A 57,671-nucleotide genomic window follows, 5' to 3' on the forward strand; every position below is an offset into this window, starting at 1 on the left:
GGCGCCCAGCGTTGTGTTGATATCGCTGATTGAAACACCCAGCGCCTGCGCTTTCTCCTGGTCAATCTCAACCTTGAACTGCGGCGTATCTTCCATCCCGTTAGGGCGCACGCCGACCATAACGTCAGAGTGCTTGGCAATTTCACCGAACAGCTGGTTACGGGCCTGTGTCAGTGCGTCATGCCCCAGGTTGCCCTGGTCAATCAGCTCAAAGTCGAAGCCGGTTGCCGTACCCAGCTCGATAATTGCCGGCAGGTTAAAGGCAAAGACCATCGCATCTTTGATACTGGCGAAATGTGCGCTGGCGCGCCCTGCGATCGCCGGAACCTTATTTTCGGAGCCGGGACGATCTTCCCAGTCCTTCATGGAGACGAAGGCCAGGCCGACGTTCTGACCGCGGCCGGAGAAGCCAAAGCCGTTAACCGTAAACACGGATTTAACGTTGTCTTTCTCTTTATCCAGATAGTAATGGCTGATTTCATCCAGTACTTTCTGCGTGCGCTCCTGCGTGGCACCGGCCGGGAGCTGGGCCATGGTGAGCAGCACGCCCTGGTCTTCATCAGGCAGGAACGAGCTCGGCAGGCGAACGAACAGATAGGCCATGCCGACAACGATCAGAATATACAGCAGCAGGTAGCGGCCGGTGCTGCGCAGAATATTGCCGACGCTGTTGGTGTAATGATCCGTGCTCTTGTCGAACATGCGGTTAAACCAGCCGAAGAAGCCTTTTTTGTCATCTCCGTGATCGCCTTTGGCGATAGGTTTCAACAGCGTGGCGCACAGCGCCGGCGTCAGGATCATTGCCACCAGCACCGACAGCACCATCGCTGAAACGATAGTAATCGAGAACTGGCGGTAAATGGCCCCGGTCGCGCCACCGAAGAATGCCATCGGCACAAATACCGCCGACAGGACGAGGGCGATACCCACCAGCGCGCCCTGGATCTGCGACATGGATTTACGGGTGGCCTCTTTGGGCGGAAGCCCCTCTTCGGCCATCACGCGCTCGACGTTCTCGACCACCACGATGGCGTCATCCACCAGCAGCCCGATGGCGAGCACCATCCCGAACATCGTCAGGGTGTTTATCGAGAAGCCGAAAATCCCAAGGACCATGAAGGTACCCATCAGCACCACCGGCACAGCGATCGTTGGGATCAGCGTGGCGCGGAAGTTTTGCAGGAACAGGTACATAACGATGAAGACCAGCACAATCCCTTCGATAAGGGTTTTCACCACTTCGAAAATAGAGATTTTAACGAATGGCGTGGTGTCGTACGGGTAAACCACTTTCAGGCCGTGCGGAAAGTACGGCTCCAGCTTATCAATAGTGGCCTGCACTGCTTTTGCGGTATCCAGCGCGTTAGCGCCGGTTGCCAGTTTGATCCCCAGACCCGCTGCCGGTTTGCCGTTATAGCGGGCAATAACGTCGTAGTTTTCGCCGCCCAGTTCAATCTTCGCTACATCGCGCAGCCGCACCTGAGAGCCGTCCTGGTTCACTTTCAGCAGGATTTTGCCGAACTCGTCGGTGTTGGTCAGTCGCGTTTGCGCGATGATGGAGGCGTTAAGCTGCTGGCCTTTCACCGGCGGCGTACCGCCGAGCTGGCCTGCGGCCACCTGGGCGTTCTGCGCTTTAATAGCGGCAATAACGTCTACCGGCGTCAGCTGATAGTTGTTCAGCTTGGTGGGATCCATCCAGATACGCATTGCGTACTGCGCACCGAACAGCTGGACGTCGCCTACGCCGTTGGTACGGCTGACCGGATCTTTAATGGTCGCCCCCACGTAGTCGGCAATATCGTCCTGAGTCATTGATCCGTCGGTGCTGATCATCCCGAGTACCATCAGGAAGGAGCTGGAGGATTTCTTGACACTAACGCCCTGCTGCTGAACTTCCTGCGGCAGCAGCGGCATTGCCAGCTGCAGTTTGTTCTGCACCTGAACCTGAGCGATATCGGCGTCGGTGCCGGAATCAAAGGTAACGGTGATCTGTACGGTACCGGTCGAGTCACTGGTCGAGGACATGTACAGCAGGTTATCGATGCCGTTCATGTTCTGTTCAATAACCTGCGTGACCGTATCCTGTACGGTTTTCGCATCGGCACCCGGATATACGGCGCTGATTTCAACCGAAGGTGGCGCGATAGTTGGATACTGAGCGACCGGCAGTTTGAGGATAGAAAGTCCCCCTGCCAGCATCAGCACCAGTGCAATCACCCAGGCAAATATGGGGCGATCGATAAAGAAATTCGACATGTCTTAACGTCTCCTGTTTAAGTTAAGACTGAGCTTTATCTGACTGAGCGGCTTGCTGTTTTTTGCCGTCAGAACTCACTTCTTGCGCCTTAACCTGCGCGCCCGGCTTCACTTTTTGCAGGCCGGTAATAATGACTTTATCGCCGGCTTTCAGACCCTCTGTTACCAGCCACTTGTCGCCAATAGCCTGTTCGGCGGTGATCTGTCGGGTTGCCACTTTGTTATCAGCATCAACAATCATCACCGATGCTTCGCCGCGCGGCGTGCGGGTAACGCCCTGTTGCGGAACCAGCAGGGCATCCGGATTCACGCCTTCTTCCAGTTTGGCACGAACGAACATGCCGGGAAGCAGCGTGTGGTCCGGGTTAGGGAAGATGGCGCGCAGGGTAATGGAGCCCGTGGTCTGATCTACCGTCACATCGGAAAACTCAAGGGTACCGCTCTGGGGATAGCTAATGCCGTCCTGGGTAATCAGGTCGACCTTCGCTTTACCGTCTTTCTGCTGCAGCTTGCCGCTTTCCAGCTCCTGCTTGAGGCGCAGGAAATCGTTGCTGGACTGGGTCACGTCAACGTAAATCGGATCGAGCTGCTGCACGGTCGCCAGCGCGTTGGCCTGGCCGTTTTGCACCAGCGCACCTTCCGTCACGGCAGATTTACCGATGCGGCCGCTGATAGGCGACGTCACTTTGGTGTAGGCGAGATTAATGCGCGCGGTCTCAACGGCGGCTTTTGCGGCCAGCACGGTCGCATTGGCCTGCTGGGCATCGGCCTGCGCGCTGTCGAATTCCTGCTTGCTGATGTACTGAGTGCCCACCAGTTTGCGGTAGCGATTCAGCGTCAGCTGCGCGATATTTGCCGCGGCTTCAGCTTTTGCCAGATCGCCTTTAGCGCTGCTGTAGGCTGCCTGGTATGTAGCCGGATCGATTTGATACAGGGACACGCCGGCGGTCACATCACTACCTTCCGTGAAGTTTCGCTTCAGGATAATGCCGCTAACCTGAGGACGAACTTCTGCAACGCGAAATGCGTTGGTGCGCCCCGGCAAGTCGGTGGTAATTTGAAGAGGTTCAGTTTTGAGCGTTACGACACCCACTTCTGGCACCTGCGCTGTTTGCTTAGTCTCTTTGTCGTCACATCCCGTAAGCGCCAGGCTGCCCGAGAGCATCACAACGATCGCCAGAGGCGTTAACCCTCTGTTTTTCTTCATATGTAAACCTCGAATGTCCGATTTCAAATGATGGATGGATCAAATGTCCATAAACCCAATGATGCTTTATATTTTGATCTTACTATGGTACATACATTCACAAATGTATGTAAATCTAACCTCTGTAAATTCACCGACCTATGGCACGAAAAACCAAACAACAAGCGATGGAAACGCGGCAACATATCTTAGATGTCGCATTGCGTCTTTTTTCCCGGCAGGGCGTATCATCGACCTCGCTGGCGGAGATTGCCAAAGCGGCAGGCGTGACCCGAGGTGCGATTTACTGGCATTTCAAAAATAAATCCGATCTTTTCAGCGAAATCTGGCAGCTTTCGGAAACAAGCATCACCGATATGGAAATAGAGTATCGGGCAAAACTCCCCGGCGATCCACTCGCAGTGCTAACCCATATATTAGTCTATATTCTTGAAGCTACCGTGTCCGAAGAGCGGCGGCGCCTGTTGATGGAAATTGTCTTTCATAAATGCGAGTTTGTCGGTGAAATGGCGGCAGTTCGCTTCCAGCAGCGGGATTTATGCATCGAAAGCTACGAGCGCATTGAGCAAATCCTTCACGAGTGCATTAACGCCGGCCAGCTTCCCGCCGACTTGCTAACCCGCCGCGCCGCCATTCTGATGCGCAGCTATATTTCCGGCATCGTCGAGAACTGGCTGTTTGCGCCAGACTCCTTTGAGCTGCAAAAAGAAGCTCCGCATTATGTCACTATTCTGCTGGAAATGTATAAATTTTGCCCTTCGCTACGCGCCGCGCCGGATGCGCTCAGCGCCTGACTTAATGAGGCGTCAATAAGCAGAATTTTCCTGCTGGCGGCAGCTATTCGGCGCCGGGGATAAGTGCTATTCTTCGCCGTATATCACTCCCGATAACAACCGGTTCTCAAACCCTTTACGCCCAATCCTATGCAACCGACGCTCTTCAGGCGGAAATCGTTTTCCGCATTTATGGCCGCTCTCTTTTGCTTTTTCATCACCATACCGCTAGTACACGCCCGTGAACAGGGTATATCAGACCTGCCGGACCGTGCGGATGTGCAAAAGCAGCTGACCGCGCTACAGAAAAAAAAGAACCTCACCCCGCAGGATAAGCTGGTTGAGCAGGATTTAACCGAGACACTGCAGATCCTCGATAAAATCGATCGCGTAAAGGATGAAACCGCCCAGCTCAAGCAGCAGATCGATCAGGCGCCGGCCAAAATGCGTCAGGCCACTGACGGTCTGGCCAGCCTGAGCGACGTTGACGACGATAGCGAAACCCGCGCGACCCTCAACCGACTTTCAGTACGCCAGCTTGAGGCGCGGGTCAGCGATGTCATCGAGCAGCTGCAGTCGGCGCAAAACGATCTCGCATCCTACAACAGTCAGCTGGTTTCGCTGCAGACGCAGCCGGAACGGGTGCAGAATGCCATGTATTCAGCATCGCAGCAGCTACAGCAGATCCGCACCCGCCTCAACGGCGCAACCGTGGGGGAGGGGGCGCTGCGCGAAACTCAGCAGGTGCAGCTGCAGGCCCAGCAGGTGCTGCTTAATGCCGAGCTTGAGCAACAGCGTAAAAGCCTGTCGGGCAATACCGTGTTGCAGGACACGCTGCAAAAACAGCGGGATTACCTGACCACCAACAGCACCCGCCTTGAGCACCAGCTGGAGCTGCTGCAGGAAGCGCTCAACAGCAAGCGCCTGACGCTGACGGAAAAGACCGCGAAAGAGGCGGTATCCCCGGATGAAACGGCCCGCATTCAGGCCAACCCGCTGGTTAAGCAGGAGCTGGATGCCAACCACCAGCTTAGCGAGCGCCTGATTGCCGCCACCCAGAGCGGCAACCAGCTGTTCCAGCAAAATATCCGCATCAAAACCTGGCTCGATCGGGCCCTGCAGTCTGAACGCAATATTAAAGAGCAGATCTCGATGCTCAAAGGCAGCCTGCTTCTCTCCCGCATCCTTTATCAGGAGCAGCAGCGTATCCCCTCGGCGGACGAGCTGGAGGATATGACCTCGCGCATTGCCGACCTGCGCCTTGAGCAGTTTGAAATCAACCAGCAGCGCGACGCCCTTTTTCAGACTTCGGACTACGTGACCAAACTGGAAACGGGTCATGAAAGCGAAGTGAACGACGATGTGACCGACGCGCTGGAGCAGGTGGTGGACATGCGCCGCGAGCTGCTCGACCAGATGAACAAGCAGCTGGGGAATCAGCTGATGATGGCCATTAACCTGCAAATCAATCAGCAGCAGCTGGTCAGCGTGTCGAAAAACCTGCGTGAGATCCTCACCCAGCAGATTTTCTGGGTTAACAGCAACAAGCCGATGGACTGGGAGTGGATCAAATCATTCCCGTCGGCGGTAAAAGATCAGTTCAGCCAGATGAAAATCACCGTCAACTGGGAGAAAGCCTGGCCCGCGGTGTTTATCGCTTTCCTCGCCGGGCTGCCGCTGCTGCTGCTTGCCTGGGGGATCCGCTGGCGGCTCGGATGGCTGAAAGCCTACCAGAAGCAGCTGGCATCGGAAGTGGGCCAGCTGCGCAACGACAGCCAGCTGCACACGCCGAAAGCGCTGCTGATTGACCTTATTCGCGCGCTGCCGGTGGTGCTGATTATTCTGGCGGTCGGACTTATTCTGCTCACCATGCAGCTCAATATCAGCGATCTGCTGTGGGCCTTCAGTAAAAAGCTGGCTATCTTTTGGCTGATATTTGGACTGTGCTGGAAAGTACTGGAAAAAGAAGGGGTCGCGGTACGCCACTTTAATATGCCCGAGCAGCTGACCAGCCACTGGCGCCGCCAGATAGTGCGCATCAGCCTGGCGCTGTTGCCGCTGCACTTCTGGTCGGTAGCCGCCGAGCTGTCGCCGCTGCACCTGATGGATGATGCCGTCGGGCAGTTCGTTATTTTCCTCAATCTGCTGGCCATCGCGATCCTTATCTGGCCGATGTGCCGCGACAGCTGGCGGGACAGAGAGTCCCACGGCCTGCGCCTGGCAACCATTACCGTGCTGGCGATGGTACCGATGGCGCTGATGGTGCTGACCGCCACGGGCTACTTCTACACCACCCTGCGCCTGGCGGGCCGCTGGATTGAAACCGTGTATCTGGTTATTTGCTGGAACCTGCTCTGGCACTCGGTGATGCGCGGGCTGAGCGTTGCCGCCCGGCGTATCGCCTACCGCCGGGCAATAGCCCGCCGGCAGAACCAGGTGAAAGAGGGCGCAGAAGGTGCCGAGCCGGTGGAAGAGCCAGCGATTGGGCTTGACGAGGTCAACCAGCAGACCCTGCGCATCACCATGCTGGTGATGTTCGCGCTGTTCGGTGTTATCTTCTGGGCCATCTGGTCGGACTTAATCTCGGTATTTGCCTATCTGGACAGCATTACGCTCTGGAGCTACAGCGTGACCGAGGCGGGCAGCAGCGTGCTGCGCGCGGTGACGCTCGGCAACCTGCTGTTCGCGCTGATTATGATGGCGGTGGCCTGGGCGCTGATCCGCAACTTGCCCGGCCTGCTTGAAGTGCTGGTGCTCTCGCGCCTCAACATGCGCCAGGGCGCGTCCTATGCCATTACCACGATCCTCAACTACGTGATTATTGCGGTTGGTGCCACCTCGGTGCTCGGTTCGCTGGGCGTCTCCTGGGACAAGCTCCAGTGGCTGGCCGCGGCGCTCTCGGTGGGCCTCGGTTTTGGCCTGCAGGAGATATTCGGTAACTTCGTTTCCGGCCTGATCATCCTCTTCGAGCGCCCGGTGCGTATTGGCGATACCATCACTATCGGCAGCTTTTCCGGCACCGTCAGCAAGATCCGCATTCGCGCGACGACGATCACTGACTTCGATCGTAAAGAGGTGATTATCCCTAACAAGGCGTTCGTCACCGAGCGGCTGATCAACTGGTCGCTGTCGGACACCGTGACTCGCCTGGTGATCACCCTCGGCGTGGCCTACGGATCCGATCTGGATAAGGTAAAAGCGGTGCTGCTGCAGGCGGCGAAAGAGCATCCGAAGGTAATGTTCGATCCGGCCCCTGCGGTGTTTTTCACCACCTTTGGCGCCAGTACGCTGGATCACGAGCTGCGCCTGTACGTGCGCGAGCTGCGCGATCGCAGCCACACTGTGGATGAGCTGAACCGCAGCATTGACCGGCTGTGCCGGGAAAACAATATTGATATCGCCTTTAATCAGCTTGAGGTGCACCTGCACAACGAGAAGGGCGACAACGTGACGGAAGTGAAACGCGAGCTTAAAGGCGACGATCCGGCCGCCGCGGTTTAGGATCAGGCTTCGCGCTCTCCCGCCGCGGGGGAGCGCGGATCGCTGTCCCCGGACTCGCGCAGTTTACGCACAAAGTCTTTTCTGACGATTTCCAGCGCGCCGAGCACTGTTTCCGGTGCAACGGCGTGCTCTTCCAGCAGCATAATCAAATCCACCGCCAGCTTGACCTCGTCCGGCGCGTTTTCCAGCGACATACACTCTCCTCGTTAGCGCGTCATCCGCGCCAGTCTGTTTTCAATTTTTGCCAGCGCCTCGCGGCAGCGGCTCAGGCGGGTGCCGCAGGCCTCCACTTCGCGGCTCAGCCGCTGCTGTTCGTCAAGGGTTGTGGCTTTCGCCAGCATCGCCCGGCGCGATTGGGCTATTTCCAGCAGGCGGCGCTCGTACTCCTGATGCTGGAGCCTGCGGCGCTGCCAGCGGGTAAGCGCCGGGGAACCGCTGTCCCAGCCGCGTAGCGACCAGGTTTTGCTCTCCCGGGCTATTGCCTCAAGCTGCGCGACCAGGCGCTCCGCCAGCCACTGTACCCGGGGAAGCTGCTCGCGCTCTACCGCGCGCCCCAGCGCCTGCAGATTGCCGCGCGCTTCTTCAACGCAGGCCTGCAGGTAGGGGCTGCGGGTGGTAAACAGCTGCCGATCAAAGCGCGCACCCAGAGTCGCTTGCTGCGCAACGGGCGCAACCTCCGTTTCCAGACGCGCGAGCTGCGCGGCAAGGGAGCCCAGCAGCAGGTCAGTTTTCATGCTTTTCTCCGGTGAAAGGGCGAATACCTGTGCTACATTTGCCGTTCAGCTTGCTCATTATTATGCCTATGCAACAGACTATTTTACTCATCATCGGATGGCTGGCGATAGCGCTGGGCACGCTGGGCGTGTTTCTGCCCCTGCTGCCCACCACGCCGTTTATTCTGCTGGCGGCCTGGTGCTTTTCACGTTCTTCGCCGCGCTTTCACCATTGGCTGCTTCACCGCTCGTGGTTCGGTCCCTATCTGCGCCACTGGCAGCAGCACAGGGCCATGCCGCCGGGGGCGAAATCGCGCGCTATCGCAGTGATTATAGTGACCTTTGCCGTCTCCCTGTGGTTAGTCAACATCACCTGGGTGCGTATCTTGCTGCTGGCGATGCTGATGTGCCTGCTGTTTTTCATGTGGCGCATACCGGTGGTTGACCCAGAGCAACAAAAACGGCAATGACTTTAATGGTTATTGCAATTGTCCCGCAGTGCCAGTACATTCTGGCGTTTTCGAGCACGGGTGCTGCTGGTTAAAGGTTGAGCTTATCTGACTTTAACCCTGCGTCAGCGCCCTGTGGGTAACACCGTTTTAATCAGGCATACACCTATGACCGCAACTGCACAGCAGCTTGAATTTCTCAAAAACAGCATTAAAAGCATCCAGGATTATCCGAAGCCTGGCATTCTTTTTCGCGATGTCACCAGTTTGCTGGAAGATCCTAAAGCCTACGCGCTCAGCATCGAACTGCTGACCGAGCGCTACAAAAATGCCGGCATCACGAAAGTGGTGGGCACCGAGGCGCGCGGCTTCCTGTTTGGTGCGCCGGTAGCGCTGGCGCTGGGCGTAGGGTTTGTTCCGGTACGCAAACCGGGAAAACTGCCCCGCGAAACCATCGCTGAAAGCTACGAGCTGGAGTACGGCACCGATCAGCTGGAAATTCACGTTGATGCCATTAAGCCGGGCGATAACGTGCTGGTGGTCGACGATCTGCTGGCGACCGGCGGCACCATTGAAGCCACCGTCAAGCTGATCCGCCGCCTGGGCGGCAACGTCACCGACGCGGCATTCATCATCAACCTGTTTGATATCGGCGGCGAGCAGCGTCTCGAAGCGCAGGGTATCAACTGCTACAGCCTGGTCTCCTTCCCGGGGCACTGATCCTGTTCAGCGTCTCTCGCAGCCTCGCCCGGCGGGTGAGGTTGTGTTAGCATTATCCCCCTGTATTCCACCTTCCAGCGTTTCAGAGCCAGCTCATGAGTTATCAGGTTTTAGCCCGAAAATGGCGCCCTCGAACCTTTGCTGACGTCGTCGGCCAGGAACATGTGCTGACCGCACTGGCAAACGGTTTAACCTCCGGGCGCATCCATCACGCGTATCTGTTTTCCGGCACCCGCGGGGTCGGCAAGACCTCTATCGCCCGCCTGCTGGCTAAATGCCTGAACTGCGAAACCGGCATCACCGCCACGCCGTGCGGCGTTTGCGATAACTGTCGGGAAATTGAGGAAGGCCGCTTTGTCGATCTGATTGAGATAGACGCCGCCTCGCGTACCAAAGTTGAAGATACCCGCGATCTGCTCGATAACGTGCAGTACGCGCCGGCGCGCGGACGCTTTAAGGTCTACCTGATCGATGAAGTGCACATGCTGTCGCGCCACAGCTTTAACGCGCTGCTGAAAACCCTTGAAGAGCCGCCGCCGCACGTGAAGTTCCTGCTGGCGACCACCGATCCGCAGAAGTTGCCGGTGACGATCCTCTCCCGCTGCCTGCAGTTTCACCTCAAGGCGCTGGACGTCGATCAGATCCGCCAGCAGCTTGAACATATTCTTGGCGAAGAGCACGTCCCCGCCGAGCCGCGGGCGCTGCAGCTGCTGGCCCGCGCTGCGGACGGCAGCCTGCGCGACGCGCTGAGCCTTACCGATCAGGCCATCGCCAGCGGCGACGGCCAGCTGACGGTAGAAAGCGTCAGCACCATGCTCGGCACGCTGGATGACGATCAGGCGCTGTCGCTGATTGAAGCTCTGGTCGCCGCCGACGGCGAACAGGTGATGCGCCAGATCCACGACGCTGCCGCGCGCGGCATCGAATGGGAGGCGCTGCTGGTTGAAATGCAGAGCCTGCTGCACCGCATCGCAATGGTACAGCTCTCGCCCTCGGCGCTGGGCAGCGATATGGCCATCGTCGAGCACCGCATGCGCGAGCTGGCCCGCACCGTGCCGCCGGCAGATATTCAGCTTTACTATCAGACCTTGCTCATCGGCCGCAAAGAGCTGCCCTACGCGCCCGACCGGCGGATGGGCGTGGAAATGACGCTGCTGCGGGCGCTGGCGTTTCATCCGCGCCAGCCGCTGCCGGAGCCCGAACCGCAATCCTTCGCCCCCGTTGCGCCCACCGCGGTGATGAGCCCAACCCAGGTGCAGCAGGCGCCGTCTTCGGCACCGGCGTACAATCCGGAATCCCTGCCGGATGCGACCAGCCAGGTGCTGGCCGCCCGCAGCCAGCTGCAGCGCACCCAGGGAGTACCCAAGCCAAAAAAGAGTGAACCGGCAGCCGCTTCCCGCGCGCGGCCGGTGAACAACGCTGCGCTCGAGCGTCTGGCGTCGGTCACGGAGCGCGTCCAGTCGCGCCCGGCCGCCGCCGCCCGGGAGCAGCCCGTAAAGAAAAAAGAGGCCTACCGCTGGAAATCCACCGCGCCGGTGGTCCAGACGAAAGAAGAAGTCGCCACGCCGAAGGCGCTGAAAAAGGCGCTGGAGCATGAAAAAACGCCCGAGCTGGCGCTGAAGCTGGCGGCAGAAGCTATCGAGCGCGATGCCTGGGCGGCGGAAGTTGCCACGCTCACGCTGCCCAAGCTGGTGGAGCAGGTAGCGCTCAATGCCTGGAAAGAGCAGGAGGGCAGCCGCATACAGCTGCATCTGCGTCCTTCCCAGCGCCACCTCAACAATACCGGCGCGCAGAAGGCGCTGGCCGAAGCCCTGAGTCAATTAAGCGGTTCGCCGGTTGAATTGACTATTATTGAAGATGATAATCCAGCAGTGCGCACGCCGCTGGAGTGGCGTCAGGCAATTTATGAAGAAAAGCTCGCGCAGGCGCGCGAGGCCATGATCGCGGATAGCAACATCCAGACCCTGCGCCGATTTTTCGACGCGGATTTGGATGAAGAGAGCATTCGCCCCATTTGATCGCCCCCTGGCGGTCGTTTATTTAACGATGACTTGATCTAAGAGAGAAGCCTATGTTTGGTGGAAAAGGCGGTCTGGGTAACCTGATGAAACAGGCCCAGCAGATGCAGGATAAGATGCAGAAGATGCAGGAAGAGATCGCGCAGCTGGAAGTCACCGGCGAGTCCGGTGCCGGTCTGGTTAAAGTGACCATCAACGGCGCGCACAACTGCCGCCGCGTGGAGATCGATCCGAGCCTGCTCGAAGACGACAAAGACATGCTTGAAGATCTGGTTGCCGCCGCGTTTAACGACGCCGCGCGCCGCATCGAAGAGACGCAGAAAGAGAAGATGGCCTCCGTGTCCTCCGGCATGCAGCTGCCGCCGGGCTTCAAAATGCCGTTCTGATCCCCGTACCGCCGGCGTTCTGCCGGCGGTATTTCATGGGTTTGCCCGCGCCAGACGTTTCCCTCTCAATTCTCCTCCAGCTCTTTATAGCGCTCCGCCAGAAAATCAATCAGCGCCCGCACCGCCGGCAGCTGGCCGCGGCGCGACGGAAACACCACGTGAATGATTTCCTGCTTCGCGCGCCACGCCGGCAGCAGGTGCACCAGCTCGCCCTTTTCAATTTGTTCGGTAAGCATCATCAGCGGCAGCTGCACTACGCCGACGCCCGCTGCGGCCGCCGCCCGCAGGGCGAGCATATCGGTGGTAATAAAGCGAGGATGGTGGCGGACGATCGCCTCTTGCTTGTCAGGGCCGTACAGCGTCCAGCGGTGGATCTGCCGGGCGCGGCTCAGGGCCAGGCTCGGCCACAGCTGGAGATCCGCCGGAGAAGAGGGCTGGCCAAACTGCGCCACCAGCTTCGGGCTGCCTACCAGGCACATGCTGCGGGTAGCCAGCTGGCGCATCACCAAATCGCTGTCCTCCAGCGGCAGCGGCCGCACCCGGACCGCCAGGTCGACATTCTCATTGAGCACATCTACCCGGCGGTTGGTCTCTTCAAGCTGAATGGTGACCTGCGGGTAGCGAACCATAAACTCGGTCAGCATGTCGCCAATGTGTACGTGAAGCAGGGCGATGGGGCAGGTGAGGCGGATGGTGCCCCGGGGCTCGGCCCGCAGCGTATCAATTGCCTCCTGGGCGGCCTCGGCCTCAATCAGCATCGCTTTACAATGCCGATAGAACACCTGTCCGGCTTCGGTAACCGTAAAGCTGCGGGTGGATCGCTGCAGCAGCCGGGTTTCGAGCCGCTCCTCCAGTAGCGCAATACGCCGGCTCAGGCGCGATTTTGGAATGCCGATTGCCCGGCTGGCGGGGGAAAAGCCGCCGTGCTCGACAACCTCCACGAAGTATGCCAAATCGTTTAAATCCTGCACGCTATTGTCCTGTTGGTGGAACACTGAGTTCATTTTAGCACTCTACCGCGATGAACGTCTTACCTGTAAGCTCTATCCCATCGAAACAATCCGTAAGGGGAAGCAACATGAAATCCATTCTTGGCGTATATTCAGCTCCGGCATCTCACTGGGTGGGCGATGGTTTCCCGGTGCGTTCAATGTTCTCATACTCAAACATGGCCAAGCAGCTGAGCCCGTTCCTGCTGCTGGACTACGCCGGCCCGGCAGACTTTAAGCCGAGCCGTAAAGGCCAGCGCGGTGTCGATCAGCACCCGCACCGCGGTTTTGAAACCGTCACCATCGTTTATAAAGGTGAAGTGGCGCACCGCGACAATGCCGGCAACGGCGGCGTTATCGGCACCGGCGACGTGCAGTGGATGACCGCAGGCAGCGGTATTCTTCACGAAGAGTATCATTCACACGCCTTTAGCGAGTCCGGCGGCACGCTGGAAATGGTGCAGCTGTGGGTGAATCTGCCAGCGAAAGACAAAATGACCGCGCCGAACTATCAGGCGATTGTCGATGCCGATATTCCGGCGGTTCCGCTGGCGGACGGCACGGGTACCGCGCGGATTATCGCCGGCGAGCTGAACGGCCACAAAGGACCGGCGCACACCTTTACGCCGATGAACATCTGGGACATGCGTCTTAACGCGCATACCACCACCCGGCTGGATCTGACAGACGGCTGGAACACGGCGCTGGTAGTGCTGAAAGGCACGGTGCTGGTGAACGGCGAAGAGGTGGCCCGCGAGGCGCAGCTGGTGGTGCTGGATGCCAAAGGCGACAGCGTTACCATCGAAGCCAACAACGACGCGATAGTGCTGCTGCTGGCCGGTGAGCCCATTGACGAGCCTATCGTTGGTTACGGCCCGTTCGTGATGAACACCGAGCAGGAAATTCATCAGGCAATCGATGATTTCAACCAGGGCCGCTTTGGCAAACAGATGGCCTACAGCGAATAATCCCGCCTTATCTCCCCCGGTTCCGGGGGAGATTTTTTTCTATCCCCGCTCGCCGGGCTAATGATAGGCTATAGCCCACTTTTTATCTGACGCGCCCCCAATCAATGCAAACCAGTCCTCTACTTACAGCTCTTATGGAAGCCCTGCGCTGCCTGCCCGGCGTTGGTCCTAAATCGGCCCAGCGTATGGCCTTTACGCTCCTGCAGCGTGACCGCAGCGGCGGGATGCGCCTGGCGCAGGCGCTCACCCGGGCGATGTCCGAAATTGGCCACTGCGCCGACTGCCGCACCTTTACCGAGCAGGAAGTCTGTAACATCTGCGCCAACCCGCGCCGAAGTGAGAATGGCCAGATTTGCGTGGTAGAGAGCCCGGCGGATATCTACGCCATTGAGCAAACCGGCCAGTACTCCGGGCGCTACTTTGTGCTGATGGGCCATCTGTCGCCACTGGACGGCATTGGCCCCGACGACATCGGCCTTAACCGCCTTGAAGAACGCCTGAGCGCGGAAAAAATTACCGAAGTTATCCTCGCAACTAACCCGACCGTAGAAGGGGAGGCGACCGCCAACTATATCGCCGAACTTTGCGGACAGTACGGCGTTGAAGCCAGCCGCATCGCCCACGGCGTGCCGGTGGGCGGCGAGCTGGAGATGGTGGACGGCACCACGCTGTCGCACTCCCTGGCGGGCCGCCACAAGATTCGTTTTTAAGCAAATGGGAGAACATTCTCGTTCTCCCGCTTGAAAAATTTCCGCACCAGCCCCATCTCACCCTCAACGCTTTTTTCACTCTGTATATGGCATTGAGGAATTTTCCCATGAAAGGACAAGAAACCCGCGGTTTCCAGTCAGAAGTCAAACAGCTTCTGCACCTGATGATCCATTCTCTGTACTCCAATAAAGAAATTTTCCTGCGTGAGCTGATTTCCAACGCCTCGGATGCGGCGGACAAGCTGCGTTTCCGCGCGCTGTCCCAGCCGGATCTGTATGAAGGCGATGGCGAACTGCGCGTGCGCGTCTCTTTCGATAAAGAAAAACGCACTCTGACCATTGCCGATAACGGCATCGGCATGAACCGGGAAGAGGTCATTGACCACCTCGGGACTATCGCCAAGTCAGGCACCAAATCGTTCCTGGAATCCATGGGTTCCGACCAGGCAAAAGACAGCCAGCTGATCGGCCAGTTCGGCGTGGGTTTCTACTCCGCTTTCATCGTGGCCGATAAAGTCACCGTGCGCACCCGCGCTGCGGGCGACAGCGCCGACAAAGGCGTGTTCTGGGAATCTGCCGGCGAAGGGGAATACACCGTTGCCGACATCACCAAAGAAGATCGCGGCACCGAAATCACCCTGCACCTGCGCGAAGGCGAGGACGAGTTCCTCGACGACTGGCGCGTGCGCTCGATCATCAGCAAATACTCTGACCACATCGCCCTGCCGGTCGAGATTGAAACCCGTGAAGAGAAAGACGGCGAAACCGTGATCTCCTGGGAGAAAATCAACAAGGCCCAGGCGCTGTGGACCCGCAATAAAGCGGAAATCTCCAACGACGAATACAACGAGTTTTACAAGCACATCGCTCACGACTTCACCGACCCGCTGGCCTGGAGCCACAACCGCGTTGAAGGCAAGCAGGAGTACACCAGCCTGCTGTACATCCCGGCCCAGGCGCCGTGGGATATGTGGAACCGCGATCACAAGCACGGCCTGAAGCTGTACGTTCAGCGTGTATTCATCATGGACGACGCCGAGCAGTTCATGCCGAACTACCTGCGTTTCGTGCGCGGCCTGATAGATTCCAACGATCTGCCGCTCAACGTTTCCCGTGAAATTCTGCAGGACAGCAGCGTTACCCGCAGCCTGCGCAGCGCTCTGACGAAACGCGTGCTGCAGATGCTGGAAAAACTGGCGAAAGACGACGCTGAAAAATACCAGACCTTCTGGAAACAGTTCGGCCTGGTGCTGAAAGAGGGCCCGGCAGAGGACAGCAGCAACCAGCAGGCTATTGCCAAACTGCTTCGCTTCGCCTCGACCCATACCGACTCCTCCGAGCAGACCGTATCGCTGGACGACTACGTTTCCCGCATGAAGGAAGGTCAGGAAAAAATCTACTACATCACCGCCGATAGCTACGCGGCCGCAAGCAGCAGCCCGCATCTGGAACTGCTGCGCAAGAAGGGCATCGAAGTGCTGCTGCTCTCCGATCGCATTGACGAGTGGATGATGAGCTACCTGACCGAGTTTGACGGTAAGTCCTTCCAGTCGGTGGCGAAAGCCGACGAGTCGCTGGACAAGCTGGCGGACGAAGTGGACGAGAGCACCAAAGAAGCGGAAAAAGCGCTGACGCCGTTCATCGAGCGCGTGAAAACCCTGCTGGGCGATCGCGTGAAAGAGGTGCGCCTGACGCATCGCCTGACTGACACGCCGGCTATCGTTACTACCGAAGCGGACGAAATGAGCACCCAGATGGCGAAGCTGTTCGCCGCCGCGGGCCAGAGCGTGCCGGAAGTGAAGTACATCTTCGAACTCAATCCGGAGCACGCGCTGGTGAAACGCGCCGCGGACACTCAGGACGACGCGAAATTCGGCGAATGGGTTGAGCTGCTGCTGGACCAGGCTCTGCTGGCCGAGCGCGGCACGCTGGAAGATCCGAACCTGTTCATCAAGCGCATGAACCAGCTGCTGACCGCCTGATAGCGCAGCGCCCGCCGGGCAATTGCGCATGTCATCAACCACCTGCCCCGGCAGGTGGTTTTTTTATAGCCCGATTTGCAGGCGGATGCTGCTGTGCGGGCTGTCATCGTCGGCGGTGGGCCAGGGATCCCGGCGCTGACGCTCGCTTATCGCATCGGGTTTTTCCTGCTGCTTCACAGCAGCGCGCGGATCACGACCCCGGCTCCTCCTCATAGCAGAAAAGATCCCCCGGCTGGCAGTTCAGCGCTTTGCACAGGCGTTCCACGGTATCCAGCTTGATGCCTTTAATTTTGCCATTTTTCATCAGAGACAAATTCGCCTCCGTGATCCCAATTTCCGCCGCCAGCGCTTTGGAGCGGATTTTTCGTTTGGCCATAACCAGATCGAGGGTTATTACGATTGCCACATGCGCTCCTTAGCATTATATGTACAGCGCATTCTCTTCATACAGCCGGGTCGACTCGCGGATCATCCAGGCAAAGGCGCAGAGTACAATCCCGACCACCACCTCATAAACGCCGCCGGTGGAGAGCCCGAGAGAGAACACGAAAATACGCTCGCCCGGCGGTAAATCCCGGGAGACGGCCAGACCCTGGGCGGTCCAGATGAGCGAGTTCAGGAAGGGGCCGATCAGGTTCAGTAAACCCGCGCGCCACAGCAGCCTGAAATTGCGTGCGGTCCACAGCTCGTTTCGCGCCAGGCGCCAGAAGAAAAGGCCGGTCAGCAGCCAGACCACCGACGTCAGCAGAGTAGGCAGCATATCCAGAACAACAAGCGCGACCTCGGTAGCTCGCGACAGGGCGAAATCCGCCGAGGCGAGCAGCGGCTGGCTCTCCGACAGCGGCACCCGTATTGCGTGCAGCATTTCCCGCCCCTGGCTTAGCCACAGGTACGCGTCCCCCAGCAGCCAGCACAGCGCCAGCCCCCAGATCAGCAGTGACGTGGATTTGCCTACGACGCTCAGGCGGCTCAGCGAGCGCTGCTGGGTTTCCCTGCGATTACTCTGCATTACGATTTTCCCTTCAGGATGAATTTTCGCGCCGATTATGCGTATTGGAATTATCGTGGTGCAATAATTTTTTGTTGCGACAGGGCGTCTTTAGGAACATCTTCAGGCTATATTTGAACGCTGTGGCTTCCGGCTAAAACGCTTTTGTTCACATCGCGCTGAAACGGGAGGCCAGATTGTCGGCATTTTCTTGCATCAGCACAGGCAAAACCCGCGGCTTCCTTGTGATGCAACCACCTTTAATGGTATGGTTTTCGCCTCAAATTCGAATGAATATTTATATCTATGGGGAATTACGCAATGCGTATTATTCTGCTCGGCGCGCCGGGCGCTGGTAAAGGAACTCAGGCACAGTTCATCATGGAGAAATACGGTATTCCGCAGATCTCCACCGGTGACATGCTGCGCGCCGCAGTAAAATCTGGCTCTGAGCTGGGCAAAAAAGCCAAAGACATCATGGATGCCGGCAAGCTGGTAACCGATGAGCTGGTCATCGCTCTGGTCAAAGAGCGTATTGCTCAGGAAGACTGCCGCAACGGTTTCCTGCTTGACGGCTTCCCGCGCACTATCCCGCAGGCTGATGCCATGAAAGAAGCGGGTATCGCTGTTGACTACGTGCTGGAGTTCGCCGTACCGGACGAGCTGATCGTTGATCGCATCGTTGGCCGTCGTGTCCACGCCGCATCCGGTCGCGTCTATCACGTTAAATTCAATCCGCCGAAGGTGGAAGGCAAAGACGACGTGACCGGCGAAGAGCTGACCACCCGCAAAGACGACCAGGAAGAGACCGTGCGCAAGCGCCTGGTTGAGTACCATCAGATGACCGCGCCGCTTATCGGTTACTACTCCAAAGAAGCGCAGGCGGGCAACACTCGCTATGCCAAAGTCGACGGAACCAAACCGGTTGCCGAAGTACGCGCTGAACTGGAAAAAATCCTCGGCTAAGGCCGCAGGTTTTCTCACCCGGCCTCTCCGGGTGAGAAAAAATCTCATTTTCACCTCTCAGACCAATAGATACTTCTCCTTCCTGCTTCAGCTATAATTTTCAGCGAGTTAAATAAATAAGAGGCGGTAATGCGTCAGACTAAATGCGGTATCCTGCTCGTTAATCTTGGTACGCCCGAGGCCCCGACGCCCGCGGCGGTGAAGCGCTACCTGCGCCAGTTTCTCAGCGATCGGCGCGTGGTTGACGCGCCGCGGCTGCTCTGGTGGGCGGTGCTGCGCGGCGTGATTTTGCCTTTTCGCTCGCCGCGGGTGGCGAAGCTCTATCAGTCCGTATGGATGCCCGGCGGCTCGCCGCTGATGGTCTACAGCCGGCAGCAGGAGAAAGCCCTGGCAGAGCGCCTGTCGGATACGCCGGTGGCCCTGGGCATGAGCTACGGCGCGCCGTCCCTTGAGAGCGGCGTTCAGGCGCTGCTGGATCAGGATGTGGACCACATCGTCGTGCTTCCACTTTATCCGCAGTACTCCTGCTCGACCGTTGCCGCCGTCTGGGACGAGCTGGGGCGCATTCTGGCGAAGAAGCGGCGCATTCCCGGCATCTCGTTTATTCGCGACTACGCTGACGACAGCGACTACATCCAGGCGTTGGCCAACAGCGCCCGCGCGTCGTTTGCCGAACACGGCGAGCCGGATCTGCTGCTGCTCTCCTATCACGGTATCCCCCAGCGCTACGCCAGCCAGGGCGACGACTACCCGCAGCGCTGCCGCAAAACCACCCGTGAGCTGGTATCGGCGCTGGGCATCGCGCCAGAAAAAGTGATGATGACCTTCCAGTCCCGCTTTGGCCGCGAACCCTGGCTGACGCCGTACACCGACGAAACGCTCAAAATGCTCGGGGAGAAGGGCGTTAAGCACGTGCAGGTGATGTGCCCTGGTTTTGCCGCCGACTGCCTTGAAACCTTAGAAGAGGTGGCGGTGCAGAACCGCGAGTTCTTCCTCGAGGCCGGCGGTGAAAAATATGAGTATATTCCGGCGCTGAACGCCTCGGCGGAACACATCGAGATGATGGTTAACCTCACCGCGCCGTACCGCTGATTGCCGTCGGGAAGCGGGCGGGAGTGTGTTACTATTCCCGCCTGTTTACCGCAAACTGGCCGTACAGCATGAAATTCCCCGGCAAGCGCAAATTCAAACATTACTTCCCCACCGACGCCCGCGATCCGCTCCTCAGCCCCCGGGCCGAGCGTGAAGCCAGCGCATCGTGGATTGTCGGTATCGATCAGACGCTGGTCGATATAGAAGCCCGCGTCGATGATGCCTTCATCGCCCGCTACGGGCTGAGCGTTGGCCACTCGCTGGTGATTGACGATGATGTTGCCGAGGCGCTGTATCAGGCGCTGGTGCGCGACAATCTCATAACCCACCAGTTCGCCGGCGGCAGCATCGGCAATACCCTGCACAACTACTCTACGCTCGCCGACGATCGCTCGGTGCTGCTCGGGGTCATGTGCCGTAACATTGAGATAGGCGGCTACGCCTACCGCTACCTGTGCAACACCTCCAGCCGGACCGATCTTAACTATCTTCAGGGCGTCGACGGCGCCATTGGCCGCTGCTTCACGCTGATAGGCGACAGCGGCGAGCGGACTTTCGCCATCAGCCCCGGCCAGATGAACCAGCTGCGGGTTGAGAGCATCCCCGAGGCGGTGATTGCCGGCGCCTCGGCGCTGGTGCTGACCGCCTATCTGCTGCGCGGCAAGCCGGGAGAGCCGATGCGCGACGCCGCGCTGCGGGCGGTGGAGTACGCTAAAAAGTACGATGTGCCGGTGGTGCTGACGCTGGGCACCACCTTTGTTATCGCCGACAACCCGGCGTGGTGGCAGGCGTTCATTAAAGAAAACGTATCGATTCTGGCGATGAACGAAGAAGAGGCGCAGGCGCTGACCGGAATTGCCGATCCGCTGCTGGCCGCCGACCGCGCACTGGAATGGACCGATCTGGTGCTGTGCACCGCCGGACCGGCCGGGCTGTACATGGCGGGCTTTACCGAAGAAAGCGAAAAGCGCGAAACCGGGCATCCGCTGCTGCCGGGCGCCATTGCGGAGTTTAACCAGTTCGAGTTCAGCCGGGCGATGCGCCGCCGGGACTGCCGGCAGCCGCGGCGCATTTACTCCCATATTGCGCCCTACATGGGCGGGCCGGAGAAGATCATGAATACCAACGGCGCGGGCGACGCCGCGCTGGCGGCGCTGCTGCACGATATTGCCGCCAACAACTATCACCGCGGGACAGTACCGAATTCCGGCAAACATACCCTGCGCTGGCTGACCTACTCCTCGCTGTCGCAGGTGTGTAAATACGCGAACCGGGTAAGCTATCAGGTGCTGAATCAGCACTCTCCGCGGCTCACCCGCGGGCTGCCGGAGCGTGAGGACAGTCTCGAAGAGGCATACTGGGAGCGGTAAGGGCCGAGCGCTGACCGCAGAAAGAGAAAAGGGCCCGGTGGGCCCTTTTTTGCGTTAAATACTCGCCGGTTCTGGCGATACCGGCCGGGTGAGCAGTTCCATCATGGTGTTGGCGATTTCCCGCTCGCCCATCACCACCTCGTTGGCCCCGCGCTCGGTGATGTAATCCACCTCATCATCGTAGTGGGCGCGGGCAATGATCTCGATTGTCGGATTTTTGTCGCGGGCGGCGGCGACAATTTCTCCGGCCTCGTAGCCGTTGGGAATGGTCAGCAGCAGCCAGCGGGCGCAGTCGAGATGCGCGAGATTCATCACCTCTTCGCTGGCGGCATTGCCCAGCACCGCGCGAACGCCGCGCGCGCGCAGCTCGTCAACGCGGGTGCGGGAGGTTTCAATCACCACCACCGGAATATTTTGCGCAATCAGCTTTTCCCCCAGCAGGCTACCGACCCGGCCGAAGCCCACCAGCAGAATGTGGTCGCAGATATCTACCGGGATCTGCTTCTCTTCTTCGATGGCTTCTTCCAGGGTCTGCTCGTCCAGCGTTTCCGTTTTCTCAAGATATTTCTCCAGCAGCGCAAACAGGATTGGATTGAGCATGATGGAGAGGATTGCCCCGGCCAGCACCAGGTTCTGACCGGCGTGCGGCAGCAGATCCAGCGCCATCCCCAGCCCCGCCAGAATAAAGGCGAATTCGCCAATCTGCGCCAGGCTGGCGGCGATAGTGAGGGCGGTGCGCTGGGAGTGGCCAAACAGGCGCACCAGCATGAACGCCGCCGCGGATTTACCGAAGATAATAATCGCCAGCACGCCAATCACCGCCAGCGGCTGCTGTACCAGCACCATCGGATCGAACAGCATGCCCACCGAAACGAAGAACAGTACCGCAAACGCGTCGCGCAGCGGCAGGGTATCGTGCGCGGCCCGGTGGCTCAGTTCCGATTCGTTAAGCACCATCCCGGCGAAGAAGGCGCCGAGCGCAAAAGAGACGTCAAACAGTTCAACCGCGCCGAAGGCGATACCGAGCGCCAGGGCCAGCACTGCCAGCGTGAACAGCTCACGGGAACCGGTGGCGGCGCTGCGCGCCAGGATCCACGGCACCAGCCGGCGGCCTACCAGCATCATAATGGCGATAAAGGCCACCACTTTACCGATGGTCAGCCCCAAATCGAGCGTTAGCGTGGCAAATCCCACGTAGCCCTTTTCCAGCATTCCGGCGACGGCGGGCAGCAGAACCAGCGTCAGCACCATCACCAGATCTTCAACGATAAGCCAGCCGATGGCGATCTGCCCGCGCTGGGTATCAATCAGCTGGCGTTCCTCCAGCGCGCGCAGCAGCACCACGGTGCTGGCGGTGGAGAGGCACAGACCAAACACGATGCCGGTCATCAGCGACCAGCCAAGCAGGGCGGCAAGCCCCATTCCGAGCAGCGTCGCAACCGCTATCTGGGCGATGGCACCGGGAATCGCGATAGCTTTTACCGCCATCAAATCTTTCAGGGAGAAGTGCAGCCCAACGCCAAACATCAGCAAAATAACGCCCAGCTCGGCCAGCTCCGGTGCCAACTGAGTGTCGGCAACAAAGCCCGGCGTAAAGGGGCCGGCCAGCACGCCCGCCAGCAGATAGCCGACCAGCGGCGAAATACGCAGTTTGTTGGCAATCATGCCGAGGATAAAGGCCAGTACGAGGCCACCTACAATGGTGGTGATTAGCGGTGTCGCGTGGTGCATTCCGTCTCCTTTTGCGTTGGCAGCGGTCCATCCCTGCCGGGAAGTCAAAAAATCCTGGTAACAGTTTATGACAAATTTAACTCTTTTTTTATGAACATTCGTTGAATTACGTTAAAAAAATGAATTTATCGCAAAAGAGGATGCCAGGGAGGGATAAACAGAGGTAATGCAGAGGATTGTAGCTAAAACAAAGGGCTTACGGCCGCCATTTTCTCATTCTGGCGACCGTAAAAATAGCGCTAGTGGCGATTATCAGGAAGGAATATTGTCAACATGCCCAGCAGAGGCAGAAAGGCACAGATTTTATAGACATATTCAATACCCGAATGATCGGCAACAACCCCCAGCACTGCGGCACCCAAGCCTCCCATACCGAAGGCAAAGCCGAAGAACAGTCCCGAAACCATCCCAATGCGGCCCGGCAGCAGCTCCTGAGCATAGACAAGAATAGCTGAAAATGCCGAGGCCAGGATAAAACCAATAATCACCGTTAAAATGCCGGTCCATTCGAGAGTTGCATAGGGTAAAAACAGGGTAAAAGGCGCGACGCCGAGGATAGAGCCCCAAATCACGTATTTACGCCCAATTTTATCGCCTACCGGCCCGCCAATCACGGTACCGGCCGCCACGGCAAACAGAAACGCAAACAGGTGGAACTGGGCGTTTTGCACCGACAGGCCAAACTTATGCATCAAATAAAAGGTGTAGTAGCTGCTGATGCTCGCCATATAGAAGTATTTAGAGAAAATCAGCACCAGCAGGATGCTTACCGCCAGAATCACTTTATTGCGCGGCAGCGGGCTAACGGTCGAACCGGCAGGCTTTCCTTTATTGATCCGGTGCTGGGCAGCGTACCAGCGGCTGACCTGCGCGAGCACCACGATAGCCAGCAGCGCAGCGAGAACGAACCAGGCCACGTTACCTTTACCGTAAGGCGCAATAATGATTGCGGCCAGCAGCGGCCCCAGCGAGCTGCCAAAGTTGCCGCCCACCTGGAACAGCGACTGGGCCAGCCCGTGCCGCCCGCCGGAGGCCATGCGCGCCACGCGGGACGATTCGGGATGGAATACCGAGGAGCCAGTACCCACCAGCCCTGCCGCCAGCACCACCGCGCCAAAGCTGCCCGCCATCGCCAGCAGCACCAGGCCGCTCAGGGTAAAGCACATGCCGATGGGCAGCGACCACGGCATCGGATATTTATCCGTCCAGTAGCCGACCACCGGCTGCAGCAGCGACGATGTCAGCTGAAAGGTGAGGGTGATCATCCCAATCTGCACGAACGTCAGGGAAAACTCCGACTGTAGCAGAGGGTACAAAGCCAGAATCAACGACTGGATCATATCGTTGAGCAGGTGAGAGAGGCTGATTGCGCCTAAAATACCGAACGACGTGCGGCCCTTCTGCTGCGGTGCAGGTTTACCGGGCAGGGCCGGGCTGGTTTCACTGATTGCCATAGAATTTACTCACAGTTATTTTGCGATGTTAGCGTTGTTGTGGGGCTAATAGTTATCTGGCTAAGATAGCGAGCTATATCTTTTTAAGAAAGTCTTAGCGCGGAAAACATTTTGTCTAAGCTTGTTACTTACTGTAAGTTCGGCGCTTGTGACTGTATCAGGGAGAGTATTATGGAGTTGTTTAAACGCGCTGCGGCGCTGGCGATGCTGACCGCGTGCTCGCTTCTCAGCCTGCAGGCGCAGGCGTACGAACAGGATAAAACCTACAAAATCACCATCCTGCATACTAACGATCACCACGGCCACTTCTGGCGCAGCGAATACGGCGAATATGGCCTGGCCGCGCAGAAAACGCTGGTGGATAAAATTCGCAAAGAGGTCGCGGCCGAAGGGGGCAGCGTACTGCTGCTCTCCGGCGGCGATATCAACACCGGCGTGCCGGAATCCGACTTACAGGATGCCGAGCCCGACTTTCGCGGCATGAATCTGGTGGGCTATGACGCAATGGCGGTGGGCAATCACGAGTTCGATAACCCGCTGAGCGTCCTGCGCCAGCAGGAGAAGTGGGCCAAATTCCCCTTCCTTTCCGCCAACATCTACCAAAAAAGCACCGGCGAGCGCCTGTTTAAACCCTGGGCGCTGTTTAACCGCGGCGGCCTGAAAATTGCAGTGATTGGCCTGACCACCGACGACACCGCCAAACTCGGCAATCCGGAGTTTTTTACCGACATTCAGTTTCATAATCCGGCTGAAGAAGCGAAGCTGGTTATTCAGGAGCTTCAACAGAACGAGAAGCCTGACGTGATCCTGGCCGCCACCCACATGGGCCACTACGATAACGGCAACCACGGATCTAACGCGCCGGGCGATGTTGAAATGGCCCGCAGCCTGCCCGCCGGCGCGCTGGCGATGATTATCGGCGGCCACTCGCAGGATCCGGTCTGCATGGCGTCGGAAAATAAGAAGCAGGTCGACTACGTGCCGGGCACTCCCTGCGCGCCGGATCGCCAGAACGGTATCTGGATCGTGCAGGCCCACGAGTGGGGCAAGTACGTGGGCCGCGCCGACTTTGAATTCCGCAACGGCGAGATGAAGCTGGTGCACTATCAGCTGATCCCGATAAACCTGAAGAAAAAAATCACCTGGGATAACGGCAAAAGCGAGCGGGTGCTGTATACCCCGCAGATCCCCGAAAATCCGCAGATGATCTCCCTGCTGTCGCCGTTCCAGAACAAGGGACGCGCCCAGCTCGGCGTGAAGATTGGTGAGGTCAACGGTCGGCTGGAAGGGGACCGCAGCAAGGTGCGCTTTGTGCAAACGAATATGGGCCGTCTGCTGCTTGACGCGCAAATGGAACGCACCAGCGCGGACTTTGCGGTGATGAGCGGCGGCGGCATTCGCGACTCCATTGACGCCGGCAACATCACCTATAAAGACGTGCTGAAAGTGCAGCCGTTTGGCAACGTGGTGGTGTATGCAGAGATGACCGGCAAAGAGGCGACGGAGTATCTTACTGCCGTTGCCCGAATGCAGCCGGACTCGGGCGCCTATCCGCAATTTGCCAACGTCAGCTTCGTGGCTAAAAATGGCCAGCTGAGCGAGCTGAAAATCAAAGGCGAGCCGGTGGATATGAATAAAACTTACCGCATGGCAACCCTGAACTTCAACGCCAGCGGCGGCGACGGCTATCCCCGCATTGATGCTCGTCCGGGCTATGTCAACACCGGCTTTATCGACGCGGAAGTGCTCAAGCAATATATCCAGCAGCATTCACCGCTGGACGTAAACGTGTTCGAGCCGAAAGGGGAAGTGAGCTGGCAGTAATTTTCTGAGGCCTGCGCATCCTCTGCTGCCGACAGGGGATGCGCGTCATTTCAGTCCCGCCGGGCGATATCAGCAAAGCGGGCATCCAGTAGCTTCACCAGATCCCCCGCCGCCAGCTCAATATCCAGCCCGCGCTTGCCGCCCGACACGTAAATCGTGCTGAACGCCTGCGCCGGTGCGTCAACGATGGTCGGCAGACGCTTTTTTTGCCCCAGCGGGCTGATGCCGCCTACCAGATAGCCGGTGGTGCGCTGGGCCACCAGCGGATCGGCCATATCCACTTTTTTGGCGCCCAGCGCTTTTGCCACTTTCTTTAAATCAAGCTGGGTTGCGACCGGCGTTACCGCTACCGCAAGGTGTTTCATATCGCCGTTGACGGCCACCAGCAGCGTTTTATAAACCCGGTCGGCGTCGAGGCCGAGCTTGCGCACCACTTCATCACCGAAGTTGGTCTCGTTCGGATCGTGATCGTAGGCGTGGATCTGGAAGGGGATTTTGTTTTTTTCGAGGAGTTTTACTGCGGGAGTCATGGCGATCCTTATTACCAGTGAAGCAAAGTAAGTTAAGAATACTCTTGATAGCTGTCGAAAAAATAGCACTTCCGCGCGCAATTATGTTGGCAGAAACGCTAACTTTAAGAGACAATCGGGAGATCCCCGGCGCAAGCCGCGGAATAATAATAACGATGAAATTCCTCTTTGACGGGCCAATAGCGATATTGGCCATTTTTTTATTTCAGCATTGACGGCAGATTCCCTTCCCCATACAGATGCAGTGCGCCCACCGCGACCACATAGCGCCCCGGCGGCAGCTGGTGCAGCCTGTCGCGCCAGGCCAGATTGCGCTTTTGCATCAGCACATCGTACAGCGACTGGCTAAAGGTGTTTGGCAGCGACGGGGTTTCACCCGGCGGCTGCGAAATCCACCAGCCGATCATTACCTGCAGCAGCCTGGCATTGGTGCGCCAGTGGGTCAGCGTATCGTTCAGCAGATCCGCGCCGCCGTCGGTGAGGTTGCGCAGCAGCGCTATCTGGCTCTCCGCGCCCTCCAGCTCGATCACCGGCTTTGACAGATCGCGGGCAAGGTGCAGCAGCTGGTAATCAATCCCGTAATCCGGGCGCAGGCCCAGCTTTTGCGCGTGGGTGGCCTGCAGCACCATCGCTACCTGCCACAGCGGCTGGCTGCAAAACATCGCCATCGACAGCCCCAGCTCGGCGGCACGCTGTTCCAGCTGCTGATAGCGCGCCTCGCTGAGGCGATCCTCCAGCGGCGGGCAGACGGGAATATCGTTGAAGGGGGTTTCGCTGCCGCTGATATCGGCTTCCACAATCAGGGCGTCCGCCTGCTCAAGCTTGCTGATCAGGCCCGGGGGCAGGGGAGACATATCCGGGGTGCCCATATGAATGCTGCCCACCAGATGCAAATGCTGACCGCCGGCGAGGGAGATATCCAGTCCTGGCCAGCGGTAGCGGTGAGGCAGCAGAGCGCGAATCGATGATTTTAGTTGTTGAAACAGCCCCATACGCGCTCCTGAAAGTAAAACGCCATGCTAGCGCGTTGGGGGCAGGGGCTCAACTGAATCTCAAGCAGGACTCACACTTTCGGCTTAAACCGCAGCAGCCGGTTGGCGTTGCTGACCACGGTGATGGACGACAGCGCCATCGCCGCGCCGGCGACCACCGGGTTCAGCAGCGTGCCGGTGAAAGGCCACAGGATGCCGGCGGCGATCGGAATACCTATGCTGTTATAAACAAACGCGCCCAGCAGGTTCTGCTTCATATTGCGCAGGGTGGCGCGGGCAATCGCCAGCGCGTCGGCGACGCCGGTGAGGCTGTGGCGCATCAGGGTAATTCCGGCGGTTTCGATGGCGACATCGCTGCCGCCGCCCATCGCAATGCCCACCTCGGCCTGGGCCAGCGCCGGGGCGTCATTAATCCCGTCGCCCACCATCGCCACCTTGCGGCCCCCGGCCTGCAGTTTTTTGATGGCGTCGGCTTTACCTTCCGGCAGCACGCCGGCAATCACCTCATCAATGCCTGCTTCTTTAGCAATAGCGCGCGCGGTTACCGGGTTATCGCCGGTAAGCATCACCAGCCGATAGCCTTCCCGGTGCAGGCGCTGCAGGGCGGCTACGCTGTCCTGACGCAGCGGATCGCGAACCGCAAACAGCGCGGCCAGCCTGCCGTCAACTGCGAGCAGCACTGGCGTCGCGCCCTGCGCCGCCTGCGCGTCGATATCTGCCGCGGCCGCGGCGGTATCAATTTGCTGCTCGTTAAGCAGCGCCTGATTGCCCAGCAGCAGCGCGCGGCCTTCGCCGCTGCCGCTGACGCCAAGCCCGCGCAGGGTCCGGAACTCGCTGACCGACGGCAGCATACTTCCTTCGGCCTTTTCAATAATGGCGCGCGCCAGCGGATGGCTTGACCCCTGCTCCAGCGCGGCGGCCAACCGCAGCGCATCGGCCTCGCTTATATCGCCGAAAGTATGGACTGCGACTACCTGCGGTTTACCCTCAGTCAGGGTGCCGGTTTTATCGAACACCAGCGTATCAAGCTCGCTGGCGCGCTGCAGGGCATCCGCATCGCGCACCAGCACGCCGTACTCCGCTGCCCGCCCGACGCCGGCGATGATCGACATCGGCGTCGCCAGACCCAGGGCGCAGGGGCAGGCGATGATCAGCACCGTGGTGGCGATGACCAGAGTATAAACAATCTGCGGCGCCGGGCCGATGAAGTACCACACGGCGGCGCTGAGAACGGCAATAGCAATAACCACCGGCACAAACACGGCGGAGATCCGGTCGGCAAGCTGGCCTATCTCCGGCTTGCTGCTCTGGGCCTGGCGCACCATGCGGATAATGCGCGACAGCGTGGTGCGGCTGCCCACGGCGTTGGCGCGAAACAGCACGCTGCCGTCCTGTACGACGGTACCAGCGTGGACGCTGCCGCCGATGCCTTTTTGCTGCGGGACAGGTTCGCCGGTGAGCATGGCTTCATCGAACCAGGCGTCCCCCTGGCTAATTTCGCCGTCAACCGGGACGCGATCGCCGGTGGTCAGGCGCAGGATCATGCCGGGCTGTACCTCGGCAAGCGGCAGGTCTTTTTCCCCGCCGTCAGTGACCACCCGCGCGCTGGGCGGGGTGAGATCGAGCAGTTTCTCCAGCGCTTTCGACGAGCGCTGGCGGGCGCGGGCCTCCAGCATATGCCCAAGATTAATCAGGCCGATAATCATCGCGCTGGCTTCGTAATAGAGGTGGCGCGCCTCGGCCGGGAACCACTGCGGCCAAAGGTTCACGCTCATCGAGTAGAGCCAGGCCACTGCGGTGCCGAGTGCCACCAGCGTATCCATGGTGGCGGTGCGGTTCTTCAGGCTCTTCAAGGCGCTGGTATAAAAGTGGCCGCCGGCAAAGATCATCACTGCGAGGGTGACGAGGCCGATGATAAGCCACGCGGAGCGGTTGGCATCCGTGACCATCATGTTGTCGCCGATCATCCCCCAGACCATCACCGGAATGCCCACCAGCAGGGCAACGATCGCCTGCCAGCGGAAGCGTTTCATGGTGGCAATGGCCGTTTCCTGCTGGCGCTCCCGGCGCTTCTGGTCATCGTCGATGGCCTCCGCGCCGTAGCCGGCATTTTCTATGGCCTGGACTAATTCAGCGGCGGAGGCGCTGCCCGTCACCAGCGCAGTGCGCTCCGCCAGATTGACCCGTGCCTGACTGACGCCGGGTACGGCGGCAAGCGCCTTCTGTACCCGGGAAACGCAGCTGGCGCAGCTCATGCCGCCGATCAGCAGCTGCATGCTGTCGTCGACGTCATCGGCTGCCGGAAGCTCGGGGGTGACCGCTGTCAGCGCTTCCGACGGAGTTGACGTCTCTGTCAGCGGTTCAGTTTTTGGGTGGCCGATCTCCGCGCCGTAGCCGGCGGCTTTAACGGTTTCAATCAGCTGTTCGGCGCTGGCGCTGCCGGTAACTTTCGCTTCGCTGGTGGTCACTTCCGCCAGCTCAACGTCCGGGCGCTGCTCCAGACTCTCTTTCACGCGTTTGACGCAGTGGCCGCAGGAAAGGCCATCCAGCGCAAGGATAGTGGTTTGGGACATACTTCCTCCGTAAATGTGATCGGCGGTCGTTGACCGGCGGGGAACTTCTTTTTACAGTTGCACAGGTTAAACCTTCCATCAAGGGGAAGGTCAAGGAGTAAATATGAATATCAGCGACGTGGCGAATAAAACCGGCTTAACCGCCAAGGCGATTCGCTTTTATGAAGAGAAGGGGCTGGTCACGCCGCCGGTCCGCAGTGCAAACGGCTACCGCAACTATACGCAAAAGCACCTCGATGAACTCACGCTGCTGCGCCAGGCGCGACTGGTGGGGTTTAATCTGGAGGAGTGCGGCGAGCTGGTTAATCTGTTCAACGATCCCGGGCGCCACAGCGCCGATGTGAAGTCCCGCACGCTGCAAAAAGTGGCCGATATCGAGCGCCATATTCAGGAGCTGCAGGGGATGCGCCAGCAGCTGCTTGATCTGGCCGACGCCTGCCCGGGAGACGACGGCGCCGACTGCCCGATCATTGATAATCTCTCCGGGTGCTGCCATCGCAAAAGCTAATCAGCGGCGTTCGCGGATCTTAAGCGTAATGCCTTCGACGGCAATCACCTCAACCGGGCAGCCTGCGGGCAGATCGCTGTCGGAAACTGCCGGCCACGAGCTGTCGCCAACCCTGATGTGCCCACGGCCGTTGACCAGCGGCGCGTCCAGCGTAAAGCGCTGCCCGAGCAGCTGCTGACCGCGCTGGTTAAGCTGTCTGTCGGCGCGCGGCTGGCGCTTGATGCGCCCACTCAGCCAGCGCCACCACAGCCAGGCCGCTACCAGCGTCAGCACCGCAAACAGCGCGCCCTGCCACTCCCAGCCCAGCGGCAGCAGCCAGGTCAGCAGCCCGGTGACGATGGCCGCCGCGCCGCTCCACAGCAGATAGCCGTTGCCGCCGAGCATTTCGGCGGCCAGCAGCAGGCCGCCGAGGCTGAGCCAGAAGATGTGCGGGTGGGCCAGAATCAGCTCTGTCATTATTTTTTCCGCTCGCTGGCGCTGGTGTTGAGCAGCTCGCCGATCCCTGCGATGGAGCCCATCAGGCTGCTGGCATCCAGCGGCATCATCACCACTTTACTGTTATCCGCCGAGCCGATTTTCTGCAGAGCGTCGGTATATTTCTGGGCCACGAAGTAGTTCACCGCCTGAATATCCCCGGCGGCAATGGCTTCAGAAACCATTTTGGTGGCGCGGGCTTCCGCTTCGGCGGAGCGCTCGCGGGCCTCGGCCTGTAAAAACGCTGACTGGCGCTCGCCTTCCGCTTTCAGGATCTGCGACTGTTTCTCGCCCTCAGCTTTCAGGATCTCCGCCTGACGGACCCCTTCCGCTTCCAGAATATAGGCGCGCTTGGTGCGCTCCGCTTTCATCTGGGCGTTCATGGAGGAGATCAGTTCGGCTGGCGGGCGCACGTCGCGAATTTCAATGCGGGTGATCTTGATGCCCCACGGATTGGTGGCCTGATCGACAATGTGCAGCAGGCGGGTGTTGATGCTGTCGCGCTGGGAGAGCATCTCATCCAGTTCCATTGAGCCCAGCACGGTGCGGATATTGGTCATGGTCAGATTGACGATGGCCTGTTCAAGATTGCTGACTTCATAGGCGGCCTTCGGCGCGTCGATAACCTGAATAAAGCAGACGGCGTCAATGGTGACGTTGGCGTTGTCTTTGGAGATGACTTCCTGGGAGGGAATGTCCAGCACCTGCTCCATCATATTGATTTTGCGGCCGATGCGGTCCATAAAGGGCACCACTAAATTCAGACCCGGCTGCAGCGTATTGGTATAGCGGCCAAAGCGCTCCACCGTCCACTGAAAACCCTGAGGCACAATTTTAACCCCGGCGGCAACCACCACCAGCGCGAGAAAAATGAACACGGGAATAAAGATCAGCACCGAAAACCTCCTGTTTTGTGTCGGATAGCCGGCCTGCAAGTGTCGGACCGACAGACAGTATATCTTTTATTCTCGTCATCGCGAAGCGACAGGAGATACAATAGCCGGGCACCAGTCATAAAAATAAGGACCACCATGAAGGATATATTGCGGGTTGACCAACTTGGTTACCGAATAGACAACACGACCATTTTACACAATATCAATGTAGGGCTGCAGAAAGGCCAATTTGCGTTGATTACCGGCCCGTCGGGATGCGGTAAAAGCACGCTGCTAAAAATTATTGCCTCGCTTATCACGCCCACCTCTGGTTCGGTGATATTTGAAGGGCAGGATATTAAAAATATATCTCCTGAAACTTATCGCCAGCAGGTCTCCTACTGCGCGCAGACCCCGGCGCTGTTTGGCGATACCGTCTACGACAACCTGGCGTTTCCCTGGCAGATACGCCGCCAGAAGCCGGACGAAGCCAAGCTTATCGACGATTTATCGCGCTTCTCGCTGCCGGCAGAAACGCTAAAAAAATCCATCAATGAATTGTCCGGCGGGGAAAAGCAGCGGGTTTCACTTATTCGCAATTTGCAGTTTTTACCGAAGATATTATTACTCGATGAAATAACCAGTGCGCTGGATGAATCTAATAAACAGCAGGTAAATGAGATAATTCATCGCATGGTCGCTCAGGAAAATATTTCTGTGCTGTGGGTAACCCACGACGAAAATGAAATTCGCCACGCGGATGATGTTATCCGGCTCCCGGCGAACGGTGCGGAAATTAAGGAGGCTGAACATGAACGGGCATAATATCACCAACGAATCGCTGGCGCTTTCCATGGTGCTGGTGCTGGTGGCGATTGTGGTCAGCTATCGTGAAAAGCTGGGCCTGGAAAAAGAGATTATCTGGAGCATCTGTCGCGCCATTATTCAGCTGATCGCCGTCGGCTATGTGCTGAAATATATCTTCAATGTTAACCACGCGGTGCTAACCCTGCTGATGGTGCTGTTCATCTGCTTTAACGCGGCCTGGAACGCCAAAAAGCGCAGCCAGTACATCAGTAAGGCATTCCTTTCGTCGTTTATCGCCATTACCACGGGCACCAGCCTAACGCTGGGCGTGCTGGTGGGATCCGGCTCGATCGCCTTTACGCCAATGCAGGTGATCCCGATCGCCGGAATGATTGCCGGTAACGCCATGGTGGCGGTAGGGCTGTGTTACAACAATCTCGGCCAGCGTTTTACTACCGGGCAGGCGCAGATCCAGGAGAAGCTGAGCCTCGGCGCCACGCCGAAAAAAGCCGCCGAGCCGCTGATCCGCGAAAGTATCCGCGCGTCGCTGATCCCGACCATCGACTCCGCCAAAACCGTCGGGCTGGTGAGCCTCCCGGGCATGATGTCCGGGCTGATCTTTGCCGGCATCGATCCAGTCAAAGCGATCAAATATCAGATAATGGTGACCTTTATGCTGCTGTCTACCGCCAGCCTGTCGACCATCGTTGCCTGCTATCTCACGTACCGTAAGTTTTTCAACAGCAGGCATCAGCTGGTGCTGAGCCTGTTGAAAAAGAGTAAATAGTTGATAACCTTTTTAAACCAGTAGCGATAGCGATTCATCTAACGCTACTGGTTTATTCCTCTGATACTCCATCCCTGACGGTAAATCCAAGTTCGTTTGAAACGGCCTGAGCTGCCACGCGCAGCGATTTAAGAAGATTTTTTTCGCCTATCTGCTTCAGTCTCGACGTAGAGAGTGAAATTGAAATTGCGTACGGCACGCGATGATGAATATCAAATACCGGTACGGCGATACACGAAACCCCGAGCTCATTTTCTTCGCGATCCATCGCCATGTGGCTTTCCCTGATGTGCGCCAGCTCATCGTACATAGCCGCAAGGTCGGTGATGGTGTTGTGCGTCAGCGTCTGGATCTGCGCCTGGTGGCTTTCCCAATAGGCTTTGACGTAGTCGGGATGACCAAATGCCATGTAAATCTTACCCATTGCAGAACAATAGAGCGGCATATGCTGACCAATATAGGCGCGGGTGCGGAGCATACCGGTTGTCGGCTCTAATTTATAAATCAGGATCGCGTGATCGTCTTCGCGGCTGGAAAAGTTAACTGTCTCGCCCGTGGCAATGTTCAGCGCTTCAAGATGGGGTGCTGCTACATGAATAATGTTTAACGAGGACAGCGCTTTTTGACCGACGGCGATAAATTTTGTAGTCAATCGATAGCTTCCCGCCGCGGGAGCGGGTGTCACGTAGCCGCAGGATTGCAGCCCCTGCAGCAGCCGGTGGACGGTACTTTTATTGAGGCCTGAAAGCTCCGCAAGATGAGCCAGCGGGCAGCCGTTTGGATAATTACTCAAAATCTCTATCAGCATCAACCCACGAAACAGGCTTTGGCTCCCGGCCGGTCGCTCTTTTTCGGGCGTTTCCTGCACTATTCCACTCTTTTTTGTTGGCATCACTTCCATTCCCCTCATCGATCGCGCACAGATGGTAGCGCAAAGTGTGTTTCAGTTCACGATCTGAACCGAAAAAAAGCAACTCCATGATTTAAAAGTTTTTTTAAAAATCTCCGGCCCGTTGTAATGTCCACGTTAGATCGATATATTTGAAATCAGATTTCGCATTGTGAAATTTAGCGATAGATAAGCGATCTGCCATCACAGGGAAACCAGCAATGAAAGTCACTTTTGAAACATTAAAATCGGCATTTGAAAAAGTTCTTCTGGCTCGAGGCGTGGCTGCGGATACGGCGGACGCCTGTGCTGAGATGTTTGCCAAAACCACAGAATCAGGCGTCTACTCTCACGGCGTAAACCGCTTTCCGCGCTTTATCCAGCAGCTGGATAACGGCGATATTATTCCTGAAGCTAAACCCCGGCGTGTCACTAGCCTCGGTGCGATAGAGCAGTGGGACGCGCAGCGTTCTATCGGTAATTTAACGGCTAAACAGATGATGGATCGGGCGATTGAGTTGGCCGCCGATCACGGCATTGGTCTGGTTGCGTTGCGTAATGCCAACCACTGGATGCGCGGGGGAAGCTACGGCTGGCAGGCTGCGGAAAAGGGATATATTGGTATCTGCTGGACGAACTCGATTGCCGTGATGCCGCCGTGGGGAGCGAAAGAGTGTCGTATCGGTACTAATCCGCTCATTGTGGCCATTCCCTCATCGCCGATAACCATGGTGGACATGTCGATGTCGATGTTCTCCTACGGCATGCTCGAGGTTAACCGTCTTGCCGGTCGAGAGCTGCCGGTTGATGGCGGCTTTGATGATGATGGCAATCTGACCAGAGAGCCGGGAGTCATTGAAAAAAACCGACGCATTTTGCCGATGGGTTACTGGAAGGGTTCTGGTATGTCCATCGTGCTGGATATGATTGCCACGCTGCTGTCCAACGGCTCGTCCGTTGCCGAAGTGACCCAGGACAACAGTGATGAATACGGCGTCTCCCAAATCTTTATCGCCATTGAAGTGGATAAGCTTATCGACGGCGCTACCCGTGATGCAAAACTGCAGCGAATCATGGACTTCATCACCACCGCAGAGCGTGCCGATGAGAGTGTCGCCATCCGCTTGCCGGGGCATGAGTTCACAAAGTTACAGGAAGAAAACCGGCGCAATGGCATCACCGTCGATGACAGCGTGTGGGCTAAGATTCAGTCGCTCTAAGCAAAGGAGAACGGATATGATTTTTGGACATATCTCACAGCCAAATCCCTGCACGCTACCCGCCGCTATTGAGCGCGCGCTGGCATTTTTGCGCACCACCGATTTTCAGACGCTGCAGCCCGGTGTGGTTGAGATAGAAGGAAAAAATATCTTTGCCCAGATCATCGACCTGACTACCGGGGATATTAAGGTAAACAGGCCCGAGGTTCACCGTCGCTATCTCGATATCCAGTTTCTGGCTTACGGAGAGGAGAAAATAGGGATTGCGATTGATACCGGGAATAATATTGTCAGCGAATCCTTACTCGCGCAGCGGGATATTATTTTCTACCACGACAGTGAAAATGAATCTTTTATTGAAATGATACCCGGCAGTTACGCCATTTTTTTTCCACAGGACGTTCATCGCCCTGCATGCTGTAAATCTGTTCCGGTATCTATCAGAAAAGTCGTTGTTAAGGTGGATATTTCAATATTGTAAAATAAAAGTAATGGCTATCTCTTATTTATTAGTAAAAGCGAATGCATTAAAAATATTGTTGCCTATCGTATTTTTGCGCGCGTAATAAAAAAGATAGCCTATATCAGGAGCACATAATGAAAATGAATCATACCGGTTATATTATCGGTGCGTATCCCTGTGCACCCTCATTTCACCAAAAAAGTGAAGAGGAAGAGAAGGACTTCTGGCGTCAGCTCGCTGATACTCCCGACATTCGGGGGATTGAACAGCCTTGTCTTGACGATCTCCATCCACTTGGCGATGACTGGCTGCTGCGCCACACCCCGGACAGCTGGCAGATTGTGGTTACCGCCATTATGGAAACCATGCGCCGACGCGCCGAAAACGGCGGTTTTGGCTTAGCCTCTGCCGATGAAGCGCAGCGCCAGGCCTGTATCGAATATTATCGCCATCTATTGCGTAAAATAACTGCGGTAAACAGCGCTCGCCGTGGAAAAGTTATCGCCCTTGAGCTACAGGCGGCGCCTGTCGCCAGCAATTCGAGCGTGGCGCAGGCAACCGAGGCATTTTCACGCTCGCTAAAAGAGATTGCCGCCTGGGACTGGCCCTGCGAACTGCTGCTTGAGCACTGCGACGCGATGGATGGACCGGCACCGCGCAAAGGCTTTCTACCGCTGGAGAATGTGCTTGAGGTGACGCGGGATTATAACATTAGCGTTTGTGTTAACTGGGCACGTTCGGCAATTGAAGGCCGTAGCGTAACGCTGCCGCTCACCCATACCAGGTTAACGCAGGAGGCCGGCAAGCTCGGTGCGCTGATGTTCTCCGGCACTACCGCAGGCGGAGAATACGGTGAATGGCAGGATCTACATGCGCCCTTTGCCCCTTTTTGCGCTGAAAGTTTAATGACCGCGGCGCATGCCCGTGAATTATTGTCCTCTGCCCCTGCGGAAACGCTGAAATTTATCGGCATTAAACTCCTTGAAATCGATCCAAATGCAGGCCTCAGCCACCGCGTTGCAATATTGCGTGACGGCATTGCTGCATTAAAAAAAGCTACAGCATAAAAATTTCATCGCCACAACATTAACTCTACGAGAATACAAAGATGAATATAACCTCTTACTCTACATCTGTTGATATACCCCGGCAACGCTGGTTCAGAATCATCCCTCCAATACTGATTGCCTGTATTATTTCCTATATGGATCGGGTGAATATTGCATTTGCAATGCCTGGCGGCATGGATGAGGAATTGGGTATTTCGGCAACCATGGCGGGCCTGGCGGGCGGAATTTTCTTTATTGGCTACCTTTTTTTACAGGTGCCGGGCGGAAAGATTGCCGTACACGGGAGCGGTAAGAAATTTATTGGCTGGTCGCTGGTGGCCTGGGCGATTATTTCCGTGCTGACCGGCATCATTACCAATCAATATCAACTGCTGGTGCTGCGCTTTCTTCTGGGGGTTGCCGAAGGCGGAATGTTACCGGTTGTCCTGACGATGATCAGCAACTGGTTTCCCGATGCCGAGCGCGGCCGCGCTAACGCCATTGTGATTATGTTCGTGCCCATTGCCGGGATTATCACCGCGCCGCTGTCGGGCTGGATAATCACTGTTCTGGACTGGCGCTGGCTGTTTATTATCGAAGGTTTACTCTCCGTATTTGTGCTGATGCTGTGGGTTTACACCATCTATGACCGCCCCCAGGAAGCGCGCTGGATCTCTGATGCGGAGAAGAGCTGGCTGGTTGAAACGCTCGCTGCCGAACAGCGCGCAATTGCCGGAACGGAGGTCAAAAACGCCTCGCTGAGCGCGGTGCTGTCTGACAAAACCATGTGGCAGCTTATCGCGCTGAACTTCTTCTATCAAACCGGCATATATGGATACACCTTGTGGCTGCCGACCATTCTTAAAGAGCTGACCCACAGCAGTATCGGACAGGTTGGGATGCTGGCTGTACTCCCCTATGTGGGCGCTATCGCCGGGATGTTCCTGTTTTCATTCCTTTCGGACAGAACCGGCAAACGTAAGTTGTTTGTTTGCCTGCCGCTGATCGGGTTCGCGCTATGCATGTTTCTTTCCGTCGCGCTGCAGGACAGCGTCTGGCTGGCTTACACCGCGCTGGTTGGCTGCGGTTTCTTCCTGCAATCGGCCGCGGGCGTGTTCTGGACCATACCGGCACGCCTGTTTAGTGCTGAAATGGCGGGCGGCGCGCGGGGCGTCATCAACGCCCTCGGTAATCTCGGCGGTTTCTGCGGCCCCTACGCGGTTGGCGTGTTGATAACCCTCTACAGCAAAGATGCTGGCGTTTACTGCCTGGCTATTTCGCTGGCGCTGGCGGCGCTGATGGCTCTGCTGCTGCCCGCAAAATGCGATGCCGGCGCTGCACCGAAAGAAGCCATGAATCCCCGCAAGCATGCGGCATAAATCATCTGCCGGGCGTGCTGTCCCGGCAATGCAGGGAAATGATCATGAGTGTAAATGAGACTTTATGGCTGGGTATTGATTGCGGCGGCACCTATCTGAAGGCTGGACTGTACAACCGGACGGGTGCCGAACTCGGTATTGAACGCTGCGCGCTGCAAACCCTGAGCGCTCAACCCGGATATGCAGAACGCGATATGCCTCTGCTCTGGCAGAGCTGCCACCAAACGATCGCGGCTCTCCTCAAGCGCGCGGGGATTACCGGCGATCGGATTGCGGGAATTGGCATTTCTGCACAGGGGAAGGGGCTTTTTCTGCTGGATAAGCAAGACAGGCCGCTGGGAAACGCCATTTTATCCTCCGACAGACGCGCGCTGGACATTGTTCGCCGCTGGCAGCAGGACGGCATCCCGGAGCAGCTTTACCCTTTTACCCGACAGACACTGTGGACCGGCCATCCCGCCTCGCTGCTGCGCTGGCTAAAAGAGAATGAACCAGCCCGCTACGCCCGGATCGGCAGCATCATGATGGGGCATGACTATCTGCGCTGGTGCTTAACCGGCCAAAAAGGCTGTGAAGAGACCAACATCTCCGAGTCAAATCTCTACAACATGGCGCGCGGAGAGTATGACCCGCAGCTATTGCAGATGCTGGATATCAGTGAAATTAGCGGTGCGCTGCTGCCGATTGTCGGCTCATCCCAGCGCTGTGGTGAAGTGACGTCGCAGGTGGCGGCATTAACCGGCCTGCGGGCGGGTACTCCTGTGGTAGGCGGTCTGTTCGACGTTGTCTCTACTGCGCTTTGTGCCGGGCTTGAGGATGAAAAAGCTCTCAATGCGGTAATGGGTACGTGGGCCGTAACCAGCGGTATCACCCGCGGCATACGCGATAGCGAGCCGCATCCCTACGTTTACGGGCGCTATGTTAATGACGGGGAATATATCGTTCATGAAGCCAGTCCCACCTCGTCTGCGAACCTCGAATGGTTCACCGCCCGGTGGGGCAATCTCTCCTTTGACGACATAAATCAGGCCGTGGCCAGCCTGCCGAAAGCCGGTAGCGATCTTATCTTTTTACCCTTCCTTTACGGCAGTAACGCCGGACTTGAAATGACCAGCGGCTTTTATGGCATGCAGGCGCTGCATACCCGCGCCCATCTTTTACAGGCCATCTACGAGGGGGTTGTCTTTAGCCACATGACGCACCTGAACCGGATGCGGGAGCGCTTTACCGATGCGCATACCCTGCGGGTCACCGGCGGCCCGGCCCACTCTGCTGTCTGGATGCAGATGCTGGCCGATGTTAGCGGAATGCGCGTTGAGCTGCCGCAGCTGGAAGAGACCGGCTGTTACGGCGCGGCGCTGGCGGCGCGGGTTGGCACCGGCGCGTATCGTGATTTTGCCGAGGCGCAGCGCGAACTGCAGCTACCGATCGGTACCGTCTTGCCCGATGCCGCTGCCCACCAGCGGTATCAGGAAAAATATCACCGCTATCAGCATTTGATTGAAGCACTTCAGGGCTTTCACGCCCGCACTAAGGAGCACAAGCTATGAGCCGACCATTACTGCAACTGGCGCTCGATCACACGACTCTCCCGGCGGCACTACAGGATGCCGCAGTGTTGCAGGAGTATGTCGACATCGTTGAGGCAGGAACAATACTTTGCCTTAGCGAGGGTATTAACGCGGTAAAAGCGCTGCGTAACCTCTGCCCGAAGAAAATTATTGTGGCCGACTGGAAGGTCGCGGATGCGGGAGAAACGCTTGCAGAACAGGCTTTTCGGGCCGGGGCCAACTGGATGACTATCATTTGTGCGGCGCCGCTGGCGACAGTTGAAAAAGGTCACGCGGTCGCGCAGTCCTGCGGCGGAGAAATCCAGATGGAGCTGTTCGGTAACTGGACGCTGGAGGATGCCAGAGCCTGGCATCGCACCGGCGTGCGCCAGGCCATTTACCACCGAGGGCGCGACGCGCAGGCCAGCGGGCAGCAGTGGGGCGAGGCGGATCTGGCCAAAATGAAGGCGCTGTCCGATATCGGTCTGGCACTTTCTGTTACCGGTGGCATCACTCCTGAGGACGTCGCGTTATTTAAAGGGATTCACGTGAAAGCATTTATTGCGGGAAGATCGCTGGCCGGTGCAGCCGATCCTGCCCGCGCCGCGGCGGAGTTTCACGCGCAGATCGACGCTATCTGGGGAGGCCGCGATGCGTAATCATCCGTTAGGCATTTACGAGAAGGCGCTGGCAAAAGATCTCAGCTGGCCGGAGCGCCTGGTTCTGGCAAAGAGCTGCGGTTTTGATTTCGTTGAAATGTCAGTAGATGAAACCGACGAACGGCTATCGCGTCTGGACTGGAGTTCTGCCCAGCGCGGCTCGCTGGTGAATGCGATGCTGGAAACTGGCGTCGGGATCCCATCCATGTGTCTCTCTGCGCACCGGCGCTTCCCGTTTGGCAGCCGCGACGCGGCCGTGCGCCAGCGCGCGCGCGAAATTATGACCAGGGCGATTCTGCTCGCGCGCGATCTGGGGATCCGCACCATTCAGCTTGCTGGCTATGACGTTTACTACGAGGAACACGATGAAGGTACTCAGCAGCGCTTTGCAGAGGGGCTGGCCTGGGCTGTAGAGCAGGCAGCGGCCGCGCAGGTGATGCTGGCGGTGGAGATTATGGATACCGCCTTTATGAACTCTATCAGCAAATGGAAAGTATGGGACGACATGCTGGCCTCGCCGTGGTTCAGCGTCTATCCAGATGTCGGCAACCTCAGCGCTTGGGGAAATGATGTCGCCGCAGAGCTGGCGCTGGGTATCGATCGTATCGCCGCAATTCATCTTAAAGATACCCAGCCCGTTACGGCGCAAAGCCCGGGGCAATTCCGCGATGTGCCTTTTGGCGAAGGCTGCGTGGACTTTGTTGGCATCTTTAAAACGCTCAATGCACTGAACTATCGCGGTGCATTTCTGATTGAAATGTGGACTGAAAAGGCGAAAGAGCCGGTGCTGGAAATTATTCAGGCCCGCCGCTGGATTGAAGCGCGTATGCAAGAAGGAGGATTTACATGTTAGAGCAACTTAAGGCCGATGTGCTGGCGGCAAATCTGGCGCTGCCCGCGCATCAGCTGGTGACTTTTACCTGGGGCAACGTCAGCGCAATCGATGAATCGCGCCGGTTCATGGTGATAAAGCCTTCCGGTGTTGAATATGACCTGATGAGCGCAGAGGATATGGTGGTGGTAGACATTGCGAGCGGCAGCGTCGTTGAGGGGAGTAAAAAACCGTCTTCTGACACGCCGACCCACCTTGCGCTCTATCGCCGCTATGCGCAGATTGGCGGAATTGTTCATACGCATTCGCGCCACGCCACCATCTGGTCCCAGGCGGGACTGGATCTCCCGGCGTGGGGAACCACGCACGCCGACTATTTTTACGGCGCTATTCCCTGCACCCGGCTGATGACAGAGGACGAAATAAACGGCGATTACGAATACCAGACCGGGGAGGTGATTATTAAAACCTTCGAGGAGCGCGACCTGAGTCCGCAACAGGTTCCCGCCGTACTGGTCCACTCTCATGGTCCTTTTGCGTGGGGAAAAAATGCTGCCGACGCCGTACACAATGCGGTCGTACTTGAGGAGTGCGCTTATATGGGGCTGTTTTCACGGCAGCTTTCGCCGCAGCTGGCGGACATGCAGCAGGCGCTGCTTGATAAGCACTACCTACGTAAACACGGGGCTGGTGCTTACTACGGCCAATAATGCATATCGCGCCGCGCCCTTCGCGATTTCCGCGAAGGGCGCGCTTGCTTACATGCTGGAAAACGTATTCATAATCACGCCGCCGGCGATGATCGGCACCATCGCGGCAATAGCCGGCAGGTCGGGTTTTTGCTTATAGAGGATCATTGAGCAAATCGTTACCCCGACAATCCCGAACCCGCACCACAGCGAGTAGGCAACGCCTACGGGGATAGTATTCGCTATGGCGCGGGTTAGCGCGAAATAACATAGTGCGTAGAGGAGCGCGGGTAAGATTTCTGTGGCATCTGCTGGCTATTGGACAGCGGCGGCAGCGGTTCAATGTGAACTTGCGGATTAAGCTGCAGGTGGCCGCGTGAGACGGTAACGATAATATTTTCGATATCATAGTGGCGAAACGTCTTGCGCAGCATACTCAGGTACTGATTGAGGTTGCTGTTAGAAGATGTCAGGCCGTTATCGTCCCACACTTTTTTAAGCACTTCATCGCGGCTGACGATGTCCGTGTTACGCAAAAAGAAATAGAGTAGCGCGCTGGCGGTGATTGAGAGCTGGCCGTCGGCATCGGTACTGCCCGGTAGCGTCAGCGTACCGTCCGTCGCATCATAAATAAGCCGGGCGTTGATGTTGCAGCGCATGCTGGCCTCAGTCCACCTGCTTTATCTTAAAAGCGTCATTATCACTTAACCGCGGCGTCGCACTTGCTGCTGCCGGGCTTGGCCGCAGACGCCGGAGAAGTCCCTGATATTTTTTAAAATTTTTTCCATCTGTCATTTCCCGATCATAGCGACCCGGGCAGGTTTCTATTTTTGATCGCTATCAAAGGGGGGAGAGACGTTCTGGCGCAGTGGCGGTTATTGGGCTGGAAGTCACATTTTGTCACACCAGCGTTGTCGGCAGTGCTGATGCATGCGCTGGCGATATTACCCTGAGTGGATCATCCCTCCACGTACGTGGCTATTTTCTCCATAAATTTTCTCCTCGCATTATGTTCAACGATCGTGATCTACCCGCATTCGTGCTCTGCTTTTATTCACGTGCAGGAATTATTATTTATGCTCCAGACAGCTATTTAAAAAAGGGGACGTAGTTAATTTCAAGGTAATTGTTCAAATAATGATCAGGTTGCTTTAACCGAAACAAAAGACGATGGGTAAAAAATGATATCGATCATTCTTTGGTGATTGAGAGTTGAAAGAATAGCGGCACGGGTTTTGGTGTACGGCTTTCAAAACGACTAAAGGATGGATATATGGAAAAGGTAAGCGCGGGCACCGCGCAAAAAATGGGGCTTACGGCACTCACGTTAGTGACAGCATCAAATATGATGGGATCTGGCGTATTTATGTTGCCAACCAGTCTTGCCGGTATTGGATATATCTCTTTATGGGGATGGCTATTTACTATAATCGGCGTTATTGCTCTGGCTTTAGTTTTTGCTAAAACCAGCCTTATTACACCCAGAGCGGGTGGGATTGTGGCCTATGCCAGTGACGCATTTGGCCCCTTTATTGGTTTTCAGACCACAGTTTGTTACTGGATTAGCGCCTGGATCGGTAATGTCGCTCTGCTGGTGGCCGGTGTGGGTTATCTCAGCTACTTTTTCCCCGCTTTACACGATCCGTTCTATGGCTGTATTACCGCGATAGCAATCCTTTGGGCTTTTATTGCGCTAGGCAGTCTGGGTGCGAAGACAGCCGGTCGCGCGCAGTCCTTCACCGCCACCTGTATGCTGGTGGTGGTACTTGGCGTCGGAATTGTTGGTTGGTTCTGGTTCGATCCGCATATGTTTAGCCAGGTCTATAACGGCACGGGTAAGAGCAACAGTTCAGCTATAGTCTCCGCGGCATCAATCGCGCTCTGGGGATTTTTAGGGGTTGAATCTGCTGTGGTGTCATCCGGCCAGGTAGAAAATCCCGAGCGTACCGTACCGCGCGCAACAGTCTACGGCCTGCTTATTGCCTCTGTGTGCTATGTCGGTAGCTGCACGGTGATTATGGGACTGGTTCCCCATGAAGAGCTGGTTCACTCTGCGGCGCCTTTCGCCGACGCCGCGCGCTATATGTTCGGCGATATGGCAGGCAACATTGCTTCTGCTCTCAGTATCATTGCCTGCTTTGGCTCTATTTCTGGCTGGTTAATTTTGCAGTCTGAAGGGCCGCGTGCCGGCGCACAGCAAGGGCTGTTTCCAAAGATTTTTGCCGAGACCAACAAGCACGATGTACCGATGAAAGGTCTGCTTATTTCCGGCGTGTTAATGAGTCTGGTGCTATTGCTAACCGCATCGCCCGACCTGGCTAAACAGTTCCAGGTTGTTATTCTGATGTCGGTATTCGCCTCCCTCCTGCCGTATATGTATGCCACCATTGCGCTACCTATAATTATGGTTTCGCGTAAGTTGAATTACGGTAAAAGCTTTATGTTTTACTGTGTGTTAACTGTCATTGGTGTGATTTACAGTATATTTGCTCTGCTAGGTTCCGGTACCGATTCGATTTTCTGGGGAACAGTCATGATGATGGTGACGATCCCGCTATTTTCATTCGTTGCCGCCGGGAGAAATAAGAAAGGACAAGAAATCCTTTATCTTGAAAAGTAACTTTAATTTTATCTCACTCATAATATGGAGATTGTTATGACTTTATCTATTGCTGACCAAAATAAATTAGATGCTTTCTGGTCCTATTGTGTTAAAAATCGCTACTTTAATATTGGCTATCCTGAATCAGCTGACTTTGATTACAGTATGCTTGAACGCTTTATGCGTTTCTCAATCAATAACTGCGGTGACTGGGGAGAGTACTGTAATTACCTGTTAAACTCCTTCGATTTTGAAAAAGAGGTAATGGAGTATTTCTCTGGCCTGTTTAAAATTCCCTTCGAAGAGAGCTGGGGCTATGTCACCAACGGCGGCACGGAGAGCAACATGTTTGGCTGCTACCTGGGGCGCGAGCTGTTCCCTAACGGAACGCTTTATTATTCCAAAGACACCCACTATTCCGTAGCCAAAATCGTGAAACTTCTGCGTATTAAGGCGCAGCTGGTTGAGTCTCAGCCCAATGGCGAAATGGATTATGACGATCTGGTGAAAAAAATTGAGAATGCCGGTGAAAAGCATCCGATTATTTTCGCCAATATTGGTACTACGGTGCGCGGCGCTATTGATGATATTGCCGAGATCCAAAAGCTCATCGCCGGATTGGGTATCGCACGTAAGGATTATTATTTACATGCCGACGCAGCATTAAGCGGTATGATTTTGCCTTTCGTGGACGAACCTCAACCCTTTACTTTCGCCGATGGCATTGATTCAATTGGCGTTTCAGGACATAAAATGATCGGTTCGCCAATCCCCTGCGGTATTGTGGTGGCGAAGAAAAGCAATGTCGACCGCATTAGCGTTGAAATTGATTATATCTCAGCGCATGACAAAACCATTTCCGGCTCCCGTAACGGGCATACGCCATTAATGATGTGGGCGGCGGTACGTAGCCATACGGAAGTAGAGTGGCGGCGTCGCATTCAGCATAGTTTAACCATGGCAAAGTACGCGGTAGATCGCTTTAAGGCCGCGGGGATTGACGCCATGTGTCATAAAAATTCCATTACGGTTGTTTTCCCGCGTCCTTCAGAATGGGTGTGGAAGAAGCACTGTCTTGCCACTTCCGGAGATGTGGCTCACCTGATCACCACTGCACATCACCTTGACAGTTCGCAAATAGATGCGCTGATTGATGATGTGATTAGCGATTTGAATCAGAGGGCGGCGTAACAAGTGAGCAGCGGCAAGCTGCCGCTGCTCCCTGTGGTATTTGGTGGATTCCAGCGCCAACCGAGATCCACCAAACACCCTCATTCTATTGCAATATCACATTCAGGGTAGCTGTTTTGAGGTGCAAAGAGTTCGTTTTGTGACTCCAGAGCGGATATTCAGGAGAAATCGACGATGAATACGAAGATCCAGGCAATTCGCGGCATGCGCGATGTGCTCCCCGAAGAGACGCCAACGTGGCAATGGCTGGAAAGTAAGTTCAGGCATATGGCATTTCGCTATGGTTATCAGGAGATGCGTTTGCCTCTGCTGGAACCGGTTGAACTGTTTCAGCGCGCGGTGGGGGAGGCGACCGATATCGTCTCTAAAGAGATGTATAACTTTACCGACAAAAATGGCGAACACATCACGCTCAGGCCTGAAGGTACCAGCGGCTGCATGCGGGCGGTGCTGGAAAATAATCTCTGTTACAACAAAACTCAGCGGTTATGGTACCAAGGCTCGATGTTCCGCTACGAGCGTCCCCAAAAGGGGCGGCTGCGCCAGTTTACACAGTTCGGCGTTGAGGCATTTGGTATGGCGGGGCCGGAGGTCGATGCAGAGATGCTTTTCATGCTGCGTGACCTGTTTCACGATCTCGGATTGACTCCCTATCTGCGACTGGAAATTAACTCATTAGGTACTCCAGACGAGCGGCGCCAGCACCGAATAAAGCTCGTTGAGTGGTTTACCCAGCATAGTGAACTTCTGGATGAAGACAGCCTCAGGCGGCTTGAGAGTAACCCGCTGAGGATCCTGGACAGTAAAAACCCGCAGATGCAGCCGATGCTGGAACAGGCTCCCAGGCTGCTTGATTACCTGAAAGACGACTCCCGTCGCCACTTTGACACTCTTTGCGAACTGCTCGATAAAGTAGCCATCCCCTACACCGTTAATCCACGGCTGGTTCGCGGGCTGGATTATTACACCCGTACCGTGTTTGAGTGGGTAACCAGCGAGCTGGGCTCCCAGGGAACAGTATGCGGCGGCGGGCGCTATGATGGCCTCGCAGAGCTGTTTAATCCGAAGCCTCTCCCCGCGTGCGGTTTTGCAATAGGCATTGAGCGTCTGCTGCTGCTCATTCAGTCGGTGAGTCAGCAGGATAATCCCCAATGGCACTTTAGTCCGGATGTTGTGATTACCCACGAGCAGCAAAATGATGGTGTGGAGAGCCAGCTGCTGGCAGAGTTGCTGCGCCAGCGTATTGTGGGGCTCAAGGTGCTGGTTGATTGCAGCGGAAGCAAACTCAAGCGTCAGCACCAGTCAGCCTTACAGAGCCAGTGTAGTGCGATCGTCACTATCAATGCGGACAGCACGATTCGCCTGTGGGATCTGCCTTCATCCCAGCAAATGACCTGCGATGAAAAAACGCTGATTGAGTGGCTACAGCAGTATCACCACTAAATAACCTTCCTTCTCCGGTGTTTGGGCCACGCGCTTTGGCACCGGAAAGCGCTTAGCCGCATCGTTTGAAACCCGCCGATCCTTGAACTCATGTCATATTGACCCTCAATGGAGAACTGTCTCATGGCAAGAAAAAGTAGATTATTCATTCAAGGAATGCCTCACCTGGTACAGCTGCGTGGTCATAATCGCGAACCGTTGTTTCGTGAGGATGACGACTATTCCGCGTTCACTCACGCGATGGACCTCGCCGCACGGCGTTATGGGATCGCTATTTACGGCTGGTCGCTGGCGCCCGAACGTATCCTTATTTTACTTACCGCCGAGGATAAGCATGCCCTCGGCCGCTTTATTCAGCACATTGGGCGCAGCTACGTGCCATTCTATAACCGTCGCTATCAGCGCCGGGGCGCCCTGTGGGACAACCGTTACTGCTGTAGCCCGCTTGAAGCAAATGCCTATTTTCTTATGGTGAAGCGCTTCGTCGAATGTAACGAAGATGGTATCTGTGGGCGCCACTCTTTTGGTGCAGAGCCGTCAGGAGCGATAGTACTGCATCCAATCTGGATGCAGCTTGGCAGCAATCCTGACGAACGCCTGCAGCGGTATCGGGATTTTTGCCGAACGGCGATGAGCCCCGCGCTGGTCGAACGGATTTGCCGCGCGCTGGACCAAAACTGTCTACTGGCCACTATGGTCATCAGTCAGCAGCTGGAAAAGCGGCTTGAGAGGCCGCTTCATGCGCGACATATCGGTCGGCCGAGAAAACTGGAACAAAATCCTGTCGCTCGGTGGACGTGGCTTGAGCAGCAGGCTGAACATTTTTTACAGCAGTATGGCTATCAGCAAATACGGTTGTCTATGCTGGAACGCGACCCGCTGTTTGCCCCGGGCGGCCCCGCGCTTCAGGGCAACGGCGAGCTGAGGGGCGACGGAACAACGGGTTGCTTGCGTATCGTTGCCGGCCAGCACAGCGACGGTGTGCTGAGCCGCCTGTGGTATACGGGAGTGATGTTTCGCCAATCGCTGAAGGATAAGCATATCCAGCAAAACCATCAGGTTGGCGTAGAAGCCTTCGGTGCGGAGGGGATTGATATTGAGCTGGAACATCTGATGATGCAGGCCTGTTTTTACCGCAGGCTCGGCATTGCCGATCGCGCGGAGCTACACCTCAATACGCTTGGAGATGCGCAGGATGCCGAGGCTTATCGCCAGGCTTTACGCGCGTTTTATCAACCCGTAGCGCAGCTACTGGCACCGGAACAGCAGGCGTGGCTGGTCGATCATCCGGAATGGCTGGTTTATCATGACGATATTCTGCTGCAGCGGCTAGCTCCCGCAGCGCCGCAACACGCTGATTTTATCAGCACGGCGGCTCGTGAGCGCTTTCTTCGGCTTCAGCAGGCGCTAAATCGGCTGGGTATTGTCTGGCAACATGCCCCGGATCTCTTTCCGCGTAACCAGTACTGTCAGCTGGTATTTGAGTGGCGCAGCACCGCCTTTGAGCGCAATGTGGTCCTGAGCCGGGGAGGGCGCTACGATGCCTGCGCCAGCAAAGTCGTTGGGCGTCAGATTTCCGCATTTGGATTCGCGTTTATCCTGGAGTCCATCATGTCACTCCTCAGCTATTCCCGACACTGTAATAAAAGTACAACGTCAGTGGATATCGTTATTATTCCCGAGCAGCCCCGCGTTGCTCCACAGGCGCTACTATTGACACATAAACTTCGTCAGCAGTTTCCACGTCTGAGTATCGTTAACGACAGCTCTACACTGAGGCTTACTACCAGACTCAAAAATTCACAGCGCAGCGGGGCGCGATTTACGCTTCAGCTTGAAGGTAATGGACAGACAATTCAGTTTTTTGATGCGCAAACACAGGGGCATGGGAAATCGAGTGTTGAGAAGATAACTGAAATATTGAGCCGGGCTATTGTATGATTGTGTACAATGCTGTTCCCGGAAATAAAAAACTGATGACTTTATTAGTGTATGGCGCAAACAATTCGAGTTACGCTAAACCCGCAGGCCGAATAATTCGATCATGTAAAAGCAGCTTGAAGTATGGCGGGGGTATAAAGGCCCTGTAATTACACCAGGGCCTTTATATGATATTAGACAGTCAATACACTGCGATATAATGATATCCCGGAGTTACACGGAGTAGCGTTATTCTATTACTTATCGGCAGCGGCATACTTGAGCACATTCCCCTCCCAACCATTTTTCCCGTAGTCGTTAACGTGAACAATACGCTGAACCGGCTGACCTTTATTGAAATTGATTTCATTCATTTTGACGTACACAATCGACGGTGAGAAAAGGGATTTATAATAGAACTCGCCGTGGCTTAAATCAGAAATAGTCTGGAAGTAAGTGGCGTTGCCTTTATTATCCTCTTTACGCACGGTGTATTTTCCGTAGTCACGCATAATTGCCGCATCCATACCTATTTTATCATCGGGCATCCCTGGCGCTTCGGCATTATTGCTGACCACGGCGAGGATAAAGCCCTGCGCCTGAGATTTATAGTCAGGCTGCGGTACGTGGTCCAGATCGTAGGTTGCGCGCACGAAGCGCTGGTCAGCATCCTGACCGCCGGGGATCTGCTCCAGATCGGCATTTTTATATTTTTCCAGATTTTTCATCTGGTTGGCAATTGAAGGTGGGTTAGTCATAACGCGGTACTGTTTGCCGTGATAGATATTCACTTTGCCATTATCGATTTCAATAATCGCCGAATCGCCAGTTTTATCCTCAATGGCTAAATGCTTGGTGTCCGTAGCATAGTCAATGGGCATTTTCTTCGCTTGCAGGCGCACGTTGTTCTGGATGGCGTTAACTGCATCATTTACCGTGGCAAAGTTATCCAGCACGTAACTCAGCCATGCCCGGCTCTCAAGCACCGGTTTGTCTTTATTACCGACGGTCTGCACCTGTTTACCGTTGGTATAATATTGTGTATGTCCCGCCAGACCCGCTTCGTTCATGCCGTCCATGGGAAATTCGTTATCGGCATAAATAACCACGCTGCCGTATTTTGTCACCCACTTGGGCGCGTTCTTCGCGTCGCTGCCGGTGTGCGCCACGCCGCGCGGGGTGATCACCAGCGCCGGATCTACCGGGCCAAAAAAATCGAGGTTTCGCGCGCTCACCATGTAGCCAGGGTATTGGTTTAAAAAAGCGCGGGTGCACGCCTGAGCGCTACTTATTAATGCCGTGCTTAATGCTGCGCCTACCAATACGGTGAGCAAAGTCTTATTTAATGATTTCATTTCATATCCTTGTATTTTCTTCCACAATTAAATCTGAGATAAGCTGGCTATGACACTACTACCCCTTTTATTAATAAGGTTATGTATTTGTGCTAATGCGTGTAATAGATGTCTTCAGGATGATGAAGTGAATATTTGTCTGAATGTAAAATATGCACCAATAAAATGAATAATGGTAAAAATTAAAATGAGATGATTAAAAGAGACAGAGGGATGAATTATTGATAGTGGCGCAGATGCCCGTTGGCGGACAGCGCTAAGAAGAGGCGGACGAACCTTACATCATTAATATTGGAACGGTGTGTTTTATCCGGGAGACATTTTTAAACGCGCTGGTGGTGTATTGCGGACAATGGTAAGGCGGCAGCCGATCGCGTTACGCGGCCGGCTGCCGGGCTGAGCAGAGAGGTAAATCAGTACATCAGCGAGTAGAGCTGGCGGCGATACTTCGACGCCAGCGCGTCGCCGGTGCCGAGCGCCGCGAGGATCTCCTGCAGCATCTTGCGCGCCTGGCCGTCGGCGGCGCCGAGATCTTTTCTCAGGTGGCCGAACAGCAGCTCCAGCGCCTCTTCATTGCGGCCCACCTGGTGCAGCTGGAGCGCAAGCTGGGATGCCAGCGCGGCGTCTTGCGGATTGTCGGCGACCTGCTGCTGAAGCTGCTGGATCTCCGGCGTATCGGCGGCCTGCTTGAGCAGTTCGATCTGCGCCACCAGACCCTGATAGCGCGTGTCCCGATCCTGTAGCGGAATAGTTTTTAGCGTAGCTTCGGCGTCTTCGGAGCGGTTGAGGGCGATTTGCGTCTCCGCCAGCAGCAGGCCAATCTGGCTCTCCTGATTCGAGAGCTGCCAGGCCTCTTTCAGCAGCGGCAGGGCTTCGGCGTATTTCTCTTCCTGCATCAGCGCCATGGCTTCCTGCGCTTTTAGCTCCTCTTCACGGGGCAGCACTTTGTCCAGCAGCGCGCGGATAGCCTCTTCAGGCTGCGGGCCCTGGAAGCCGTCAACCGGCTGGCCGTTCTGGAACAGATACACCGTAGGAATAGCGCGCAGGCCGAACTGCGCGGCGATAGCCTGCTCGGCGTCGCAGTCCACTTTCGCCAGAATAAATTGCCCGGCGTACTGGGCCGCGAGCCTGTCGAGAACCGGATCCAGTTCCTGGCAGTGCTGGCTGCGTGCCGACCAGAAGTAGAACAGCACCGGAACCGTCATTGACTGGTCCAGCGTCTGGTGCAGGTTAGCTTCGGTAATGTTGACGATATTCTGTTCAGACATAGAGATTCTCATTATCCAGTGGGATGTTCTGCGCCGGATGTGCGAAGCGACTTCCGGCGGCGCCGCCCTTGGCAGCGTAAATGATGTGAGTATACATGGGGGCCAAAGCCTGCGGCTTCAACTCATCCCCGCAGAATTTTGTCCATCACGCGCCCCGGCAGCAGGCGCTTGAGCACCATGACGGCGTAGGTCACTACCGTCACCGGATAGCGCATTTTTGGGTGCGGGCTGGTGAAGGCGTGGCGCACTTTCGCCACCACCGCCTCCGGGCCCAGCGTAAAGCGGGCGGCGATGCCGGGATTTTTCACCGGCTTGTCCGCCTCGCCCTGGGTGACGTTGTCGGTAAAGCGGGTGCGGATCGGGCCGGGCTCAATCAGGCTTACCGCGATGCCGCTGTGGCGCAGCTCCATGCGCAGCGCGTCGGACCAGGCTTCCAGCGCATATTTGCTGGCGGCGTAGGCTCCGCGTCCCGGGGTGGAAATCAGCCCCATCACCGATGAAGTCATAACAATCCGCCCTTCGCGGTGCGGCAGCATCGCCGGCAGCAGCAGCATGGTCAGCTGGTGAACGCCGAAGAAATTGGTGGCGAACTGCTGTTCTATCTGTTCGCGGCTGAGGGTCATAAGCGGACCGTACAGCCCGAAGCCGGCGTTATTGAAGATGCCGTACAGCCGGTTGTCGGCCAGGGCAATAATCTCCCGCGCGGCGGCTTCGACGCTGTCAGAAGAATCCACATCCAGCGCGACGCCGGTTAATCCCAGCGTCGCCATCCGCGCCACGTCCTGCGGTTTGCGGCAGGCGGCCAGCACCCGAAATCCAAGACGCTGAAGCTCAAGCGCGCTCTCCAGACCGATGCCGCTGGAGCAGCCGGTCACTAACACCGTTTTTTGCATAACTTTACCTGAAGACGGCGGCTGATTATTCGCCACCGTGTTTAACTATCGGAGCCAGCCGGGACGCCATCCAGTCGGCAATAAACGGCTGGGCGTCAGGGTTGGGATGAATACCGTCGTCCTGCATCCACTGCGGCTTTAAGTACACCTGCTCCATGAAAAAGGGCAGCAGCGGGATGGCGTGCTGCTGCGCCAGTTCGGGGTAAATGGCGCTAAACGACGCGGTGTAGCGGCGGCCGTAGTTGGCGGGCAGGCGGATCTGCATCAGCAGCGGCTCGGCGCCGGCGGCCTGCACGGTGCGGATCACCTTGTCGAGCGTCTGCCTGAGCTGCGCGGGGGGGAAACCGCGCAGTCCGTCATTGCCGCCAAGTTCCACCAGCACCCAGCGCGGATGATGCTGTTCCAGCAGCGCGGGCAGGCGCGCGAGCCCCTGCTGCGCCGTATCGCCGCTAATACTGCCATTGACAATACGCGTCTTTGGCTGCCACTTTTCATTGAGCAGGGCAGGCCACGCGGACGTTGCCGCCATGCGATAGCCCGCGCTCAGGCTGTCACCCAGAACCAGCAGCGTATCTGCCGCCGCGGCGCGACAGGTTAACAGAATCAGACACAGGAAAGGCAGATGCCAGCGGAAAACATACTTGAAGTTCATCATCTTAAGAAGTCCGTCGGTCAGGGGGAGCAGGAACTCTCCATCCTTACCGGAGTTGAGCTGCTTGTCAAACGGGGCCAGAGCATTGCCCTAATTGGCGAGTCCGGCTCGGGAAAGTCCACGCTGCTGGCGATCCTCGCCGGTCTTGACGACGGCAGCAGCGGTGAGGTCAATCTCCTCGGCCAGCCGCTGCATCAGCTGGATGAGGAGGCTCGGGCAGCGCTGCGCGCGCGCCACGTCGGCTTTGTCTTTCAGTCATTTATGCTGGTGCCGACGCTGAACGCGCTGGAGAACGTCGAATTACCTGCCCTGCTGCGCGGGGAGAGCGATCGGCAGGGCCGCGAGCACGCCCGGGCGCTGCTCGAACAGCTTGGGCTCGGCAAGCGCCTTCATCATCTTCCCGCCCAGCTCTCCGGCGGCGAGCAGCAGCGGGTGGCGCTTGCCCGGGCCTTTAACGGCCAGCCGGCGCTGCTGTTTGCCGACGAACCTACCGGTAATCTCGATCGGCAAACCGGAGACCGGATCGCCGATCTGCTTTTCTCCCTTAACCGCGAGCACGGCACGACGCTGATTCTGGTGACCCACGATCCGCAGCTGGCGGCGCGCTGCGACCGGCGCCTGCGGCTGGTGGACGGAACGCTGCGGGAGGAAGCATGATTGCCCGCTGGTTCTGGCGCGAGTGGCGCACGCCGTCGCTGCTGATTGTCTGGATGGCGCTGAGCCTGGCGGTGGCCTGCGTGCTGGCGCTGGGCAGTATCAGCGACCGCATGGAGAAAGGGCTCAGCCAGCAGAGCCGCGACTTCCTCGCCGGCGATAGGGTGCTGCGCGTCTCGCGTGAAGTGCCCGCAGCGTGGCTGGACAAGGCCCGCGCGCTGGGCCTGAAAGTCGCGCCGCAGGTCACTTTTCCGACCATGACCTACGCCGGAGATACGCCGCAGCTGGCGAGCGTAAAGGCGGTGGACGTGCTTTACCCTCTCTACGGCGAGCTGCAAACGCAGCCGCCGGGCCTCAAGCCGCAGTCGGGTAGCGTGCTGCTCTCCTCCCGGCTGATGGCAATGCTGAGCCTGAAAGCGGGAGACAGTATTGACGTGGGCGATGCGACGCTGCGCGTTGCCGGGATCATCGTCCAGGAGCCCGATGCCGGTTTTAACCCGTTTCAAATAGCGCCCGGCCTGATGATGAGCCGCGCCGACGTGGCCAAAACCGGGGCCATTCAGCCCGGCAGCCGCGTGACCTGGCGCTACAAGTTTGCCGGCAGCCCGCCGCAGATTGAGGCTTATGAGACGTGGCTGCTGCCGCAGCTCGGGGAGGACCAGCGCTGGATCGGCCCGCAGCAGGATGAAGGCGCGCTGGGCAAGTCGATGGAGCGCTCCCGCCAGTTTCTGCTGCTTTCGGCGCTGCTGACGCTGCTGCTGGCGGTGGCCGCCGTCGCGGTGGCTATGAGCCACTACTGCCGCAGCCGCTACGATCTGGTGGCGGTACTGAAAACGCTGGGGGCGGGCAGGGCGCAGCTGCGTAAGATCATTTTAGGGCAGTGGTCGCTGCTGCTGCTGCTTTCGCTGCTGACCGGCGGCGCGCTGGGGCTGCTGTTTGAAAAAGTGCTGCTATTACTTCTCGCCCCGGTGCTGCCGGGGGCGCTGCCGCCGGCAAGTTTGTGGCCGTGGACGTGGGCGGCGGGGGCCATGATTGTCATTTCGCTGCTGGTGGGCGCCCGACCGTGGCGCCTGCTGCTGGCTACGCGCCCGCTGCGGGTGCTCAGGCGCGATGCGGTGGCCAGCGTCTGGCCGCTGAAGATCTACATTCCGGCGATGGCGATAACGGTGGTTACGCTGCTGGGGCTGCTGATGGGCGGATCGATGCTGCTGTGGGCGGTACTCGGCGGCGCGGTGGTGCTGGCGCTGCTGTGCGGGCTGGCAGGCTGGCTGCTGCTGGCAGGGCTGCGGCGGTTGACGCTAACCTCGCTCTCCCTGCGCCTGGCAGTGAGCCGCCTGCTGCGCCAGCCGTGGTCCACAATGAGCCAGCTGGCCGCATTCTCGCTCTCCTTTATGCTGCTGGCCCTGCTGCTGGTGCTGCGCGGCGATCTGCTGGACCGCTGGCAGCAGCAAATGCCGCCGGACAGCCCCAACTATTTCCTGATCAATATTGCCCCGGAGCAGGTGGCGCCGGTTAAGACGTTCCTCGCTGAACATCAGGTCGCACCCTCGGATTTCTACCCGGTGGTGCGCGCGCGCCTGACGGAAATAGGCGGGAAAAGCACCGCCGGCAACCCCGACGAGGCGCTGAACCGCGAGCTGAACCTGACGTGGCTGGACCGGCCGCTGCAGCACAATACGCTGGTGGCCGGCAGCTGGCCGCCGAAGGCGGGGGAGGTTTCTATCGAAGAGGGGCTGGCGAAGCGGCTTGCTATTGGCATTGGTGATAAGGTCGGCTTTACCGGCGATACCCAGCCTTTTAGCGCCACCGTTTCCAGCATTCGCAAGGTGGACTGGGAGAGCCTGCGGCCCAACTTCTTCTTTATTTTCCCGCCGGGACCGCTGGATGCCCAGCCCCAGAGCTGGCTGACCAGCTTTCGCTGGAACGGCGATAGCGCGCTGCTGGCGCAGCTTAATCGCCAGTTCCCTACCGTCGGGCTACTCGATATCGGCGCGATCCTGCGGCAGGTAGGGGAGGTGCTGAGCCAGGTTAGCCGCGCGCTGGAAGTGATGGTGGTGCTGGTGACGCTCTGCGGCGTATTGCTGCTGCTGGCGCAGGTGCAGGTCGGCATGCGCCAGCGCCACCAGGAGCTGGTGGTGTGGCGCACGCTCGGCGCCGGGAAAAAGCTGCTGCGCCGCACGCTGCTGGTTGAGTTTGCGCTGTTGGGCGGCGTCTCGGGGCTGGTTGCGGCGGCGGGGGCGGAAGCCGCCCTCGGGTTACTGCAGAGTCAGGTATTTGACTTTAGCTGGCAGCCGGACTGGAGGCTGTGGGTGATTTTGCCCCTGTGCGGCGCGCTGCTGCTGTCGCTGTGCGGCAGCGGATTAGGGAACAGATTACTGAAAGGCACCGGGCTGTTTCGCCAGCTTGCCCGTTAATTAATTTCGGTGACTAATTAAGCAGTGGATATTTATCCACTGCTTTTTTATGAAATTGAGCACGAAAAAACAATTTTTAAATTTTAATCGCACTTTTTAATAAAATTTGAATAGCGAAAATCCGTGTGAAAACGGTAATATCCGCAATGTAAATGTGCGTAAAAAAAAGTGTATAAAAGCGTTCATATTACTGCAACATCGCAGTGCGTTAATGACCGCCGTACGTTATAAAAATTGATAAAACCCCTTATCCCCAAGGATTTTAAATGAAAATAAGAATTAATGCGTTGGCAGTGGCCGTCGGCGCGGCAGTGGCATTATCCTCCATGGCAGCACAGGCTGAGATTACGATCCTGAAACAGGATCCTCAGGCCGGCGATCCGCTGAGCCGCCTTAACTTCACCGTTGGGGGGAGTATCCGTCCGCAGTTCAATAATATGACCGGCGATGGTGATAAAGGTTCCTACAAACGTAACGGCTTTGACGGCGGCACCCGTTTCCGTTTCACCGCGGACTACTACCTGTTTGATGATATCAGCTGGCTGACCTACTACGAGCTGGGCGTGAACATCCCGAAAGTATTCGACTGGGATAACCACTACCAGAAAGGCGCGACCAATACCGATCGCCGTATGCTCTATACCGGCCTGAAGAGCGCCACCTGGGGCACCCTGACCTACGGTAAACAAAACAGCATTTATTACGATGTAGTCGGTGCCAAAACGGATATCTGGGACTACGACATGCTGGGCCAGGCGCCGGGTAACGGTATCAACGGCGACTATGACGGTTCTTACCGCACCCGCAACATGCTGAAGTACAAGAAAGCGATCGGCGATGTTGACCTGTACGTTTCTTACCTGTTCAACGAAAGCGACTACAACGTGCGCAGCGGCAAAGTCTACA

General features: G+C 57.0%; 50 protein-coding genes, 2 pseudogenes and 1 other annotated feature (2 of these 53 cut by a window edge). Of the genes and pseudogenes, 31 read left to right on the forward strand and 21 right to left on the reverse strand.

The genetic code is table 11. From position 1 onward, the window contains the following. Positions 1-2,256, reverse strand: the 5' portion of a protein-coding gene (gene acrB / locus QZ766_RS21500) for a multidrug efflux RND transporter permease subunit AcrB (protein WP_297207070.1). It extends 894 nt beyond the left edge of the window; only the first 2,256 of its 3,150 coding nucleotides appear in the window; its start codon is at positions 2,254-2,256; the stop codon falls past the left edge of the window. A gap of 22 nt (positions 2,257-2,278) precedes the next feature. Then, on the reverse strand, positions 2,279-3,463 hold the full coding sequence (gene acrA / locus QZ766_RS21505; RefSeq protein WP_297207073.1) for a multidrug efflux RND transporter periplasmic adaptor subunit AcrA: 1,185 nt from the start codon (positions 3,461-3,463) through the stop codon (positions 2,279-2,281). Between the two features lie 140 nt (positions 3,464-3,603). Here acrA and acrR point away from each other — a divergent pair, with 140 nt between their 5' ends. Then, positions 3,604-4,257 (forward strand): multidrug efflux transporter transcriptional repressor AcrR, encoded by a 654-nt coding sequence (gene acrR, locus QZ766_RS21510; RefSeq protein WP_297207076.1) that lies wholly within the window; start codon positions 3,604-3,606, stop codon positions 4,255-4,257. 129 nt (positions 4,258-4,386) lie between these two features. Then, the gene (mscK, locus tag QZ766_RS21515; RefSeq protein ID WP_297207079.1) at positions 4,387-7,737 is read left to right on the forward strand and encodes a mechanosensitive channel MscK; all 3,351 of its coding nucleotides are present in this window, start codon (positions 4,387-4,389) and stop codon (positions 7,735-7,737) included. A gap of 2 nt (positions 7,738-7,739) precedes the next feature. On the opposite strand, the gene rsmS is transcribed toward mscK, so the two are convergent. Both rsmS and priC read right to left on the reverse strand, forming a co-directional pair. Next, a complete protein-coding gene (rsmS, locus tag QZ766_RS21520) occupies positions 7,740-7,931 on the reverse strand; it encodes a pleiotropic regulatory protein RsmS (protein ID WP_297207081.1) in 192 nt (63 codons plus the stop codon). A gap of 12 nt (positions 7,932-7,943) precedes the next feature. Then, entirely contained in the window at positions 7,944-8,471 is a 528-nt protein-coding gene (gene priC / locus QZ766_RS21525) for a primosomal replication protein N'' (RefSeq protein ID WP_297207083.1), read from the reverse strand. A 68-nt stretch (positions 8,472-8,539) separates the two neighbouring features. Here priC and QZ766_RS21530 point away from each other — a divergent pair, with 68 nt between their 5' ends. The 4 genes from QZ766_RS21530 to QZ766_RS21545 all read left to right on the forward strand — a co-directional run bounded on the left by QZ766_RS21530 (position 8,540) and on the right by QZ766_RS21545 (position 12,023). After that, complete coding sequence (locus QZ766_RS21530; RefSeq protein WP_297207085.1) at positions 8,540-8,920, forward strand: DUF454 family protein; 381 nt, start codon at positions 8,540-8,542, stop codon at positions 8,918-8,920. 147 nt (positions 8,921-9,067) lie between these two features. Continuing rightward, the gene (gene apt, locus QZ766_RS21535; RefSeq protein ID WP_297207086.1) at positions 9,068-9,619 is read left to right on the forward strand and encodes an adenine phosphoribosyltransferase; all 552 of its coding nucleotides are present in this window, start codon (positions 9,068-9,070) and stop codon (positions 9,617-9,619) included. 95 nt (positions 9,620-9,714) lie between these two features. Then, positions 9,715-11,637 carry a DNA polymerase III subunit gamma/tau gene (dnaX, locus tag QZ766_RS21540; RefSeq protein WP_297207088.1) on the forward strand — a complete coding sequence of 641 codons (1,923 nt, stop codon included), beginning with the start codon at positions 9,715-9,717 and terminating at the stop codon, positions 11,635-11,637. Next, positions 10,970-11,034: a sequence feature (DnaX frameshifting element), on the forward strand. Its footprint overlaps the gene before it by 65 nt. Before the next feature lie 53 nt (positions 11,638-11,690). Then, positions 11,691-12,023, forward strand: coding sequence for a YbaB/EbfC family nucleoid-associated protein (locus QZ766_RS21545; protein WP_004858807.1), 333 nt, complete (start codon positions 11,691-11,693; stop codon positions 12,021-12,023). Positions 12,024-12,088: 65 nt separating this feature from the next. Here the strand turns inward: QZ766_RS21545 and QZ766_RS21550 are convergent, their stop codons facing one another. Beyond that, positions 12,089-12,994, reverse strand: a complete 906-nt coding sequence (locus QZ766_RS21550; RefSeq protein ID WP_297207098.1) for a LysR family transcriptional regulator — start codon at positions 12,992-12,994, stop codon at positions 12,089-12,091. 107 nt (positions 12,995-13,101) lie between these two features. Here QZ766_RS21550 and QZ766_RS21555 point away from each other — a divergent pair, with 107 nt between their 5' ends. The 3 genes from QZ766_RS21555 (at position 13,102) to htpG (ending at position 16,672) form a co-directional block, all read left to right on the forward strand. Next, positions 13,102-13,980, forward strand: a complete 879-nt coding sequence (locus tag QZ766_RS21555; protein WP_297207100.1) for a pirin family protein — start codon at positions 13,102-13,104, stop codon at positions 13,978-13,980. A gap of 104 nt (positions 13,981-14,084) precedes the next feature. Continuing rightward, positions 14,085-14,690, forward strand: a complete 606-nt coding sequence (gene recR / locus QZ766_RS21560; RefSeq protein WP_297207102.1) for a recombination mediator RecR — start codon at positions 14,085-14,087, stop codon at positions 14,688-14,690. 107 nt (positions 14,691-14,797) lie between these two features. After that, on the forward strand, positions 14,798-16,672 hold the full coding sequence (gene htpG / locus QZ766_RS21565; protein WP_297207104.1) for a molecular chaperone HtpG: 1,875 nt from the start codon (positions 14,798-14,800) through the stop codon (positions 16,670-16,672). A gap of 190 nt (positions 16,673-16,862) precedes the next feature. On the opposite strand, the gene QZ766_RS21570 is transcribed toward htpG, so the two are convergent. Continuing rightward, positions 16,863-17,078, reverse strand: a complete 216-nt coding sequence (locus QZ766_RS21570; protein ID WP_297207106.1) for a helix-turn-helix transcriptional regulator — start codon at positions 17,076-17,078, stop codon at positions 16,863-16,865. A 15-nt stretch (positions 17,079-17,093) separates the two neighbouring features. Further along, positions 17,094-17,681, reverse strand: a complete 588-nt coding sequence (locus tag QZ766_RS21575; protein ID WP_297207108.1) for a hypothetical protein — start codon at positions 17,679-17,681, stop codon at positions 17,094-17,096. Between the two features lie 300 nt (positions 17,682-17,981). On the opposite strand from QZ766_RS21575, the gene adk reads away from it, so the two are divergent. From adk to QZ766_RS21590, 3 genes are all read left to right on the forward strand, one after another. After that, on the forward strand, positions 17,982-18,626 hold the full coding sequence (adk, locus tag QZ766_RS21580) for an adenylate kinase (RefSeq protein WP_297207110.1): 645 nt from the start codon (positions 17,982-17,984) through the stop codon (positions 18,624-18,626). A gap of 129 nt (positions 18,627-18,755) precedes the next feature. Beyond that, entirely contained in the window at positions 18,756-19,718 is a 963-nt protein-coding gene (gene hemH / locus QZ766_RS21585) for a ferrochelatase (protein WP_297207112.1), read from the forward strand. A 68-nt stretch (positions 19,719-19,786) separates the two neighbouring features. After that, positions 19,787-21,088 carry an inosine/guanosine kinase gene (locus tag QZ766_RS21590; protein WP_297207257.1) on the forward strand — a complete coding sequence of 434 codons (1,302 nt, stop codon included), beginning with the start codon at positions 19,787-19,789 and terminating at the stop codon, positions 21,086-21,088. A gap of 54 nt (positions 21,089-21,142) precedes the next feature. Here the strand turns inward: QZ766_RS21590 and ybaL are convergent, their stop codons facing one another. After that, positions 21,143-22,819 carry a YbaL family putative K(+) efflux transporter gene (gene ybaL / locus QZ766_RS21595; protein ID WP_297207114.1) on the reverse strand — a complete coding sequence of 559 codons (1,677 nt, stop codon included), beginning with the start codon at positions 22,817-22,819 and terminating at the stop codon, positions 21,143-21,145. 239 nt (positions 22,820-23,058) lie between these two features. After that, on the reverse strand, positions 23,059-24,273 hold the full coding sequence (locus tag QZ766_RS21600; protein ID WP_297207116.1) for an MFS transporter: 1,215 nt from the start codon (positions 24,271-24,273) through the stop codon (positions 23,059-23,061). Between the two features lie 171 nt (positions 24,274-24,444). Here QZ766_RS21600 and ushA point away from each other — a divergent pair, with 171 nt between their 5' ends. Further along, the gene (ushA, locus tag QZ766_RS21605) at positions 24,445-26,097 is read left to right on the forward strand and encodes a bifunctional UDP-sugar hydrolase/5'-nucleotidase UshA (RefSeq protein ID WP_297207118.1); all 1,653 of its coding nucleotides are present in this window, start codon (positions 24,445-24,447) and stop codon (positions 26,095-26,097) included. 50 nt (positions 26,098-26,147) lie between these two features. On the opposite strand, the gene ybaK is transcribed toward ushA, so the two are convergent. The 3 genes from ybaK to copA form a co-directional block, all read right to left on the reverse strand. Further along, the gene (ybaK, locus tag QZ766_RS21610) at positions 26,148-26,627 is read right to left on the reverse strand and encodes a Cys-tRNA(Pro)/Cys-tRNA(Cys) deacylase YbaK (protein ID WP_297207119.1); all 480 of its coding nucleotides are present in this window, start codon (positions 26,625-26,627) and stop codon (positions 26,148-26,150) included. 200 nt (positions 26,628-26,827) lie between these two features. Next, on the reverse strand, positions 26,828-27,619 hold the full coding sequence (locus tag QZ766_RS21615; protein ID WP_297207121.1) for a TraB/GumN family protein: 792 nt from the start codon (positions 27,617-27,619) through the stop codon (positions 26,828-26,830). Between the two features lie 71 nt (positions 27,620-27,690). Then, entirely contained in the window at positions 27,691-30,192 is a 2,502-nt protein-coding gene (gene copA / locus QZ766_RS21620) for a copper-exporting P-type ATPase CopA (RefSeq protein WP_297207123.1), read from the reverse strand. 103 nt (positions 30,193-30,295) lie between these two features. Between copA and cueR the strand changes: the two genes are divergently transcribed. Then, positions 30,296-30,700, forward strand: coding sequence for a Cu(I)-responsive transcriptional regulator (gene cueR / locus QZ766_RS21625; RefSeq protein WP_297207126.1), 405 nt, complete (start codon positions 30,296-30,298; stop codon positions 30,698-30,700). Here cueR and QZ766_RS21630 read toward each other — a convergent pair whose 3' ends face one another. Together QZ766_RS21630 and QZ766_RS21635 are read right to left on the reverse strand one after the other, a co-directional pair. Further along, entirely contained in the window at positions 30,701-31,156 is a 456-nt protein-coding gene (locus QZ766_RS21630) for an NfeD family protein (RefSeq protein ID WP_297207127.1), read from the reverse strand. Further along, complete coding sequence (locus tag QZ766_RS21635) at positions 31,156-32,070, reverse strand: SPFH domain-containing protein (protein ID WP_297207129.1); 915 nt, start codon at positions 32,068-32,070, stop codon at positions 31,156-31,158. The genes QZ766_RS21630 and QZ766_RS21635 overlap by 1 nt, the downstream gene beginning before the upstream one ends. 135 nt (positions 32,071-32,205) lie before the next feature. On the opposite strand from QZ766_RS21635, the gene fetA reads away from it, so the two are divergent. Next, complete coding sequence (fetA, locus tag QZ766_RS21640; protein WP_297207259.1) at positions 32,206-32,874, forward strand: iron ABC transporter ATP-binding protein FetA; 669 nt, start codon at positions 32,206-32,208, stop codon at positions 32,872-32,874. Beyond that, positions 32,861-33,643: an iron export ABC transporter permease subunit FetB gene (fetB, locus tag QZ766_RS21645; RefSeq protein ID WP_297207131.1), complete on the forward strand. Its 783-nt coding sequence runs from the start codon at positions 32,861-32,863 to the stop codon at positions 33,641-33,643. Before fetA ends, fetB begins: the two co-directional genes overlap by 14 nt. Before the next feature lie 52 nt (positions 33,644-33,695). Here fetB and yiaJ read toward each other — a convergent pair whose 3' ends face one another. After that, positions 33,696-34,553, reverse strand: a complete 858-nt coding sequence (gene yiaJ, locus QZ766_RS21650; protein WP_297207134.1) for an IclR family transcriptional regulator YiaJ — start codon at positions 34,551-34,553, stop codon at positions 33,696-33,698. A gap of 200 nt (positions 34,554-34,753) precedes the next feature. On the opposite strand from yiaJ, the gene yiaK reads away from it, so the two are divergent. The 8 genes from yiaK (at position 34,754) to araD (ending at position 42,394) form a co-directional block, all read left to right on the forward strand. Then, complete coding sequence (yiaK, locus tag QZ766_RS21655; protein WP_297207136.1) at positions 34,754-35,752, forward strand: 3-dehydro-L-gulonate 2-dehydrogenase; 999 nt, start codon at positions 34,754-34,756, stop codon at positions 35,750-35,752. A gap of 16 nt (positions 35,753-35,768) precedes the next feature. Then, positions 35,769-36,233 carry a YhcH/YjgK/YiaL family protein gene (locus QZ766_RS21660; protein ID WP_297207138.1) on the forward strand — a complete coding sequence of 155 codons (465 nt, stop codon included), beginning with the start codon at positions 35,769-35,771 and terminating at the stop codon, positions 36,231-36,233. Between the two features lie 116 nt (positions 36,234-36,349). After that, complete coding sequence (locus QZ766_RS21665) at positions 36,350-37,282, forward strand: DUF4862 family protein (RefSeq protein ID WP_297207140.1); 933 nt, start codon at positions 36,350-36,352, stop codon at positions 37,280-37,282. Positions 37,283-37,323: 41 nt separating this feature from the next. After that, a complete protein-coding gene (locus QZ766_RS21670; RefSeq protein ID WP_297207142.1) occupies positions 37,324-38,643 on the forward strand; it encodes an MFS transporter in 1,320 nt (439 codons plus the stop codon). A gap of 44 nt (positions 38,644-38,687) precedes the next feature. Beyond that, positions 38,688-40,193: an FGGY-family carbohydrate kinase gene (locus tag QZ766_RS21675; protein WP_297207143.1), complete on the forward strand. Its 1,506-nt coding sequence runs from the start codon at positions 38,688-38,690 to the stop codon at positions 40,191-40,193. Beyond that, entirely contained in the window at positions 40,190-40,852 is a 663-nt protein-coding gene (ulaD, locus tag QZ766_RS21680) for a 3-keto-L-gulonate-6-phosphate decarboxylase UlaD (protein ID WP_297207146.1), read from the forward strand. The genes QZ766_RS21675 and ulaD overlap by 4 nt, the downstream gene beginning before the upstream one ends. Then, on the forward strand, positions 40,845-41,705 hold the full coding sequence (locus QZ766_RS21685; protein WP_297207148.1) for an L-ribulose-5-phosphate 3-epimerase: 861 nt from the start codon (positions 40,845-40,847) through the stop codon (positions 41,703-41,705). The genes ulaD and QZ766_RS21685 overlap by 8 nt, the downstream gene beginning before the upstream one ends. Then, entirely contained in the window at positions 41,699-42,394 is a 696-nt protein-coding gene (gene araD / locus QZ766_RS21690) for an L-ribulose-5-phosphate 4-epimerase (RefSeq protein WP_297207151.1), read from the forward strand. Before QZ766_RS21685 ends, araD begins: the two co-directional genes overlap by 7 nt. A gap of 48 nt (positions 42,395-42,442) precedes the next feature. Here araD and QZ766_RS21695 read toward each other — a convergent pair. Together QZ766_RS21695 and QZ766_RS21700 are read right to left on the reverse strand one after the other, a co-directional pair. Beyond that, positions 42,443-42,664: pseudogene (locus QZ766_RS21695) on the reverse strand (SMR family transporter); the annotation flags it as partial. 56 nt (positions 42,665-42,720) lie between these two features. Next, a pseudogene (locus tag QZ766_RS21700) lies at positions 42,721-43,032 on the reverse strand (winged helix-turn-helix domain-containing protein); the annotation flags it as partial. Between the two features lie 614 nt (positions 43,033-43,646). On the opposite strand from QZ766_RS21700, the gene hdcC reads away from it, so the two are divergent. The 4 genes from hdcC to QZ766_RS21720 all read left to right on the forward strand — a co-directional run bounded on the left by hdcC (position 43,647) and on the right by QZ766_RS21720 (position 49,550). Further along, complete coding sequence (hdcC, locus tag QZ766_RS21705; protein WP_297207153.1) at positions 43,647-44,993, forward strand: histidine-histamine antiporter; 1,347 nt, start codon at positions 43,647-43,649, stop codon at positions 44,991-44,993. 36 nt (positions 44,994-45,029) lie between these two features. Then, positions 45,030-46,166, forward strand: coding sequence for a histidine decarboxylase (locus tag QZ766_RS21710; RefSeq protein ID WP_297207156.1), 1,137 nt, complete (start codon positions 45,030-45,032; stop codon positions 46,164-46,166). Between the two features lie 174 nt (positions 46,167-46,340). Then, the gene (gene hisS, locus QZ766_RS21715; protein ID WP_297207159.1) at positions 46,341-47,609 is read left to right on the forward strand and encodes a histidine--tRNA ligase; all 1,269 of its coding nucleotides are present in this window, start codon (positions 46,341-46,343) and stop codon (positions 47,607-47,609) included. 123 nt (positions 47,610-47,732) lie between these two features. Further along, entirely contained in the window at positions 47,733-49,550 is a 1,818-nt protein-coding gene (locus QZ766_RS21720) for an ATP phosphoribosyltransferase regulatory subunit (protein WP_297207162.1), read from the forward strand. Between the two features lie 236 nt (positions 49,551-49,786). Here the strand turns inward: QZ766_RS21720 and QZ766_RS21725 are convergent, their stop codons facing one another. The 4 genes from QZ766_RS21725 to tesA form a co-directional block, all read right to left on the reverse strand. Then, on the reverse strand, positions 49,787-50,884 hold the full coding sequence (locus tag QZ766_RS21725; RefSeq protein WP_297207165.1) for a linear amide C-N hydrolase: 1,098 nt from the start codon (positions 50,882-50,884) through the stop codon (positions 49,787-49,789). A gap of 413 nt (positions 50,885-51,297) precedes the next feature. Next, a complete protein-coding gene (locus tag QZ766_RS21730) occupies positions 51,298-52,152 on the reverse strand; it encodes a co-chaperone YbbN (protein WP_297207167.1) in 855 nt (284 codons plus the stop codon). A gap of 122 nt (positions 52,153-52,274) precedes the next feature. After that, positions 52,275-53,045: an SDR family oxidoreductase gene (locus QZ766_RS21735; protein WP_297207170.1), complete on the reverse strand. Its 771-nt coding sequence runs from the start codon at positions 53,043-53,045 to the stop codon at positions 52,275-52,277. 25 nt (positions 53,046-53,070) lie between these two features. Beyond that, positions 53,071-53,697 (reverse strand): multifunctional acyl-CoA thioesterase I/protease I/lysophospholipase L1, encoded by a 627-nt coding sequence (gene tesA / locus QZ766_RS21740; RefSeq protein WP_297207262.1) that lies wholly within the window; start codon positions 53,695-53,697, stop codon positions 53,071-53,073. On the opposite strand from tesA, the gene ybbA reads away from it, so the two are divergent. The 3 genes from ybbA to QZ766_RS21755 form a co-directional block, all read left to right on the forward strand. Then, positions 53,668-54,354 carry a putative ABC transporter ATP-binding protein YbbA gene (gene ybbA, locus QZ766_RS21745; protein WP_297207172.1) on the forward strand — a complete coding sequence of 229 codons (687 nt, stop codon included), beginning with the start codon at positions 53,668-53,670 and terminating at the stop codon, positions 54,352-54,354. The two genes, tesA and ybbA, sit on opposite strands and share 30 nt — an antisense overlap. Continuing rightward, positions 54,351-56,765 (forward strand): putative ABC transporter permease subunit YbbP, encoded by a 2,415-nt coding sequence (gene ybbP / locus QZ766_RS21750; RefSeq protein WP_297207175.1) that lies wholly within the window; start codon positions 54,351-54,353, stop codon positions 56,763-56,765. Before ybbA ends, ybbP begins: the two co-directional genes overlap by 4 nt. 266 nt (positions 56,766-57,031) lie before the next feature. Beyond that, positions 57,032-57,671, forward strand: partial view of an autotransporter domain-containing protein gene (locus QZ766_RS21755; RefSeq protein ID WP_297207177.1) — the 5' portion only. It continues 524 nt past the right edge of the window; only the first 640 of its 1,164 coding nucleotides appear in the window; the start codon lies at positions 57,032-57,034; its stop codon lies off the right edge, out of view.

Source organism: uncultured Pluralibacter sp. (assembly GCF_913775985.1).
Lineage (GTDB): Bacteria > Pseudomonadota > Gammaproteobacteria > Enterobacterales > Enterobacteriaceae > Pluralibacter.

Excerpts from the sequence above, each read along its gene's own strand:
- acrA (WP_297207073.1), bottom strand. The coding sequence starts at position 3,463 with ATGAAGAAAAACAGAGGGTTAACGCCTCTGGCGATCGTTGTGATGCTC.
- acrR (WP_297207076.1), top strand. The coding sequence starts at position 3,604 with ATGGCACGAAAAACCAAACAACAAGCGATGGAAACGCGGCAACATATC.
- mscK (WP_297207079.1), top strand. The coding sequence starts at position 4,387 with ATGCAACCGACGCTCTTCAGGCGGAAATCGTTTTCCGCATTTATGGCC.
- rsmS (WP_297207081.1), bottom strand. The coding sequence starts at position 7,931 with ATGTCGCTGGAAAACGCGCCGGACGAGGTCAAGCTGGCGGTGGATTTG.
- priC (WP_297207083.1), bottom strand. The coding sequence starts at position 8,471 with ATGAAAACTGACCTGCTGCTGGGCTCCCTTGCCGCGCAGCTCGCGCGT.
- QZ766_RS21530 (WP_297207085.1), top strand. The coding sequence starts at position 8,540 with ATGCAACAGACTATTTTACTCATCATCGGATGGCTGGCGATAGCGCTG.
- apt (WP_297207086.1), top strand. The coding sequence starts at position 9,068 with ATGACCGCAACTGCACAGCAGCTTGAATTTCTCAAAAACAGCATTAAA.
- dnaX (WP_297207088.1), top strand. The coding sequence starts at position 9,715 with ATGAGTTATCAGGTTTTAGCCCGAAAATGGCGCCCTCGAACCTTTGCT.
- QZ766_RS21545 (WP_004858807.1), top strand. The coding sequence starts at position 11,691 with ATGTTTGGTGGAAAAGGCGGTCTGGGTAACCTGATGAAACAGGCCCAG.
- QZ766_RS21555 (WP_297207100.1), top strand. The coding sequence starts at position 13,102 with ATGAAATCCATTCTTGGCGTATATTCAGCTCCGGCATCTCACTGGGTG.
- recR (WP_297207102.1), top strand. The coding sequence starts at position 14,085 with ATGCAAACCAGTCCTCTACTTACAGCTCTTATGGAAGCCCTGCGCTGC.
- htpG (WP_297207104.1), top strand. The coding sequence starts at position 14,798 with ATGAAAGGACAAGAAACCCGCGGTTTCCAGTCAGAAGTCAAACAGCTT.
- QZ766_RS21575 (WP_297207108.1), bottom strand. The coding sequence starts at position 17,681 with ATGCAGAGTAATCGCAGGGAAACCCAGCAGCGCTCGCTGAGCCGCCTG.
- adk (WP_297207110.1), top strand. The coding sequence starts at position 17,982 with ATGCGTATTATTCTGCTCGGCGCGCCGGGCGCTGGTAAAGGAACTCAG.
- hemH (WP_297207112.1), top strand. The coding sequence starts at position 18,756 with ATGCGTCAGACTAAATGCGGTATCCTGCTCGTTAATCTTGGTACGCCC.
- QZ766_RS21590 (WP_297207257.1), top strand. The coding sequence starts at position 19,787 with ATGAAATTCCCCGGCAAGCGCAAATTCAAACATTACTTCCCCACCGAC.
- ybaL (WP_297207114.1), bottom strand. The coding sequence starts at position 22,819 with ATGCACCACGCGACACCGCTAATCACCACCATTGTAGGTGGCCTCGTA.
- QZ766_RS21600 (WP_297207116.1), bottom strand. The coding sequence starts at position 24,273 with ATGGCAATCAGTGAAACCAGCCCGGCCCTGCCCGGTAAACCTGCACCG.
- ushA (WP_297207118.1), top strand. The coding sequence starts at position 24,445 with ATGGAGTTGTTTAAACGCGCTGCGGCGCTGGCGATGCTGACCGCGTGC.
- ybaK (WP_297207119.1), bottom strand. The coding sequence starts at position 26,627 with ATGACTCCCGCAGTAAAACTCCTCGAAAAAAACAAAATCCCCTTCCAG.
- QZ766_RS21615 (WP_297207121.1), bottom strand. The coding sequence starts at position 27,619 with ATGGGGCTGTTTCAACAACTAAAATCATCGATTCGCGCTCTGCTGCCT.
- copA (WP_297207123.1), bottom strand. The coding sequence starts at position 30,192 with ATGTCCCAAACCACTATCCTTGCGCTGGATGGCCTTTCCTGCGGCCAC.
- cueR (WP_297207126.1), top strand. The coding sequence starts at position 30,296 with ATGAATATCAGCGACGTGGCGAATAAAACCGGCTTAACCGCCAAGGCG.
- QZ766_RS21630 (WP_297207127.1), bottom strand. The coding sequence starts at position 31,156 with ATGACAGAGCTGATTCTGGCCCACCCGCACATCTTCTGGCTCAGCCTC.
- fetA (WP_297207259.1), top strand. The coding sequence starts at position 32,206 with ATGAAGGATATATTGCGGGTTGACCAACTTGGTTACCGAATAGACAAC.
- fetB (WP_297207131.1), top strand. The coding sequence starts at position 32,861 with ATGAACGGGCATAATATCACCAACGAATCGCTGGCGCTTTCCATGGTG.
- yiaJ (WP_297207134.1), bottom strand. The coding sequence starts at position 34,553 with ATGAGGGGAATGGAAGTGATGCCAACAAAAAAGAGTGGAATAGTGCAG.
- yiaK (WP_297207136.1), top strand. The coding sequence starts at position 34,754 with ATGAAAGTCACTTTTGAAACATTAAAATCGGCATTTGAAAAAGTTCTT.
- QZ766_RS21660 (WP_297207138.1), top strand. The coding sequence starts at position 35,769 with ATGATTTTTGGACATATCTCACAGCCAAATCCCTGCACGCTACCCGCC.
- QZ766_RS21665 (WP_297207140.1), top strand. The coding sequence starts at position 36,350 with ATGAAAATGAATCATACCGGTTATATTATCGGTGCGTATCCCTGTGCA.
- QZ766_RS21670 (WP_297207142.1), top strand. The coding sequence starts at position 37,324 with ATGAATATAACCTCTTACTCTACATCTGTTGATATACCCCGGCAACGC.
- QZ766_RS21675 (WP_297207143.1), top strand. The coding sequence starts at position 38,688 with ATGAGTGTAAATGAGACTTTATGGCTGGGTATTGATTGCGGCGGCACC.
- ulaD (WP_297207146.1), top strand. The coding sequence starts at position 40,190 with ATGAGCCGACCATTACTGCAACTGGCGCTCGATCACACGACTCTCCCG.
- QZ766_RS21685 (WP_297207148.1), top strand. The coding sequence starts at position 40,845 with ATGCGTAATCATCCGTTAGGCATTTACGAGAAGGCGCTGGCAAAAGAT.
- araD (WP_297207151.1), top strand. The coding sequence starts at position 41,699 with ATGTTAGAGCAACTTAAGGCCGATGTGCTGGCGGCAAATCTGGCGCTG.
- hdcC (WP_297207153.1), top strand. The coding sequence starts at position 43,647 with ATGGAAAAGGTAAGCGCGGGCACCGCGCAAAAAATGGGGCTTACGGCA.
- QZ766_RS21710 (WP_297207156.1), top strand. The coding sequence starts at position 45,030 with ATGACTTTATCTATTGCTGACCAAAATAAATTAGATGCTTTCTGGTCC.
- hisS (WP_297207159.1), top strand. The coding sequence starts at position 46,341 with ATGAATACGAAGATCCAGGCAATTCGCGGCATGCGCGATGTGCTCCCC.
- QZ766_RS21720 (WP_297207162.1), top strand. The coding sequence starts at position 47,733 with ATGGCAAGAAAAAGTAGATTATTCATTCAAGGAATGCCTCACCTGGTA.
- QZ766_RS21725 (WP_297207165.1), bottom strand. The coding sequence starts at position 50,884 with ATGAAATCATTAAATAAGACTTTGCTCACCGTATTGGTAGGCGCAGCA.
- QZ766_RS21730 (WP_297207167.1), bottom strand. The coding sequence starts at position 52,152 with ATGTCTGAACAGAATATCGTCAACATTACCGAAGCTAACCTGCACCAG.
- QZ766_RS21735 (WP_297207170.1), bottom strand. The coding sequence starts at position 53,045 with ATGCAAAAAACGGTGTTAGTGACCGGCTGCTCCAGCGGCATCGGTCTG.
- ybbA (WP_297207172.1), top strand. The coding sequence starts at position 53,668 with ATGCCAGCGGAAAACATACTTGAAGTTCATCATCTTAAGAAGTCCGTC.
- tesA (WP_297207262.1), bottom strand. The coding sequence starts at position 53,697 with ATGAACTTCAAGTATGTTTTCCGCTGGCATCTGCCTTTCCTGTGTCTG.
- ybbP (WP_297207175.1), top strand. The coding sequence starts at position 54,351 with ATGATTGCCCGCTGGTTCTGGCGCGAGTGGCGCACGCCGTCGCTGCTG.